A 57,671-nucleotide genomic window follows, 5' to 3' on the forward strand; every position below is an offset into this window, starting at 1 on the left:
ATGTGGTATTTAAGAGTACAGACCAAGGTATGAGCTGGACGGAGATCAGTCCAGATCTGACCAAAAATGAAAAAGACAAACACGGCCCTGGTGGTGGTCCCTACACCAATGAAGCAGCGGGTGGTGAAAATTACAACACCATCACTTCGCTTATGGAGACACAACACGAACAAGGCGTCTTGTATGCCGGAACCGATGATGGGCTGCTGCACGTTACCAGAAACGGCGGTCAAGACTGGAGCAATATTACGCCTCCGGGAATCAAGGATGGTATTATTAACAGTATAGATATTTCTGAGCACGACCCAGCCACGGCCTATGTGGTGGTGATGCGCTATAAATCTATGGATCTGAAATCGCATGTATTTAAAACGAATAATTATGGAGCAAGTTGGACCCGCATTGTCAATGGTTTAGACGACGCTAACGGTTTTGCTCGAGTGGTACGTGCCGATAAGAAACGTAAAGGACTCTTGTACGCAGGTACCGAGACTGGAATGTACATTTCCTTTGACGATGGAGGGAACTGGCAACGCTTTAACTTGAACTTGCCCGTCGTAGCAATCAATGACCTTTACATTCGTCAGAACGATCTGATTGCAGCGACCTCTGGACGCGCCTTTTGGATCTTAGATGACTTAAGTCCGCTACAACAACTGGATTTAAGCAACGAGAGTTTCCAGATCTTTAAACCTAAAGATACTTACCGACTGTTTGGTGGTGTTTCCAGAGCTCCGGGGCAAGGTAGAAACCCGAGAATGGGCGTTACTTTTGACTATTATATAGATCAAGTTGTAGACAGCTTAGACATTAAATTGGAGATCTTGCAAGACAACAAGGTGGTCCGTAGCTTCAGCAGCAGCAGCAGACCTAAAGGTTTTAAAAGCTGGCCTGGTGGCCCTCCTCCACCGCAGGTGCTTCCAAAGAAAGCAGGATACAATCGTTTTACTTGGGGCTTTGATAGAGATCCTATACCTGGAGTTGACAAAGTTTTTGTCTTTGGTGGTTTGAACGGCGGTAGCGTTGCCCCTGGTATTTATACGCTACGCATGAGCTATAATGGAAAGGTAAGCGAAACACAGGCTACCATTCTGCCAAACCCAGCTGTGAAAGCAACAGCATCTGATTGGGCGGCTCAACAGCAAATGCTCAATGAAATCGAAGCAGTGGTGACCGAGATGCATGAGTCCGTGACCAAAATGCGTTCCGCCAAATCTCAGATTGCGCGTTACGCAGATTATTTAGCTGACAATGAATCCGCAGCAAGCTTGATAGAAAAAGGAAAAGAGATCAGCAAGCGAATCACCCAATGGGAAGAAAATTTGATTCAAGCCAAACAAAAGACCTTCCAAGATGTGATCAATTTCAACAACAAGCTCAATGCACAGTTTAGAGTATTGGCGGGGTATATTGATCAAGACGATCCTACTTTAACTGCTGGCGCAAAGCAGCGCTTCAAGGACCTTATGGATGACTGGAAAATCTATCAAGACGAACGCGATACGATCATCAACAATGAAATGCAAGAGTACAATACACTTTATAAGTCTTTGGACTTGCCTGCCTTATTCTTGGACGATTAATTCACAAAACAAAGCATAAAAAAAGCAGCTCCAATTGAGCTGCTTTTTTTTATTAATCCCACTGTTTTAAAGTAGTACTGATTCCTTGGTATAAGGGGACAAAATTTGAACCTGAGTTAGGCAGTATTGAGGTATTTCCCGTTCCGAAGAGCCACTGGGCACCAGATTTGGATTTGGAGCCGTAGTTGTTTGGAGCGTACATACCCAAGTAACCTTCTCCGTCCGTCGGGGTATCAGCACCTTTGATCACAAAGTGATTGAATTCGTCATCGTGTTCTGGGAAAGCCATTCCAACATTCTCAAAAGGACCGCTAAAATTGCCTTCAGACAATTTTACCTGTACATTGTTGGAGTTGTTAACCCAACTGTAATATTTAAAGGCGAACAAATAGCTCCCGTCAGGCATGATTTGGTCATTTACGGCACTAATGGTCACATTACCCGCAGAAGAACTGATTGAGCTCGGGCTGATCAAATCACTGTCTAAAGCTCCACTTTTAGTGGTCATGGCGAGGTAATTCGCCAGATCGTTGTATTCGCTTTCTAAAATCGGTACCCATTCTCCCGGTTCGGCATCCAAGTAAGCATCACCAGAAGTGTGCAAGAAGGCCCAAATATCATCTACATTGTCAATCTCAATATCTATGCTCAACATCTCCGTTTCTGTCCCATTACTGGCTTCAATGGTCCCGGTAATGTTTGTGCGAGATTCATAATCATAGACCAGCCAATCGGCTACTGTAAGGCCCGCAGTAGTTATGGCAAAAGCTCCCGGGACAGATTCAAAGGTTAAAGTGTAATTGACCTCCCCACTTAGATCACTTGTTAAACTGGAAAGCAGCGTTCCACTGCCGGGATACTCGGCTATTGAGCGCGCAATATCATTCGTGGTTTCAAAAGGATCAGGGTCGTCGTTAGTGTCGTCGTTATTTTCAGAGCTACAAGCCATCAGCGTGAAGACCATCAGCAAGGAAAGAAAAAGTGAATTGCATTTCATGACTTAGAATTTTAGTTAATGTGTTGCCTATATTTTAAGGACAGCACAAACCTAGGGTCAAAAGCACGGAATTTCTAAAAAGCGGCATGGACAAAGCATGGACAGCCTATAAAAAACATGGACAGTTATAAGATGGTATTTGACTGCAGTATCCTGTTTTTAAACACATCTTATATATTGTATTTCAGCATTTTATAATCATATTAATGCCTTTTACATTGGTTGAAATCATGAATTCACACTGCCAATTTTCATGGACTAACAGCCTAAAGGCCATGGATTGCATCTTCATTCTAACTAACTTGGGCCTAACAACTAAGGCCATCATTATGAGCACAAAAAGACTAATTCTTGTCCTATTTATAGTATCCAGCTGTATGAGCTTTGGACAAAATCAAAGCCCCATCGACAGTTTACTTACTGCATACAATCAGCATAAAGAAGACACCTTAAAACTCAAAACGATCAATAATCTGATCAACTATTATATGTATAGGAATACTCCCGAAGTAAAACCCTATGCAGATGAAATGCTCGCTTTGGCTCTGAAGCTTAAAAACGTCAAAGGAGAATCTTTGGCTTTGTATCAATTAGGGGTTTACTATTACACCTCTTTTGAAGCCGATTCTGCCAGTAGCTACTACAATCAAAGTTTGGAGATAGCTTTGGCCGATGAAGACGTCCCGCGCATCTCCTCCAACTACAGGGGATTGACCATTCTAGAGTTTAGCCAGGGGAATATGGCCGCGGCAGATAGTATTAATGATCTGGATCTGGCCAACAGTCTGAAATATCAAGACAGTATGGGCATTGCCTTGGCTTATGACTTTAAAGGGACCATCAATCAGAACAAAGGGTATTATGACATTGCCTTAGCCAATGTGCAAAAAGGCCTGAAGTATTTTGAAGCCCTTGGAGATTCCATCCGTATTGCCGATACCTATACCCACTTGGCCACTTTAGAAAGTAACATTGGCAATACGCAAAAGGCCATAGATTACAATTTGATCGCCTTAAAGGTTTATCAAAAAAAGAACGATGTCTTCTACCAAGCCCAAGCCCTAAACGACATTGGGGTCATGTATAAAATCCTCAAGGAGTACGATAAAGCCTTGGACTATTTAAACCAAGCGGTTACTATAAGTGAACAGGCCAAAGCCAATGAGGTGATGATCTCTTCCTTTACCACTATTGGTGATGTTTACTTTGAACAAAACCAATTGCAGCGCAGCATCTCCTACTATGAAAAGTCCATAGCCTTGGGTGAAAGTCTAAATTCTAAAAGGAAGGTTGCTTTGGCGCAAAACAAAATGGCCGGGTCTTATTTAGCCCTGCGCCAACCGAATCAAGCCATGAGTTTGGCAGAGAGTTCCTTGGCCTATTCAGTACCCAACAACACCATCTCCTTCCAAAGAGTATCCCAACGGGTAAAGAGTCAGGCTTACGAGCAACTCGGTAATTACGTCAAGGCTTTAGAGCACCACAAGAACTTTAAGGTTTTAAGTGATTCTATCATCAATACAGAGACCTCAGACAATATTGAAAACCTGCGGGCGCAGTTTGATCTGGAGAAAAAAGAAGCGCGTTTGACCTTACAGGAACAAGAGATCATTGCTCTAGATGCTCAAGCGGAATCTGATAAGTTGGCCAAATTGCTCTACGGTTTAGGCCTAGCGGCTGCAGTGATCATTGGTCTTTTGGTGATCTTCGGACTCAGACAGCGCATGCGCAAAAATAAAATCGAACGCGAGAAACAGGAAGCCATACTGCGTCAAGAAATCGAATTTAAAAAGAAGGAACTGGCCAGTCAGACCTTGCATTTGGTGCAAAAGAGCACCTTTATTCAGGAACTCAAAGAAAACTTAGAGAAGATCAAAAGCTCTCCAGAACTCTTTAAAATTGAATTCCGAAGGCTGATCTTACTACTCAAAAAAGAACGCGCGGAAGACAAGGATTGGGAAGTCTTTAAATCATACTTCTCTGAAGTACACAACAATTTTGATGACAAGATCAAACAGATCAACGATTCCATCACGGAAAAAGAAATGCGCTTGGCTTCCTTTCTTCGGATGCGTCTAAGCACTAAGGAAATTGCTTCTATGCTGAATGTATTGCCAGACAGTGTGCTGAAATCCAAGTACCGACTCAAACAAAAATTGGCCTTGGACAAAGAGACTGACCTGGTAGATTTCTTAAACACCCTATAACGTGAAAACCCCCGCTCATAAAGGATTGAGCGGAGGTTTTGCATCAACTAACTAAACAATTAACTGTGGAAATGAAACACTACTCTCCCTGACCTAGTGAGAATCCGCGTGTACCATCGAATTCATATAGGTTCTCTGTTTTGATAACATCAAAACCTTGGGCGTGCAGTTTAGACAAGAGCGCTACCACTTGCTCATAGTCTACCGGTTGATACACTGGAGTTCCATCAGTTGTGGCATCCATGGCCACAAAACGGCATCTCCAGTGATCAGTTTTATAAGTCTCTTTCAACCCTTTAGGGTATACTTTTACCCCGCGGTTAGTGATCATTTTTAATTTGAGCTTGAAGGCATCAATGGCCGCCAAAGCATCGCCGATCTGGTTGGGGTCCTCTCCTTTCCAATCGATGAAAACATCAACACCAACCAATTCCTTTTTACGAGTCTTGCGCACATACTCAGGAATTTGAATGGTTCCAGCTCCTTCAGAAAGCTTGCTCACTTTTAAAGATTTTGGTGTTTCTCCCAATCTGGCGATCACAGCTTCAGCAAATTCACTGGTGTTAACCAAACGCGCTGAAGTTCCTTCGTTGTAAATATCTGCAGTGTGAATTCCGGCTTCAATAGTAGCCAAGAGTGCGTTCTTTATGTTATCGGCAACTTCGGTTTGACCCAGGTGCGCGAGCATAAGCACCGCACCGTTGATCAAGCCTGATGGGTTAGCAATTTTCTTCCCTGCGATATCTGGTGCAGAACCGTGAATGGCTTCAAACATGGCTACCGCGGTCCCAACGTTAGCAGATCCTGCCATTCCAACAGAACCAGCGATCTCCGCAGCGATATCAGAAATGATATCTCCGTAAAGGTTGGCTGTCACAATTACGTCATACTGCTCCGGACGTGCTGCCAAACGTGCAGATCCGATATCAATGATCTGCGAATTGCTTTCAATCTGAGGGTACTCCTCAGCGATCTCTTTAAATACCCGGTGGAACAAACCGTCTGTCAACTTCATGATATTGTCTTTGACCATACAGGTCACTTTTTTGCGACCGTATGCCTTAGCGTACTCAAAAGCGTATCGAATGATGCGCTCACAACCCGGACGGGTGATCAGTTTTAAACACTGTACCACATCATCGGTTTGTTGGTGCTCTATACCTGCGTAAAGGTCTTCTTCATTCTCACGAATGATCATCACATCCATCTCCGGATAAGGTGTATGTATATAGGGGTGTAAGGCAGTCACGGGACGCACATTGGCGAAAAGGCCCAAAGATTTTCTCAATGTCACATTGAGACTCTTGTAACCTTTACCCTGTGGCGTAGTGATGGGTGCCTTAAGGATGATCTTATTGTTTTTGATAGCTGCCCAAGCTTGAGGGGAAATTCCCGAAGTATTCCCAGACAGATATTGCTGCTCTCCGATCTCAATGAAATCCACATCGATCTGGGCTCCGGCGGCCTCCATGATCTTTAATGTCGCATCCATGATCTCTGGCCCAATGCCGTCTCCCTTAGCGACTGCAACCCGTGTACGAGTAGTTGTTTGAAGGGCAATACTGTTCTTATTTAGCAATTGATTTTGCATAGTTGTTCATTTGATTTATGCAAAGTTGAGAAATGATTTTCATTTATTTTTATTTATGTTTTTTGTGAGATGAATAAGTGATGTTTATGTTTATTGAACGACTTAAATTCCGCTTCGATCACAAAATTTAAAGTATCTTTAAGTCAATAATTACACTACTATGAAAACCACGCGCATAGGCTTAAACAGAGCTGCATCAGAAGAAACCGCTAATAAACTCAACGAACTTTTGGCCAACTATCAGGTCTTCTACATGAACTCCCGCGGGTTTCATTGGAACATTAAAGGCGATAAGTTTTTTGAGTTACACCTCAAATTTGAAGAACTCTACAACGATTCGTTGATCAAGATCGACGAGATCGCGGAACGCATCCTCACCTTAGGCTTTGCCCCTTTGCATACCTATACAGATTTTCTAAAGGTGGCAAAGATTCCGGAAGCTAAAAGTGTTTCAGACGGTGCTGAGGCGCTTAAAGCAGTGCTGGCAGGCTATGAGGTTTTACTTCCGTTAGAACGTGAACTACTAAGCATGTCAGGAGATTCAGAAGATGAAGGAACCAATGCTTTAATGAGCGATTATATCCGCGAACAGGAAAAACTGGTTTGGATGTATTCAGCCTACTTAAATCAATAAGTCGTGGGGAATCCTATTGCTAAAAATCTGGCCAACCAGATCCGTCAAGTACATACTGGTGGTAATTGGACTGCTGTAAATATCAAAGACACCCTTGCGGACGTTGATCTTGCCCTAGCACTTCAAGAAAAGGAAGGGTACAATACTATTGCCACTTTGGTGTTTCATATCAATTACTTCTACGAGGTGGTGATACCTGTAATGAAAGGAGGTCCACTCAACGGTAAGGATGCTTTGAGTTTTGATCATCCACCATTGAATACAGAAGTCGAATGGCAAGCTATGATCCAGAATTCTTTGCAGCAGGGAGAAACCTTGGCAGCGCTTATGGAAGAATTCCCTGATGAAAAACTGGGTGCCGATTTTGTCGATCCCAAATACGGAACGTATTACCGCAACTTTTCAGGATTAGTAGAGCATACCCATTATCATTTGGGGCAGATCGTCATGCTTAAAAAGATGCTTGCTTAGTATGCGTTTGATCAAATTTGTCACCGTAGCACTTTTAGCTATAGTATTGCTGAGTTGCGGGGAAGAAGGCCCTGTAAAACTGAGCCTACCCGCTAATGCGGATGCTCTTATCGCAGGAGATTCTGCCAAAACCTGGATGCTGGCCAGTCGCTATAACGGCGGACACCGAATGAATATGGGAGATTGTTTTCTACGTTATAGAATTACCTATAGACGCGATAGCCTGTTTAGTGACAACAACGGCAGCAGTAGCAGTTGTGGCCCCACCCTGAAAGGGCGTTGGAAAGCCTTTCAAAATGATAACGGCAGTTTTGTAAAATGGGAAAGCGTGCAATTACCCGAACTGATGGGAATTGAAGAAGACTATAAATACTTCAGGATTATCACCCTCAATCCCGATTCCTTGGTAATTTCTTACAAGCACAAGCAGTTTGGAAATAAGGAGCGAACCATCGTAGACTATATGGTTCCTGAGGGGACAGCGGTTAAGGATCGTGACTTTCACAACCGCTAATGCAAATTGCTGATTTTTAGTATATTTAAATCGCTAACTAACCAAAACTCACTCATATCTGGCTGTTGCCAGGTGTTCCCCCAAACTTTGTTATTTCAAAATGATCGCGCTTCGGTTGTTTGGCAATATAGACTAATCAAACAATTATGAATTTGAAGAAATCATTTCTTCTAGCTGTTTCTTTGGCCTTGATCTTTCTTGCCGCCTGGGAGATATACCTTAGAAGCACCATGAAAAGTGTCATGGTGATTGACGATAATCAGGACTTGTGGGCGGTGCAACGCCACAGAGTTCAAGACCTCACTCAAGACGATGTAATTCTCACAGGCTCTTCCAGAGTACTTTTTAATGTTCAACTAGACGTTTGGGAACAAAAAATAGGGCGCCGACCCTTGCAATTGGCCAATGTAGGCTCCTCCCCACTTCCCGTGTTCCACGATTTGGTAAACAATACAGATTTCAATGGTACCATACTGGTTGGAGTATCTCCGGGCTTGTTCTTCTCGACAACCTTCCCTAAAGCCATGCCTTGGGAATGGCCGCAATCACGGGTAGATCATTACCACAAGAGAACCTATGCGCAACGCAGTAATCACTGGTTATCCATGCCGCTTCAAAAGTCGTTCTATTTTATCTCTGCGGAAGAAGAAAGTGGTGATGACAGTGTCGATCTCAAGGCCATTGTAGATCGTCAAACTTGGGGGACTCGCGCCATAGACAGCTTCCCCACAACTGGAAATTTTGGAGACATAGAAGCCGATAGAAATTTGCGAATGACCCAGCTTTGCGCTACAGACACGGCTAACGCTAGAACCATTAAGAACTTTTGGGCAGCCATAATGAAAGGGGACGCTACTCGTCCGCCGGATATCAATGGAACCACAAACTTCTTTTTAAAAGATCTTGAGAAATTCACCGCTCGCGGTGGAAAGGTAATCTTATTGAGATCTCCTTCTACAGGTCCAGTTAGGTTGCAAGAAAACGAACGCCTACCCAGAACTATCGCCTGGGATTCTTTGGTCATCAAAACCAAAGCACCGGGGTATCACTTTGAGGATTATCCCGCGCTCAGTGGCTTTGACTGCCCAGAATGGTCGCATTTAAGTGGGCCAGACGCCGATATATTCACCGCAGCCTTAGTAGATCAAATGATCGCTGACGGCGTATTACAAACCAATAAATAAACAGCCATGTTATTCAACTCACTGACTTTCTTTGTGTTCCTGGCTGTGGTATTGGCCTTGTATTATTCGAACTTTTTAAACTGGACCAACAAAAAGCGCATGTTGCTTTTGGCCAGTTATGTCTTTTACGGATTCTGGAATCCTCCCTTGGTTATCCTTTTGTGGATCTCTACAGTTGTGGATTGGACCGCTGCCAAACAACTCTTTAAACCCAACATGGCAGCCGGCAAGCGCAAAGCCTGGCTGATGCTGAGCTTGTGCGTAAACCTGGGCTTTCTGGCATTCTTTAAATACGGAGATTTCCTTTTAGAGAACTTTGTGAGTTTGGTCAATGCCCTAGGAATGGAGTTTCAGGCGCAGCCCATGGACATCATTCTACCTATGGGAATATCTTTTTATACGTTTCAGACCATGTCGTATACCATAGACGTATATAAAAGGGATACAGAACCCGCCAGAACTTTTTTAGACTTTGCGCTCTACGTGACTTTCTTCCCGCAGCTGGTGGCAGGACCCATTGTACGAGCTAAAAACTTGATAACTCAATTCTATGAAGAAAAACGCGCCACCGCAGAGCAGTTCTATTGGGGCGGCTTTTTATTGACCTTGGGCTTGTTTCAAAAAGTGGTATTGGCAGACAGCTTGCTGTCTGGCACGGCAGATTATGTCTTTGAGCAAAAGGAACTTTTGACCACCATAGATGCTTGGGCAGGAACCTTAGCATTCTCCGGACAGATCTTCTTTGACTTTGCTGGTTATTCCACCTGTGCCATAGGTATCGCCTTGATGTTGGGAATCATTTTGCCCGATAACTTCCGATATCCCTACGCCTCAATTGGGTTTTCCGATCTGTGGAGACGCTGGCACATCTCACTCTCGAGTTGGCTTAGAGATTATTTATACATTCCTTTAGGCGGCAACAGACACGGAATCACACGCATGTACGTAGCCTTAATGCTCACCATGCTCTTAGGAGGCCTCTGGCACGGAGCCGCCTGGACCTTTGTGATTTGGGGAGCACTCCACGGGCTGTATTTGGTCATAGAACGCATCCTCAAAAAATTTATATCCATTAAGATCAACACTGCTACTGGCATTGCGCTGGCACTACTCACCTATTTCTGCGTAAATATTAGTTGGGTGTTCTTTAGGGCGAGGGAATTCAGTACTGCAAAACAGTTATTGGCCTCCATGTTCTTTATGGATGCCGAAGGAAAAGAGCTGCTGAATTACTTTGAGATCTTTAAAGTGGGAATGGTCATACTAGGCCTTTTTGTTTGTCATTGGATCATGAGAAACAGCAGCGTTAAGGAGATGGCAAGCAAGCAGAATCCTTACGTTTTAGGGATATTTTGGGCCGTAATGGTGTTTCTGATCTGTATCGCTCAAGGAACTGGCGAGCAGTTTATTTACTTCCAATTCTAAATCTCTAGACTTCCCTTACCTTCTCGAATGAGCTCGGGCTCTCCAGAGGTCAGATCTATAATGGTACTGGCCACGTTGCCTCCGTAGCCACCATCAATAACCAGATCTACTTGGTCCTGCCACTTTTCATAAATGAGTTCCGGATCTGTAGTGTATTCAATGATCTCGTCTTCATCGCGAATAGAAGTTGAAATTATGGGATTGCCCAATTGATCGATCAGCGCCTGCGCTATCGAGTTATCAGGCACCCGAATCCCCACCTCTTTCTTTTTCTTGAAGGCAGACGGTAAATTGTTACCCGCAGGCAAGATAAAAGTGTATGGACCAGGTAACGCGCGTTTGAGTAATTTAAACGTACTGGTATCGATCTGCTTGACAAAATCAGAAAGGTGCGATAGGTCCTTGCACACAAAAGAGAAATTGGCTTTTTCCAGTTTAACTCCTTTTATTCGAGCCACCTTTTCTAAGGCCGACTTATTATTTATATCACACCCCAAGGCGTAAACGGTATCCGACGGGTAGATCACCAAACCGCCCTGACGTATAATATCTACTGCTTGAGCGACATGCTTGGGGTTTGGATTTTCTGGATATATCTTTAAAAAAGTGGCCATTTTATTAGTCTTGAATTAAAGTTACAGCAAAAAAAATCAGCAGCCAACTAAAAAAAATCTTAATAAAAGTGTAATAAATTCTTAAATCGGGCGTCTTTTATTAAACAGTCAGAATTTAATTCGCCTCCTGTATAGAAAAAATGCGCTTGAAAAACTACATACCCTTTCTTTTAGCCCTATTGCTTTTATGGGCGTGTTCTTCTGATGAACAAACCAATGATACCAGCACAGATGACGAAGTAACCATTGAGCTTCCTCTAGAAGCTTCTGTGCAGCTGGAAGTGAGTTATGGTGCAGATCCCTTACAGCGATACGATCTGTATCTACCTGCCGGACGAACTGCGCTAACCACTAAAGTGATCGTTTTAGTGCACGGTGGCGGTTGGGTTTCTGGTGATAAGGAGGATATGACTCCCTTTATTGATCTCATTCAAACTGAACTTCCCCAATACGCCATTGTCAATTTAAATTATAAACTGGCGGATCTAGAGAATCCGGCCTTCCCGAATCAATTTTTAGATGTTAAGGCAGCTTTAGCACAGATCAAAGCACAAGCCAATGAGCTGCAAATAGTGCCTGAGTTTGCTTTGATAGGTACCAGCGCTGGTGCTCATCTATCCTTAATGATGGATTATGTCTATGATGATGAAGATTGGGTAAAGATGGTCTGCAGTATAGTTGGTCCAACAGATTTTACCGATCCGTTCTACAGCGAAAATCCAGAATACCAAATACTCTTTGATTTCTTAGTAGATGAATCTGCTTATGCTGCGGATACGGATTACGCAGTTGCCACGTCTCCAGTGTTTCAAGTGAACGCAAGCAGCGCACCAACCATTATGTTCTATGGAAATGAAGATCCACTGGTTCCTATAAGTAATGGAACCAATTTAGAAGCTGCATTAGCTGATGCCAGTATTTCTCACAGCTTCACTATTTACGATGGAGGACACGGAGATGACTGGAGTCCAGAGAATTATGAGAATCTACAGCAGCAATTGGTCGCATACATACTGGAACACCTTCCGGTAATTCCGTAATATTTTAACGCATTTTTGTTAAAATGTTAATATTTTATGCATTTTACCGATTTAATATGCATTTAAACGTCTTTATGTAGGAATAATACTATTTTAGATCTACCTAATCTAAAGAACCTACATATGTTCAATTACAAAACCCCGATCCTGTATGTTCTTACCGCAATTTTACTTTTAACTGGGTATGCACCCATCAACTCGAGCTTCAAAGGCTATGAGGAAATCAGTATCGCCGACATTGAAAATTCAGCAGCTTATGATGAACGATCAGTAATGTTTAGTGACATTAGTTATGGCGACAATGAACACCAACGTTACGACATTTACTTACCGATCAACAGAGATCAACGCAAGACAAAAGTCTTGATCTTGTTGCATGGGGGCAGCTGGATGCACGGTGACAAACTGAATCTAAACGATATGGTATCCTCTATGATGGAGCGCATGCCAAACGTAGCCATTGTAAACATGAACTACACCTTGGCTAGTGCAGACAACTTTGCATTCCCAACGCAATTCCATGATATTGGAAAAGTCATAGATCATGTGACAGCGCTTTCTGGGAGTTTTGACGTTATGCCCGAGTTTGGAATCATCGGACGCAGTTCTGGTGGACACCTCGGCCTAATGTATGACAGTGTCTTTGATACTGAGGACAGAGTGAAGTTCGTGACCAGTATCGCTGGTCCAACAGACTTTACGGACCCTTACCTCAACAGAGCTGATAATTTTGAGCTACTCTTTGAACTTTTGGTTGATCCAGAAGCTTATGGAACTAATCCCTTAGAAAGTCTAAGCCCAATTTACAACATCAACATCTTTACTTCTCCCCGACTGTTGATCTATGGGCAAGACGATAAGAAGGTGCCTTTAACTAATGGCGAGAACTACCTAGAAGCCCTACAACGCGCTGGTGTAGACAGTCATTTAAAAGAATTTGATGCTGGTCACTCCAATGCATGGAATGACGAGCAATGGGACGAGGCATTTCTACAGATAGAAAAGGGTGTAAGACTCTACCTAAACTAAAGAAATTACATCTGCGGAATTACGAGAGAAGCTTCAGCTTAGCAAAGCGCAGCAGGAGCTTTTTGAGTCCGCCGTGTTCAAAACGAATCTCAGCTTTGGTGTCGCCCCCTACTCCCTCGAGTTTAAGGACTTCGCCTTTACCAAATTTTATATGTTCCACTAAGGATCCAACTTGAACCTCGGAGTCGCTCAGATGAGCTCCGGGGTTTGAGGTGGCTCGACTCATGGGTTTTAACCTGCGCAATTTTTCAAGTTGTTGCTGCGACGGACCTTTGGGTGGAGACCCTGCGGTAGGTTTACGTAGACGGAGCTTACTTTTATCAACTTCCCCAAAAATATCGGCATCGATAAGCGGTTTAAAGCGATGTTCGGTGATCGGAGTCAAATACTCCAGGTATTGATCGTCTATCTCTTCTATAAAACGACTGGGTTCTGCATCGATCAGTTTGCCCCAGCGATAGCGCGATTGCGTATAGGTCAAATAAGCTTGCTTTTCAGCACGTGTCACGGCCACATAGAACAGCCTGCGCTCTTCTTCCAGTTCCGCACGGGTGTTCATGCTCATTCCCGAAGGAAACAACTCCTCCTCCATTCCAACGATATATACATATGGAAATTCAAGACCTTTGGCTAAATGCACCGTCATTAGAGAAACACGGTCTTCATTGGTGTTGTCCTGATCCAAATCCGTGGCTAAGGCAACATCTTCCATAAATTCACTCAAAGCGCCCGTAGCGTCTGCCAACTCCTTTTGCTCTTCCACAAAATCACGAATACCGTTGAGCAATTCCTCTACGTTCTCAATCCGAGCAATTCCTTCAGGAGTTCCGTCCTTTTTGAGCTCTTGTACCAAACCGGTCTTTTTGGTGACGTGCTCAGTGATCTGGAATGCGTCATAGGACTCATTCAAAACTTGAAAGCTTCTGATCATCGCGCAGAAATCCAAAAGTTTCTGCTGGGTACCGCGATTGATCTTTAACTCCAGCTTTTCAATATTTTCCATCACTTCAAAAACGGAACGGTTGTAGTGATTGGCCGCAACGATCAATCGGTCAATGGTAGTTTGTCCAATACCCCTGGCTGGATAATTGATCACCCGCTTGAGTGATTCCTCATCCTTCGGGTTGAGAATCAAACGCAAATACGCCAAGACATCTTTGATCTCTTTGCGCTGGTAAAAACTCAAGCCGCCGTAAATACGATACGGAATATCTTTTTTACGCAAGGCATCTTCCATTGCGCGAGACTGCGCATTGGTACGGTACAGAATGGCAAAATCTCTGTTGGCCAACTGATGCTGCATTTTTTGCTCAAAGATGGAACTGGCCACAAAGCGCCCTTCATCCCCATCGGTCATGGTGCGATTCACCATGATCTTTGGGCCGTCTTCATTGGCTGTCCAAACTGTTTTTTCAAGCTTGGTCTTATTCTTATCAATGATGCTGTTGGCCGCTTCTACGATATTTTTTGTGGATCGATAGTTTTGCTCCAAACGATACACTTTTACGTCATCATAATCCTTTTGGAAGTTGAGGATATTGTTGATGTTGGCCCCTCTAAATGCATAGATACTCTGAGCGTCATCTCCTACGACGCAGATGTTTTGAAAACGATCGGACAAGGCCCGAACGATCAAATACTGGCTGTGGTTGGTATCTTGGTACTCATCCACCAAAATGTATCGGAATCTATCCTGATACTTAGCCAAGACCTCCGGAAAGCGTGTCAAGAGCTCATTAGTCCTCAAGAGTAGATCGTCAAAGTCCATAGCGCCTGCCTTAAAGCATTTGTCCACATAGGCTTTGTAGATCTCGCCTAAACGCGGCATTTTGGCCATGGCATCTGCTTCCTGCAGTTCTGGATTCTGAAAATAGGCCTTTACGGTGATCAAGCTGTTCTTATAGCTGCTGATGCGGTTATAGACCTGCTTGTATTTATATATGTCTTTATCCAGCTGCATCTCTTTGATGATGCTTCGGATCACACTCTGGGAGTCTTGAGTATCGTAAATAGTGAAATTCGATGGATAACCGAGCTTGTCCGCCTCAAAACGCAAGATCTTTGCAAAGATGGAGTGAAAGGTTCCCATCCACAGATTCTTAGCCTCACTTGCACCGACAATCTTTGCAATACGCGATTTCATTTCACGAGCCGCCTTATTGGTAAAGGTCAAAGCTAAAATATTGAACGGATCTACACCTTGTTGCATTAGGTAAGCAATGCGAAAAGTCAGCACCCGAGTCTTTCCAGACCCAGCGCCTGCAATAACAATCATAGCTCCGTCCTTCTGCAGCACAGGCGCGCGCTGCGCATCGTTCAATTCGTTTAAAAAGTCTTGCAAAATACTTGCTTTGGAAGTCCTAATTTCAGGAATGTGAAAATAGGCATTTCGAGACAAATTCTAAATGAGAGAAGACAATATTTATAAACATATCCGCAGTAATTTATGAATGAATTAGCAGCTGCTCGATTCCTTTTTTGGAGTTCTGAGATATCCGTATATTTAAGCATCCTATCATACTAAATGAAATCTCTTTTAATCTTCTTTTTGTTCGGATTAACTCTGGCTGTAGCTCAGAATACGCGTATTGAAGGTGTTGTCATTTCAGAGTTTGGAAGTACCTATAATGTACCCAAGCTCGACATTCCTTTGGATACAACGCAGACCTTTAAAGTGCTTTTTGATTTAAGCGCAGCTCCAGAAGATCCCGGACAACTCAGCGGCTATATCAACACTGTAGCCCGTTTTATCAATATGCATGTCGGGGCAGGTAAACCGCAAAACCAGTTACAAGTAGCTGCAGTATTTCACGGAAATGCGAGTTATAGTCTTTTGCGAAATGACCTCTACAAAGAAAAATTTGGTGTAGACAATCCTAACTTAGAATTGATTCAGGCCTTACAGGCTGCCGATGTGGACATCATTCTCTGCGGACAGACCGCCGGACACCGAAACTTATCTGATGACCGTCGAATCCCGGGCGTTCAAATGGCACTCTCCACCATGACGGCCATGATTCAATTGCAACAACAGGGCTATACCATTATAAATTTCAATTAAAGTTCAACAATTAAAACACCATCATATGCGTAGCTTAATTCTATCCCTAGTGGCTCTCGCGAGCGTTTTACCAAGCTTTTCACAGGCTAGTTTGGATGCAGATATTGCAGCCATAGAAAGTAAAGTGATTGAATGGCGTAGATATTTCCATCAAAATCCGGAGCTCTCCAATAGAGAGTTTAACACGGCTAAGAAAATTGCAGAACACCTCACAAGTTTAGGCATGGAAGTTCAGACAAATATCGCAATTACTGGTGTGGTAGGAATTCTTAAGGGTAATCGACCAGGAAAAGTCTTGGCGCTGCGTGCCGATATTGATGCGCTTCCGGTTACAGAGCGCAATGACTTAGACTTTAAAAGTACGGTAACCACAACTTTTAGAGGGGTGGAAACCGGCGTGATGCATGCCTGCGGACACGATACGCATATTGCTATTTTAATGGGAGTTGCGGAGATCTTTGCCAAAAATAACGACTTCCCAGGAACCATTAAGTTCATCTTTCAGCCAGCGGAAGAAGGCGCACCTCCAGGAGAAGAAGGTGGAGCTGAACTCATGGTAAAAGAAGGAGTTTTAAAGAATCCTGATGTAGATGCGATCTTTGGATTGCACATATCCTCTCAGCAACCAGTAGGCTTAATTTCCTATAAGCCTGGAGGAATCATGGCGGCCTCGCAGAGTTTTGAGATCACCGTAAAAGGAAAACAAACGCACGGTTCACAACCTTGGGGTGGTGTGGACCCGATCATGGCAGCCGTGAAGATCATTGATGGACTGCAAACCATCATCTCTAGAGAATCTCCGCTGACCCAAGAAGCGGCAGTACTTTCAATCGGGAAGATCACAGGTGGTGTACGTAGTAATATTATTCCAGAAGAGGTGCAAATTGTCGGAACCTTGAGAACCTTGGATAAAAACATGCAAGCCTTCATCAACAAACGCATGAAAGAAATGGTCCCAGCCATTGCTACGGCTTATCGCGCGGAAGCCAGTATAGAGATCGCCACCGGCTATCCGATCACATATAACGATCCTGCCTTAACGGCGCAGATGCTACCATCGCTACAAGAGGCGGCAGGAGCGGCTAATGTCATTGAGACCAAAGCAGTAACTGGTGCTGAAGATTTCTCTTTCTTTGCTCAGGAAGTTCCTGGTCTGTACTTCTTTTTAGGCGGAAAAGCTCCTGGTGGGCAGCAAGCCTATCCGCATCACACTCCAGATTTTAAAATCGACGAGTCTGGAATGCTACTGGGCGTCAAAGCCTTTATTCAACTCAGTATGGACTATTTGAACAACTAATTTCATGGATGACTTTTTAGACTTTTTAGGCGGAATCCCTTGGTGGGCGTGGCTTTTGATCGTTTTAGGTTTGATTGCCTTACGCGATGTTTTGCAGCGCAAGCACACCATCAGTCACAACTTCCCGGTTATTGGACATATTCGATATATGCTGGAAAGCATTGGACCTGAATTGCGGCAGTATTTAGTCGCTAACAACAGGGAGGAGCTCCCGTTTAACCGAATTGAACGCGGTTGGATCTATGCCTCGGCTAAAAAGGAAAACAATTATGAAGGCTTCGGAACCGATAGAGATATCTACGCCTATCATCATTTGTTTATCAACAATGCGATGATCCCCTATAAAATCGGAAAAGATCATCCCAATAAAACTGACAAAAGCTTTTTGCCTTGCGCCAAGGTGATGGGAGCTTACAACAAACGTAAGCGCCCTTTCCGCCCAGGCTCAGTGATCAATATTAGTGCGATGAGCTTTGGTTCGCTCTCAGCGAAGGCCGTGGAATCGCTTAATATTGGAGCTCATAAAGCACACGCTTACCACAACACAGGAGAAGGCGGGCTGTCTCCGTATCACTGTAAAGGCGCCGACGTGGTCTTCCACTTCGGGACGGGTTACTTTGGCGTTCGCGATCCCGACGGAACGTTTTCAATGGAGAAAATGAAGCAGCTGGTTGCAGACAACCCACACGTTAGAGCCATTGAGGTCAAACTCTCTCAAGGAGCCAAGCCCGGAAAAGGAGGCGTGCTTCCTGGAAAAAAGATCACCAAAGAGATCGCGGATATCCGTGGGGTTGAAATTGGGAAAGACGTACTCTCTCCTCCTACCCACTCTGCTTTTTCAACAGTTCCTGAATTGTTGGATTTTATAGAGGATATTGCTCAAAACACCGGTCTCCCTGTAGGTATTAAAGCAGCTATTGGAAAATTGGATCAATGGAAGGAATTGGCCCGTGAGATGAAGGAACGTGGCACAGGCCCCGACTTTATCACCATTGATGGAGGTGAAGGTGGAACCGGAGCAGCACCTCCTAGTTTTGCAGACCACGTCTCTCTGCCTTGGATCTACGGTTTTGCAGACCTCTATAAACTCTTCCAAACTGCGGGTCTGACGGAGCGTATCGTATTTGTTGGCAGCGGAAAGCTCGGCTTTCCGGCTAAAGCCGCAATGGCCTTTTCTATGGGGGTTGATGTGATCAATGTAGCCCGCGAGGCCATGATGAGTATTGGTTGTATTCAGGCGCAGATCTGCCATACCAACCGCTGTCCGAGTGGGGTTGCTACGCAGTCCAAGTGGTTGCAACGCGGTATTGACGTTCCTTTAAAATCAGATCGACTGGATCAATACTTTAAAACCTTTAGAAAAGAACTTATTGAGATCACACATGCTTCAGGCTATGAGCATCCCTGCCAGTTTACTATGGAAGACGTGGAACTCAATATGGACGACAAGAATTTATCGCAAGACATGCGATCGACCTTTAAATACATAAAACAGCCCGTTCCTTTTGAAGGAATGCAGTCTTTAAAAGATTGCATACATTTGGGAGGAAGCTACCAAACATCAAATTAATACTATGGAAATTGAACAGGTCTTAGGTTATGTCGCCTACTTATTGCCCGCCATTTTGGTTGGAATCGTTGCCTATTACTTTTTTAAGGGTCACACGGCCAATGAAGAAGGTCGCAGACGCTACCTCATTCAACAAGAAGCACAAAAGAACACCATTCCCATGCGTTTGCAAGCCTATGAGCGTCTAACCTTGTTCTTAGAGCGCATAGACCCAAACCGTCTTTTAACGCGAGTCAAACCTACCGGAAACAGCCTAGAGAACTACGAAAGCCTCTTGATTCGCAATATTGAGCAGGAATTTGATCACAATATCTCACAGCAGATCTATGTCTCTCAAGAATGCTGGAATTTGATCAATGCCGCTAAAAATGCGACCATTCACGTGATTCGCCAAGGGGTGATGCATGAGAAAGACAGCTCCCCGGACAATTTACGACAGTATTTATTGACCAATTTTATGGACGATGTAACTCCGTCTCAAAAGGCACTGGCCTATATCAGAAAAGAGGTTTCTGAATTATTCTAACACCCGCTGCAAATAGTCTTGTTCTTTTTGAGTTAAGTCAGATCTAAAAGATTGAATGGATTGAAGCGCGATTGGGTTGTCCAATTGCCGCTTTAGGAGTTCGCGTGCCTGATTGCGGAACCTCCAGTTGGGATGTACACAAGCATTAATCATGGACTTAAGGACCTGTTCATTGATGATCTGAATCTCCGATAAATAGTTGAGCGCCAATTCGCGTACCTCAAAACTATAGGTGTCTGAGGCGTACTCCATCAGTTCTCGGATATAATCGCGTTTTTTAGCCTCCTTGTAGTTCGGAGTTACTATGGCTAGGGTGAGCCATAATTGCCTAATATTTTTCTCTTTAAAGCCTACGGCGGAGGCCATTCGATCTAAATACCTCGATCTATCCTGCGGAAAACTACTCCACAAACGATACAGCGCCAACTCCTGCGTCACATAGGAATCATCCGTCAGCAAAGCTTCAAAATCTCCTTTAATGGCCAGAGGAATATTGTCCAAACTCTGCGCCACAGCCTGACGGACCAAAACGTGTTCATCGGCCAAAGCTGCCGTATACAAGGATAAACTCAGGTTCATCGGTTCTCCTGAGAGTTGGAAGACGGCCTCCTGCCCCAAGTATTCATTCTCACTGCTTAAAGCAGCAGCGATTTGTCTTTGTTTAGCGGCTAAATCTTGAGTTCGTAAAGCTTCTAGTGAAAGGTAAGCTGTGATAAATTCTGACTGTGTCAAATAATCCAGCGCCCAGGCAGATTTAAAAGAAGTCTGGTCAATCCATTGCTTTCGGAATTCGGTCATGTCCTTAGCTGTAACCTCAGTGACCACAGCGAAGAAGTCATCCAAAGTAGCATTATCAAAAGCGAAGCGCTCCAAATAGGTTTTTATGACTCGATCAAAATCGAAAGTACCCAACAACTCGTCCAACGCAATTAAAGCCCAAGTACCCTTCTCATAAAAGGTGAGCGAGCTTGCCTTGGGATTGGACAAGGCTTCCCCTTTTCCAGTATCACTACGACTGCGCAGCTGTTCTGCCGTGTTAAAGAGCTTCCAGTAATAATAATCGTCTCCAAAAAGCTCGCGTTCCGCCAATAGCGCGTAATAACTGGCAAAGCCCTCATGGAGCCAATGATCCGCAGCAGAGACCTCTGTGACGTAGTTGCCAAACCATTGATGGGCCAATTCATGAGCGTTTACGTTCACATAATTCTTATCGTTAAAGCCAATACTATCCACCACAAAAGCAGAGGAAAACACCGTTGCCGTGGTATTCTCCATTCCGGCATAGAGGAAATCACGTACGGGAACTTGTTTGTAATTAGGCCATGGATAAGGCACTCCAATTTTACCTTCCATAAAATCAAAGATCTCCTTGGTGTAGCGGTAGGTAGGCTCTACGTAAGCTTCGTCGCCCTTTAAATAATAGTTCTCAAGAGGTACTCCAGAACTTGAGCGCAACTCTTGTTTTTCATACTTTCCAATGGCAATCATCGCTAAATAACTCGACATGGGATGAGTCATATCAAAACCCCACTGCGTGCTTCCATTTAAAGTATCCTTGGAAACAAGACGCCCATTAGAGATTACGGTAAAGTCTTCATCCTTCAGCATTACATACAAATCAAAGATGATCTTATCGGTCATATCATCTAAACTCGGCAACCAATGACTGGTATATTTACCTTGACCTTGGGTCCAAACCTGATCGTTAAAGAAATACATCGTTTGTTGGGGCGCGGTTAAATAATAGATATCAGCAGCATAACTGTTCCCTGCTTTGAAGTCTCCGACAAACCAAAGCTTATCTTTAGTAGCCTCAGCATTAAATTTTTCTTCACTACTAAAAGATCCAATCTCGATTTCATGCGCATTCATAAAAATGGAATCCGTATCCTTTAGAACATCGAACTCGATACGTGCGTTCACACTGATGTATGCCGAATTTACAGCAGGTTTCACATTCGCTGCAATACGAGTAAAATCTACAACTGATTTTTGTTGACTGTAGCTGCTATAACAGATCAACAATAAAAAAATACAAAGAGAAATTCGCATATCCGCAAATTAACCAAAAGCCACAACAAACCACGGTTAGGACAGGAAACATTAACAATCCCATGAACTTTTTAACAATGGTAGGCTGTGGCTGGGGAAACAATTATTTTTAAATAATGAACGCGAACTACCTGCAAACTCCTATTGCATACTTGAAGGGTGTTGGGCCCAATCGGGCCGACGCCTTGCGTTCTGAATTGGGCATACACACCTATCAAGATCTACTTCATCTTTTCCCAAGAAAGTACATTGACCGGACCCAATATTTCAAAATTGGGCAATTACAAGACACTGGAGCGGAAGTTCAAATTGTAGGAATGCTCACCCATTTAAAAACGGTTTCTCAGAAAAAAGGCAACCGCTTGGAAGCAACTTTTGAGGATGAAACTGGGAGCATGAAATTGGTTTGGTTTAGAGGCCAAAAGTGGATGAAGGAGCGTCTTAAACTCGGAAAAAAATATGTCGCCTTTGGGCGAATCAATAAATTTCAGCAGTCCTTTTCCATGCCCCACCCTGAATTAGAATTGCTTACCGAACACGAAAAAAAGCTCCGATCTGGTATGCAAGCCGTCTATCCTTCTACAGAAAAATTGAGCGCAAAAGGGGTTACCAATAGGGCTGTAATTAACATGGTTGAACAGCTCTTTTTAGGAGCCAAAAATGAGTTCCAAGAAAGCTTGCCAACCCCCCTTTTAGAACACCTTAAATTACCCACTAAAAAACAGGCTCTTTTTGCAGTTCATTTTCCCAAGAATCAGAAGGTCCTAGCAGCGGCACAATACCGGCTAAAATTTGAAGAATTATTCTATATCCAATTACAACTTTTACGCAAGAATTATCAGCGTAAACAAAAAATCAAAGGCTACACCTTTGAACGGGTAGGGGATTATTTCAATACTTTTTTCAAAGACCATTTACCCTTTGATTTGACCGAAGCTCAAAAAAGAGTGATCAAAGAAATTCGCAACGACATGGGCAGTAATGCCCAAATGAATCGTTTATTACAAGGAGACGTAGGTTCCGGAAAGACCATAGTTGCCTTCATGTCAATGTTAATAGGACTTGACAACGGTTTTCAAGCTTGTCTAATGGCGCCGACTGAAATTTTGTCAGTCCAGCACTATAATGGGTTACTTCCTTGGTGTAAAAAACTCAATATCAGTGTTTATTTACTCACTGGTTCAACTAAAGCTTCAATACGTAAAGAAATCCACGAAAAGCTCGAAAATGGCGAATTAGACCTGTTAATTGGCACCCATGCTGTTTTGGAAAAGAAGGTTGTTTTTAAGAATTTAGGGCTTGCTGTCATAGATGAGCAGCATCGTTTTGGAGTTGCGCAACGCGCTCAACTCTGGAAAAAGAACGAACGCCCTCCTCATATTTTGGTGATGACCGCCACCCCTATTCCAAGAACTTTGGCCATGAGTTTATACGGCGATTTGGACCTCTCCGTAATTGACGAATTACCCCCTGGAAGAAAGCCCGTAAAAACGGTCTTGAGAAGTGATGCAAACAGGCTTAAAATGTTCGCCTTTTTAAAGGACCAAATTAGGCTCGGTAGACAGGTCTATATAGTGTACCCGTTAATCCAAGAAAGTGAGGCTTTAGACTACAAGGATTTGATGGATGGTCACGAGTCCATTTCCAGGTCATTCCCACGGCCTGAATTTCAGATCTCCATTGTCCATGGCAAAATGAAACCTGCGGACAAGGATTATGAAATGGATCGATTTATCAAAGGGGAAACTCAGATCATGATCGCCACTACAGTTATTGAAGTTGGAGTGAATGTCCCCAATGCCTCGGTGATGGTCATTGAGAGTGCTGAACGCTTTGGACTTTCTCAACTCCATCAGTTGCGTGGACGTGTAGGAAGAGGTGCCGATCAGTCCTTCTGTATTCTAATGATCGGGCAAAAGGTTTCCAATGAAGCCAAAACCCGTTTAGAGACCATGTGTGCCACTAATGACGGTTTTGAAATAGCAGAGGTTGATCTAAAACTTCGCGGCCCCGGAGATTTGATGGGAACCCAACAAAGCGGAATTCTCAACTTGCGCATAGCCGATGTAGTGCGAGACCGCGATATTTTGGCAATGGCGCGTTCTTTTGCAATGGAACTACTTAAGAATGACCCTAATTTGGAGCATCCGCTCAATGAGCCGGTACGCCGCACCTATATTGAATTGGCCAAGTACGGGAACATTTGGAATTTCATCTCCTAGCATTAAAAAACGCCTACAAACCGAAGTCCACAGGCGCTTTTCGAGAAATATAAAGAAAGATTTAATTGATGTCTTGATTGTTTTTAAGCTTCTCTAAGTTAGCCGCTACCCTCCCTCTACTGGCGTCATTAGGCGCATTAGCCAAAGCTTTCTCTAAGTGTTTAGCGGCTTGCTTGTAATCCCCTTGAGCGGAATAACCTCTTGCTAACCCATAATGAACAGGCCAAGTGTTGGGGTTTTCTTTTGCATTGCGCTTAAAGACCTCCATGGCTTTATCCACTTGTCCGGCAGCAATGAGTTGACGGCCGTATTGATGCATTTCCAATACGGTGGCCAGCTCCAAGGCATCTGCCATAATAGCCTCTGCCTCTGCTCCACGCCCTAAGGCGGTTAACAATTGTGCTTTAATCTGCAAGTTGGCATAGGTCTTTTGACTGTAAAACTTCCCAGCTATAGCGTTATCTATCCACCCGAGGGCTTCTTCTAGATCTGTATTGTTTTGCAAGGCGTAACCAGCTGCCTGTTCCCAGGTTTGACGGTTAAAGCCCGGCTGGTCTTGCATGGCTTTTCGTGCCTCTGCTAGTACTATATCTACTACGGGAACCTCTATCTTTAACGGAAATGCCATCTTTTCCCACTTAAGGCTCAAAATAGTGGAATTTGCAGTGATATCGCTGAACTCAAAGGCTAAGGTTTCTTGATGAGTAATAGTTTCTGGAGTGATGCGGATACGGGCAACGTCCTCACTTGGATCGTAAAAGAAACTTCCCCAAGCACTTGAATTGCTCGAGAGAATGATCGTTGCAGGTCTGTTCTCTTCTAAAGCAATGAAGTAACCATAAGTCCCAGCCGGCACTACTCCCCCGCCAATGATCACATCGTGAGTAAAGCTGATCTTTGTGTTCTCATTAGCACCTGCACGCCAAGGTGCAGCTTTTGAAGTTCCAAAACCTAAATTTTGAAAACCATAGTGGGCTATTGGGGTGCCATAAATCTCACGACCGCGTACGCTGGGTCTGGAATAATCTACATGAATCTCGGTAAGTCCAATGGTTTGACTGAGTGTGGCTTGAGGACTGGCAGCCCTTGGAGTTTGAATTTGAGCCTGAGCAGAACCTATAAGCAACAAGGTAAGCCCAATGACCAGGTGGGTAACGATCTTTGACATTTTGCTTTTGTTTAATTAGTTGATACCAAGGTAATGGCATCCCAAAAGCAAGGATGTTAGGGACCTGTTAATTAACAGCCAAACGATTGTTAATGTCTGTTACTCAGCGATTAGATCGTCCAAGAAAGCCTCAAAAGAAGTGACGAACTCCGTATACTTCGCTCCCGTTGCGGGGCCATTAAAGCCGGTGTGAATTTTACGCACCTCCCCTTTTTTATCCACAACGATGGTAGTCGGATAGCTGAGTACGGCATTGAGCATTGGAAGTTTATCGCTGGCCTCACTTTTAGAATCCGTTCCATACTGCGCCAAAACAATGGGATACTTTAAGTCAAAACGTGATTTCAATCGATCAATAGCCTTAAAAGCAGGTTCCGGAGTCTTTGAAAAGTCAATGGCCAAAGCAATAAATTCAACCTCAGAGTTTGGGTTTCTGGAAATGTAATCTGCAAAGTACTCGGTTTCATCCAAACAGTTTGGGCACCAGGTTCCCATAAGCTGCACGACCACTACTTTATCTTTGAACTGCGGATCATCCAAGGTCCAGGTCTTGCCTGCGGCGTCTGGAAAAGCAAAATTAAAGCGATCATAGCCTGGCTTTAAAAAGGTCAAGGAATCAGGATCCGTCAATTCATACTGCGGATTCAATTTTCCGTTGAATCCCGCTTTGTAGTGATTTCCACTGTAAAAGGTTCCGGCCTTTAAAGTGCTGTCCGTCACCTTGGCTGTGAACAGAAAGGAATGCGCTCCGTCAAAGGTGGAAAGTTTGAGATCACTGCCGTCTACCACACCCTCTAAATATCTGTAGTCTCCAGTCTCCGTTCGGATAGTACCCGTTACACTATTGTCGTTTTGCTCAAAAACTCCTTGTGCCGGATAGGTGCTCCAATCGTCTTCAATAAAAGTAATCTCCCAAGTACCAGAAACATCAGCAGTTGCCGTGTTTGTCTCTTTAAATCGCTCGCCATCTCCGAAGACCATTTCAAAAGGAATGGAACGCTCCATATTGGCAATGACAAAGTCGCCTTTAATCATATCATCACTTAAAACACCTTCAAACACTCCAGCAAATACAGGATGTGCAAGGGTCACGGTATCACCCTGAATGCTAATGTTTGTAATGGTTATTCGCTCGTCTGCATTTCTAATTACTGCAGTCCCATCTGCCTTAAATTCAAGATTGAATGGCAATAATATTTGGTCTTCCAATTCTAAAGTAGCGCGCCAATCTCCCGTTTTTATTTGAGGTTCGGTATCACCGCAAGACACAAGGATCAAAGCACAAAAGAAGGGAAGCAAAAAACGCATAATGTTGAAATTTTAGCTATTGGTCGAAAGATGTAAAAGTACTTACAAATTTCAACGAACTAAAGTCAGCCATCGGATAAATACAAAAAATACACAGCAAAGCCTCAATTCGCTATGACTTCAACGGGTAAATGCTATCTTTGCAGCTTAAACAGCGCTAAGGGGCATGAAGATATCTTACAACTGGCTTAAACAGTTTATCAATATTGATTGGGATCCTGAAAAAACAGGAGCTTTATTGACTGATCTCGGACTTGAGATCGAAGGAATTGACCGCTTTGAATCCGTACCAGGAGGTCTGGAAGGGGTTGTGGTTGGACACGTTTTGGAATGTGGTCAACACCCTAATGCAGACAGACTCAAACTGACCAAAGTTGATATTGGAACCGATGAGCCCGTGCAAATTGTTTGTGGTGCACCAAACGTGGACGAAGGACAAAAGGTACCTGTAGCTACGGTAGGTACTACCCTTTATGACGCTGAAGGAAAACCGTGGAAGATCAAAAAAGGAAAGATCCGCGGCGAGGTAAGTATGGGAATGATCTGTGCAGAAGACGAGCTCGGCCTGGGCGATTCTCATGACGGTATTATGGTTTTGGACGAAGCCCTTACTCCGGGAACCCCAATGAATATGGTGGTTGACGTTGAGATTGACCATGTGTTTGAAATTGGCCTTACACCGAACCGAGCGGACGCGATGAGTCACTGGGGAACAGCTCGTGACCTTCGCGCTGGACTTTTACAACAAGAGATCAATATTGAACTCATAACGCCTTCTAACACCAACTTTAGAGTAGACAATCGTTCCAACAAGATTGACATAAAAGTTGACAATAATGAACTCGCACCGCGCTACTGTGGTGTAACTATTAGCGGTTTGCAAGTAGCTCCTTCACCAAAGTGGTTACAAAACCGATTAAAGGCCATTGGGCTTACCCCAAAGAACAATGTAGTAGACATTACCAACTATGTGCTGCACGATCTTGGACAACCTTTGCACGCTTTTGATGTGGCGAAGATCCAAGGAGGTGTGGTAGAAGTTAAGACCCTTGAAGCTGGAACTAAATTCACTACTCTAGACGGAGAAGAGCGCAGTTTGCACCAAGACGATCTAATGATCTGTGATGCAGAGAAACCGATGTGTATCGCTGGTGTTTTTGGCGGACTGGAAAGCGGAGTGACCGATCAAACTACGGCCATCTTCTTAGAATCAGCTTATTTTGACCCTGTAAGCGTTCGTAAGACCGCAAAGCGACACGGACTAAACACAGATGCCTCCTTCCGTTTTGAACGCGGCATTGACCCGAATATCACCGAATACGCCTTGATGCGTGCGGCCATCTTGATCAAAGATCTGGCCGGAGGCGAGATCACCAGTGATGTGATCGATATCTATCCGAAGAAAATAGAAGACCATCAAGTAGTATTGAACTTTGACAATGCAGCCCGCTTGATCGGACAAGAAATACCAAGAGAGACCATCAAATCCATTTTGACCTCTCTGGACATAAAGATCAATAATGTGACCGAAACCGGTATTGGGATGACCATTCCTGCTTACCGCAACGACGTAACACGTGAAGCCGATGTGGTGGAAGAAGTGCTGCGCGTTTACGGCTACAACAATATTGACTTTGGCAAAAAACTCAATGCCTCGATCTCAGAGAACAAGCGCATTGAAGATTACCGCATTCAAAACATCACGGCCAATCAGCTGACTGCAATTGGCTTTAATGAGATGTTGGCCAACTCCTTAACCAAGCCAGATTATATCAGTCTAACAGCAACTTTGGATGAGAAGCAAAACGTGGCGATGCTCAACCCTTTGAGTAACGATCTTTCTGTATTGCGTCAATCCATGTTGTTCACCACGCTTGAAGCCGTTGCTTACAACAAGAATCGCAAAGCGGGTAGCATTAAGTTATATGAGTTTGGGAAGACCTATCACCAAGAAGGTGACAGCCGTATTGAACATAAGCATTTAGCGGTTATTGCAGAGGGAACGGTTTATCCGGACCACTGGGCGCATAACGGTTCTACAGAGATTGACTTCTTCTATTTGAAAGGAGTGGTTAGTGGGATTTTAGAGCGCTTAGGCCTCACAAAGTACACCGAACAGCCGAACTCCGCAGATATCTTCTCAGAAGGAATCAGCCTAAAAATGGGAGATACAGAGTTGGTAGCCCTTGGTGTTGTGCATCCTAAGATCACGGGGCACTTTGCCATCAGCAGCCCTGTTTTCTATGCCGATTTTAATTGGGACGCTGTTTTAGCGGCCTTGTCTACGGGAGAAATTCTTTTCAAAACCATTTCCAAGTATCCTGCTGTAAAGCGTGACTTTGCTTTGCTTCTGGATGAGGGAGTAAGTTTTGAAGCACTTCACGCTGCGGCCTTTGCCACAGAGCGCAAATTGCTTAAAGAAGTACAACTCTTTGATGTGTATACCGGGAAATCCTTACCAAAAGGAAAGAAGTCCTATGCCTTGAGTTTTACTTTGGCTGATGAGAACAAGACCTTAACGGACAAGCAGATCGATAAGATCATGGGACGTTTGCAGCAAGCTTTTGAAACTAAGTTCGAAGCCCAGTTGCGCTAAGCCTTACCTCTTAATAATCTTTTTGATCAGCACTTCACCGCCTGCTGTCTCTACGCGCACATAATAGGTGCCTGTAGACCAATTAGCTGTGTTTACTTGAAGTTCTGACACAGTATTCACTGCGTTTTGAAGCACTTGCTGACCCAGTTGATTGTACACTGCGATCTCTTGGATGTCTAGACCGTTTGAGTTTAATTGTAACTGATCTTGAACAGGATTTGGAAAGAGGCTAATATTAGTCTGAGCGAACTCATCCACTCTTAAAGGATTACAGGCTGGGTCGCTACCCGAAGCTTCGTTGAAGACTCCTTCTTCTATGCTCCAATTGAGCCATTCCCCCCCACTGGCAGTTTGCCAATCGTTGAGATCAAAAGTATGCTCTCCAGTTTCGGTTCCCTTTACGCGGTAAGCATAAAGGGCTTCCCCGCCTCTTGACCAGGTAATTGGGTTCGATGCGCCCATAACTTCTGGACCTGGAACGTCCAAATTACAGTTGGAATGAATGAAATAGACGTTGTCATCAAAACTCGGATACTCTCCAAAGATGCGCGCAATACCATCCGGAGCAATACATACCGCTGTGAATTCATCACAAGCAATGCCACGGGCGTTCACCCCCATATCTACCATTGCACGGGCTAAAAAAACACTGTGACGCGCTCTGCGATCAGGATCATCGTAATGGGTGTCGGTGATCACACCGGAGAGATAATCAATATCTAAAAAGGGAGCGCCACTTAAAGTTATGTTTGGATGATAAGGATTGGCGGTGGCCTCTTCAGAAGTGACCGTTCCGTTTTCCGCTGTGAAATAAATACTGCCTAAAATAGCCATCCCTGCACTGATGCCTCCAACAACTGCGCCTCGTTCCGAGATCGCATCATTAATTCCTGTAGCGACGCCGGTTCCGCGCCAGAAAGACACATAATCCCATTGGTTGCCGCCGGCAAACCATATGGCTTCCGCACGATTGATTTTGTCTAAAACATAAGGCTCACTGGCCGCAGTCCAATCATTGAAAACAATGGTTTCTACGGAATTGACCGATACCCCTAACTCCGAGTAGAAGTAGTCGTTGTAACCATCTGCTCCACTGGCACGAAGTACCAAAACATCACCGCCATTGGCTCTCTCTAAAAACCAAATCATGGCCGGATCGTTCTCTCCTGCACCTCCCATGAGGACTGTTCCCCCATCGCCGACAACCTCAGCATCTGTTGGATTACCCGTGAAATAAGAAGTATAATTGGTCTGTGCTGTCATCCATCCGGAGCAACATAAAAGCAGTGTGATTAGCAGTTGGTTTAAATTCATTGTTCTATTAAAAAGGCGTCCACTACATGGATAAAGCCTAGTTTGTGATAGTAATTAGTTGCCGTTATTGTTGCTGCAGCCGCGTGCGGGATCCGCAATTGGATCTGACTCCCTCCCGATTTAAATTCCGGATCAATATCTGCGGGAGACCTAAAGTAGGCGGAACCTCCGTTTTGTTGCAGGTTGCGCTGCAGACTGTTTTGATCTACTCTACCGATGATGACGTGACGCATCAATGCTGCCTTTAGGGCATCGGCATTAGAAGCTGTCAACATTTTTTTAAGCGCTTTTTCATCATAGGCAGAAAAAGCAGTGTCCGTTGGTAAAAATACCGTCACCATACCTAGTTTATCGATCTCCTCTTGGGCATTGGTCAGCTCAAAGATCTTAGTAAGCACCGTAAATTGACTGGTGTTTTTGATATTCTCATAAATACTCTTGGTAGGAAAGATGGTATCATTCCCTATCAGTTGATAGGATTTTGAAGCGACTCCTGCTTGGTAGTCTTGCCCAAGTAATGGGCTGACTGTCAAGACTAACAAGAGCACTGTTATTAAATTTTTCATAGCAAAGTAATTTACGCTAAGATATCAATTCTACGGAAGATTCAAAGGGCTTCCAAGTAGCGGGATTTAATTATTTGTTAATTTTCAAAGCATATACTTGCCTGAAATAAAAAAAGGTTTCAACTTTGCAATCAATAACGAAACAATGAATTTAGTACAGTTACATCATCACCATGCACACTCTGGCCTTCAGGCGAGCTAGTATGGTATTGTAAACTGTTTAAAACCATATAACCCGTCTGAGCAATCAGACGGGTATTTTTTTACCGCTAATTGCTCAGACCATTATTTAAAAAAATGAGCAGATTAAAAATTGCGATTCAAAAGAGCGGTAGACTTCACGACAAATCCATCGAATTATTAAAAGATTGTGGCGTTTCCGTTCAAAATGGAAAAGATCAACTCAAGGTCCGCGCTGCAAACTTCCCCTTGGATATCTTGTATTTGCGCAACTCTGATATTCCAAAATACTTGGAAGACGGTGTGGCAGATATTGCCATTGTTGGAGAGAACTTACTGATCGAAAAACAAAAGAATGTAAGCGTGATACGACCACTAGGATTTTCCAAGTGTCGTGTTTCCCTTGCGGTACCGAAGTCAGTGGCCACAGATGATCTAAGCTACTTCAATGGTAAACGTATTGCAACCTCCTACCCCAATACTCTAAAGCGCTTTTTGGATGCGGAAGGGATACAAGCAGACATTCACCAAATTGCCGGATCTGTGGAGATCGCTCCAAACATAGGCTTGGCAGACGGTGTTTGTGATATTGTGAGTTCTGGGAGTACACTCTTTAAAAATGGCCTGCGTGAGACCCAAGTGATCTTGCGCTCCGAAGCCGTTTTGGCCAAATCACCCGACCTCAGCCCCGAAAAGGAAGCCATCTTGGATAAGCTAAGTTTTAGAATGGATGCGGTTTTACGCGGAAAAGCTTCAAAATACGTATTGCTTAATGTACCTAACGACAAAATTGACGCAGTCTCCGCGCTGTTGCCGGTTTTAAAAAGCCCAACTATTCTTCCTTTGGCTGAAGAAGGTTGGAGTTCTTTACACACAGTTATTGACGAATCGCAGTTCTGGGATGTTATTGAAGAGCTCAAAGCTGCCGGTGCAGAAGACATCCTTGTAGTTCCTATTGATAAAATTGTACGCTAATGAAAGTCTATGTTAACCCTCCAAGAAACCGCTGGGCCAAGCTTTGTGAGCGACCCAGTATTGATCGCGAAAATCTAAGCAGCACCGTGGGCAGCATCATGTCCGCTGTCAAAGAAAACGGTGACGCTCAATTGTTGGCTTATGCACTTGAATTTGATAAGACTGAACTAAACGAGGTATCGGTTACCCCATCAGAAATGGAACAACAAGCGGCAACTGTAGCCCCAGCTTTGCAAGAGGCCATTCAGCAAGCTGCAGCAAATATTGAGAAGTTTCACAAAGCACAACGCAGCACTCCAGAAAAGATCACCACTACCCCAGGAGTTACATGTTGGAGAAAGCAACTGCCCATTCAACGGGTAGGACTTTATGTCCCTGGTGGAACCGCGCCACTTTTCTCTAGTCTACTGATGCTGGCCATTCCGGCCAAATTAGCAGGCTGTAAGACTATTGTGGTTTGCACTCCTCCGAATCAAGAAGGTAGTATTGCCCCTGAGATTGCTTATTGCTGCCAACTATTGGGCTTAGAGCAGGTTTTTAAAGTTGGAGGTGCACAGGCTGTTGCGGCGATGACTTTTGGAACGGAGTCGATTTCCAAAGTGGATAAGATCTTTGGACCGGGCAATCAATACGTAACCCGAGCTAAAGAGATGAGTCTTAACTATGGGTTAGCCATTGACATGCCTGCAGGACCGAGCGAAGTACTCGTAGTAGCAGATAAAAATGCCAATCCAGAATTTGTCGCTGCAGATCTACTCTCTCAAGCAGAACACGGCAGCGATAGCCAAGTTATTTTAGTAGGCGATGATCTAAAGACCATAGGCGATGTTTTAGTGATCGTCAATGAACAGGTAGAAAAACTCCCGCGAGTCGCTTTAGCCAAAGAAGCGCTAAAAAATAGCAAAGCCCTGGTTTTTGATGATTTAGACACCTGCATGGAATTCAGCAATAATTACGCTCCGGAACACCTCATTCTCGCTTTAAGAGAAGATGACCATTGGGCAGAAAAGGTCACGGTAGCCGGTTCCGTTTTTATGGGGAATTACACTCCAGAAAGCGCAGGTGATTATGCCTCCGGCACCAATCACACTTTACCGACCAACGGTTATGCCCGTCAATATAGTGGAGTTTCTTTAGACAGCTTCGTCAATAAGGTCACCTTTCAACAGATCAGTGCGCAGGGCATTCAAAAACTTGGACCAATAATTGAAACCATGGCAAAGGCAGAAGGCCTTGAAGCACACAAGAATGCAGTAACAGTAAGACTTAATGCTTTGAAGAATGGAAATTAAAGAGGTAATTAGACCTGATCTTTTAGCGTTGAAGCCCTACTCCAGCGCTCGTGATGAATACACGGGAAAAGCTGGGGTTTTTCTAGACGCCAATGAGAATCCTTACGGAACGTTAAATAGATATCCCGATCCTTATCAACGCGCTCTCAAAGCTGAACTTGCAGAACTTCGAAATGTTGACTCAAACCAGATCTTTGTGGGTAATGGTAGCGACGAGGTAATCGATCTGTGCTTTAGACTATTTTGCAGGCCCGGAATTGACAAAGCACTGCAATTCAGCCCAACTTATGGCATGTACAAAGTATCTGCAGCTATCAACAATATTGAATTATTGGATTGCCCATTGACTGCCGATTTTCAGATCGATCTAGAGTCGGCTCTAAAAACGATTGATAGCGAACAACCCAAATTGATCTTTATCTGTTCGCCAAACAACCCAACGGGTAACCTGATTGATAAAGCGATCATTAAAAGCATCGCTCGAGCTACTAAGGGCTTGGTTATCGTAGATGAAGCCTATATTGACTTTGCAGATTCAGAGAGTTGTATCAGTTTGCTCGAGGAATTAGACAATCTGATCGTCTCGCAGACTTTTAGTAAAGCATGGGGCTTAGCAGCGGCACGAGTTGGAGTCGCTTATAGCTCTGAAGCTTTGATCGGATGGCTGAATAATATCAAACCGCCCTACAACGTGAGCGGACTCAATCAAGCTGCTGCTCTGGAGGCTTTAACAGATCGTGAAGGTTTTGCCCAACGCAAAGCGGCTATCCTGAAAGAAAAAGAACGCTTGATCATTTACTTTGGACAATTGGATTGGGTGCAAAAGGTGTATCCTACACAGGCGAACTTTGTTCTAATCAAGGTGCCGCAGGCTACAGCCCTATACGAGCAACTTATTGAGCAACAAATTATAACCAGAAACAGAAGTTCGGTGATCGCAGATTCATTGCGCATCACAGTAGGAACTCCAAAAGAAAACGACATACTCATCAACGCATTGAACAACTTATGAGCAAAAAAGTATTATTTATTGACCGAGACGGAACACTCGTCATTGAACCGCCTGTAGATTATCAATTGGACAGCTTGGAAAAACTGGAATTCTACCCAGGAGTTTTTCAGTGGCTCGCCAAGATCAATCAAGAATTAGACTACACCTTAGTCATGGTAACCAATCAAGACGGATTGGGAACAGATTCTTTCCCAGAAGACACCTTTTGGCCTGCACACAAAAAGGTGATGCAAGCCTTCTCTAATGAAGGAATTGAGTTTTACGGTGTGCATATTGACCCTACGCTGCCGGAAGACAAGGCTCCAACCCGCAAGCCAGGCACTGGAATGCTTATGGAATACATTCACGGAGACTTTGATCTGGAAAAGTCCTTTGTAATTGGCGACAGAACTTCTGATGTGGTGTTGGCTCAAAACTTAGGGAGTCAAGGGATTCTCATTGCGGACGAGCCTTTTGAAGACGCAGCACTCACTACCAAAAGCTGGGAAGATATTTATCGCTTTTTAAAAGGACAAGACCGCAAATCTGTGGTAAACCGAAACACCTCAGAAACACAAATCAGTATTGCCTTAAACCTAGACGGAAAAGGTAAAGGTGTGATCCAAACAGGCCTAGGATTCTACGATCACATGCTAGAACAAATTGCCAAGCACGGTGGGTTTGACCTGGACATTCGCGTGCAGGGTGATCTGCATATTGATGAACACCACACCATAGAAGACACAGCGCTTGCCTTAGGTTCTGCTTTTAAAGAAGCCTTAGGAAGTAAGAAGGGCGTTATGCGTTATGGTTTTCTTTTACCCATGGATGACGCCTTGACTCAAGTTGCCATTGATTTTGGAGGCCGACCTTGGCTGGAATGGGATGCTGAATTTAAGCGCGAAAAAGTTGGCGATCTGCCGACGGAAATGTTCTTCCACTTTTTCAAATCCTTTAGCGATACAGCACAATGCAACCTGAATATCAAAGCAGAAGGTGACAACGAGCACCACAAGATTGAAGCGATCTTTAAAGGATTTGCCAGAGCCTTGCGCATGGCGGTTTCCAAAAGTGGGTCTAATGATATTCCAAGCACTAAAGGAAGTTTATGATCGCAATAGTAAAATACAATGCGGGCAATATTCGTTCCGTAGAAAACGCCTTAAAACGCTTGGGAGTGGACTGTGTGATCAGTGATGATCCTGAAGTCTTGAGCAAGGCCGAGAAGTTGATCCTTCCCGGAGTTGGTGAAGCATCTTCTGCCATGGCTTATTTGCGGGAACGCGGTTTGGATCAAGTGATCAAAGAGCGCATTAAACCTACCCTTGGCATCTGTTTAGGGCTTCAGCTCTTTTGCGCCCGATCTGAAGAGGGAAATACCGAATGCCTCGGGATATTCCCAGAGGCTGTAAAACGCTTCCCTCCAAAAGAAAAGGTGCCGCATATGGGCTGGAACGAGCTCACAGCATTGAAAGGCCCGTTGTTTGAAGGAGTGCAAGCCAATAGTGATGTATATTTTGTTCACAGCTTTTATGCCGAAAGTGGCCCGGATACTGTCGCGGCCTGTGACTATATCTTGCCCTTCTCCGCAGCATTATCTAAAGGAAATTTTTACGCCACACAGTTTCACCCCGAAAAATCAGCAGATGTGGGAGAACAAATCTTGGCCAACTTTTTAAAATTACCCGCCGTATGAGAATCATACCAGCCATAGACCTCATTGAAGGTAAATGCGTACGCTTGACTCAAGGAGATTACAACCAAAAGACCATCTACAATGAAGATCCTTTGGAGGTCGCCAAGGAGTTTGAGGCACACGGTATTCAATATTTGCATTTGGTAGACCTAGACGGCGCTAAGAGCAAACAAATAGTAAACCACAAGGTTTTGGAGCGTATCGCCACAAAAACATCCTTAAAAATTGATTTTGGAGGAGGCGTTAAATCCGACGAAGACATTCGTATTGCCTTTGAAAGCGGAGCCCAACAAGTCACTGGTGGCAGTATTGCGGTTAGCGCTCCGGAACTCTTATCCAGTTGGTTAAAGCGTTACGGCAGTGAGCGTCTCATTCTTGGAGCGGATTGCAAAGACCGCATGATCGCTACTCACGGCTGGCAGCAGGCTTCTAGTTTAGAGGTCACGGAGTTTATCAGTCAATACTTAAAACAAGGCGCGCAATATGTGATCTGTACAGATATTGCCAAAGACGGCATGTTACAAGGGCCAAGCTTTGAATTGTACCGCGAACTTTTAGAATTAGAAGATATCAAGTTAATTGCCAGCGGAGGGGTTACTACCCTATCAGAATTAGAGCAACTCCAAGCTATGGGTTGTGAAGGTGCCATTGTTGGCAAGGCCATTTATGAAGGTACCATCGCATTAAAAGACTTAGAGAAACTATGTTAAAGAAACGCATCATACCCTGCTTGGATATTAAGAACGGACGTACCGTTAAAGGAGTCAATTTTGTTGATATTCAAGATGCTGGTGATCCTGTTGCGCTTGCCAGACAGTACGCGCTTCAAGGGGCTGATGAACTGGTATTCTTGGACATTACCGCGACTATTGAAGCTCGTGACACGCTGATCCAATTGGTAGAAGAGATCGCAGCGAACATCAACATTCCATTTACTGTGGGCGGAGGGATCACCTCTGTTGCTCAGGCCAAAGCGCTCATTAGAGCTGGGGCCGATAAGGTCAGTGTGAATTCGGCGGCAGTAAAACGCCCGGAATTGGTTCAGGAATTAGCAGCAGAATTTGGTTCTCAATGTGTAGTTGTTGCTGTGGACACCAAGTTTGAAGATCCGGACTGGACCGTATTTGTAAGCGGAGGAAGAACGCCGACAGGAATAAAGACTTTAGACTGGGTAAAACAAATGGAAGCTCTAGGAGCCGGAGAAATCCTATTGACTTCTATGAACAACGACGGAACCAAAGCAGGCTTTGCTTTAGACATTACCGAGGCCGTAGCAAGCAGTGTTCAAATCCCAGTGATCGCCTCTGGGGGAGCTGGAACCGTAGAACACTTTGCAACGCTCTTTGGGCAGACTACGGCGAGTGCGGGGCTAGCCGCCAGTATCTTTCACTACGGAGAGATCCCAGTACCCGAATTAAAATCAGCTTTAAAAACAAAAAACATCGCCATAAGATGACACCTAATTTCAACAAATCTGCAGATGGGCTATTGCCTGCAGTAATACAAGATTACAACACACGCCAAGTACTTATGGTAGGCTATATGAACGCAGAAGCCTTTGAAAAAACACTGGCTGAAAAGCGCATCACCTTTTACAGCCGTTCCAAAGAACGCTTGTGGACTAAAGGCGAAAGCTCTCAAAATTATCTAGAACTCAAAGAACATTTCATCGATTGTGATCAAGATGCTTTGCTATTCCTTTGCGAACCAGCTGGACCAACTTGTCACACCGGAACTCAAAGTTGTTTTGCAAACGATAGCGCTTTGGGCTTTTTGCGTCAGTTAGAAGCTACCATTGACAAAAAGATCGCAAGCGATGAAGCGGAATCCTATACTCGAGCTTTGGTCCAGCGCGGAATCAACAAGGTAGCTCAAAAAGTAGGTGAAGAAGCCGTGGAGTTGGTCATTGAGGCCAAAGACAATAATGACGATTTATTTAAAAATGAAGCAGCAGATTTGCTCTATCACCTGCTTATTTTGTTGAACGTTAAAGGGCATTCTTTGGCAGATATAGAGGATATCCTTAAACAACGTTCTAAAAAATAAAATTTAACAATACAGCCATTTGGAATGTAGCCATTTAGCGTGTAACTTTGAGTAAAAATTGGGTATGAGCTAAGCTAAAAAGGATTTACCACCTTACCCACCTAATTCAAAAATCCTTTAGCGAACTCTAGAAAGTGCAGCACAATTTTGATTGATTCGTTGTAAGAATTATAAAAATTTGATCGGATGAGACTAAGCACCAATATTGAGCGCGAACTAAATAAAAGAAGAGCTAAAGATGCTCCAGAAGGATCTATTTTAGATCAAATTCAAGGCATATTAGCGGCAAACGAGGATCAAAGACAGGATATCCATACCCGTCTTAGAAGCAGAGCCACCAGCGATGCGAACGCCTTTGATCTGGATCAACTCGAGACAGATCGCATCTATCATATAGATACCATAAAATCAATTTGCGTAGACTATCGTTTGCGTTTCTTGAATGCTGCTTTGTTCAAAAGTGAGTTTCCGGAAGAGGCGATCAGTAAGATTCGTGAATTAGAAGATACTCATGATACCGCACTGAACGGTTTTAAGCTGATGGCACCGTCCAAACTCTTTAAGCTAGAGAATGCAGACGATCCATTACTCTTTGCCCCTATTGGGAACGGTTACTACTATTTGATCCACAAATGGGGGAATGACCTCAGCGGGGTGAGAAAGCTCTTGGTGTGGCCTGTAAAGAACTTTGACAATATGATCTTCAGCATCTTTGTGGCAAGTATCCTGCTTACAGCGATCTCACCTATGGGTGTTTTCACCAATAAAGAAGTGGGCATGCCGGAATACGTCATGCTGTTCCTCTTTATGTTCAAGGCTGTAGCCGCTGTCGTCCTATACTATGGATTTGCTGCCGGAAAGAACTTCAATACAGCAATCTGGAATTCCAAATACTACAACGCCTAAGCGTTTACCGCGTACATTTTTTCACGCAGTTCTTTGATCTTCGGATCAGACATATACTCGTCAAAAGTAGTGTAACGATCAATGATGCCTTTAGGTGTCAGTTCAATAACACGATTACCTACGGTTTGAGCAAACTCGTGGTCATGAGTGGTGAATAAAACCGTTCCTTTAAAATTCTTAAGCGAGTTGTTGAAGGCCGTAATGGATTCCAGATCCAAGTGGTTGGTAGGCTCATCCAACATCACCACATTGGCGCGGAGCATCATCATTCTACTTAGCATACAACGCACTTTTTCACCTCCGGAAAGTACATCAGAATTCTTTAAGGCCTCCTCTCCGCTGAAAAGCATTTTCCCTAGGAATCCACGAATGTAAACCTCTTCCCGCTCTTCTTCAGTAGTAGCCCATTGACGCAACCAATCTACCAAAGAGATCTTCTCAGAAAAGTAGGCATCATTATCTGCAGGCAAATAGCTTTGAGTCGTAGTCACTCCCCACTGATACTTTCCGCTATCTGCATCTTGTTCCCCATTGATGATCTGATAGAAAGCCGAAGTCGCACGAGAGTCTTTCGCGTAAACCACTACTTTATCTCCTTTAGCGAGGTTTAGATCAATATTTGTAAAAAGAGTTTCTCCTTCAATGGATGCCGATAGATTCTCAATGTTTAGGATCTGATCTCCCGCTTCACGCTCTCGCTCAAAAATGATCGCAGGATAACGTCTACTAGACGGTTTAATATCTTCAATATTGAGTTTGTCGATCATCTTTTTACGAGAGGTAGCCTGTTTAGACTTCGCCACGTTCGCGCTAAAACGCGCAATAAATTCCTGAAGTTCCTTCTTTTTCTCTTCTGCCTTTTTGTTTTGCTGCGCACGTTGACGCGCCGCTAGCTGACTGGACTCGTACCAGAATGTATAATTCCCTGAGTAATGATTGATCTTACCAAAGTCAATATCACTGATGTGCGTACATACCGCATCCAAGAAGTGACGGTCGTGAGATACCACGATCACACAGTTGTCGTAATTGGCCAAGAAATTCTCCAACCAAGAAATGGTTTCATAATCCAGGTCGTTGGTAGGTTCATCCATGATCAATACATCCGGATTTCCAAAAAGCGCCTGCGCCAAAAGCACACGTACTTTTAGTTTCCCATCCATATCTGCCATAGGCGTATAGTGAAACTCTTCTTTGATCCCTAAGTTAGAAAGTAATGCGGCAGCATCGCTGTCTGCATTCCAGCCGTTCATCTCCTCAAAGATCACCTGCAACTCACCTACTCGTTCTCCGTCTGCATCGTTAAAATCTGGTTTGGCATAAATTTGATCCATCTCCGTCTTAACCTCGTAAAGGGGCTTATTTCCCATGATCACAGTCTCCAAAACCGTGTGCTCATCAAAGACGTTGTGGTTCTGTTCCAAGACAGACATACGCTTACCAGGCTCTAAGTGAACCTGTCCAGAAGTAGGTTCCATTTTCCCAGAGAGGATCTTTAAAAAAGTAGATTTACCCGCACCGTTGGCACCGATGATCCCGTAGCAGTTACCATTGACAAAGGTGGTGTTTACCTCATCAAACAGAACGCGCTTACCAAATTGAACAGAAAGATTAGATACTGAAAGCATGATTCTCGTCTTAAAATGCGCCGCAAAAATAGGCATAAATGCGGGCTTTATAAAGGTTTTATAACCCAATTATTTTAACGAGCGCTTAACACTGTTCTCTGCAGCAGGAGCTTATTTTTGTATGGATTTGTATATGGAGCATATTCTTACAAAATACTTGTATCCCCTAGGCCTGTTACTCCCCTTACTTTTAACCGGCTGTAAAACGGACAAACAAGAGCAAACAGCGACTTGGTTTGGTGGCGAGATCATCAACCCCAAGGACGACTATGTCTTGTTGACCAAGAACTCTCGTTTGGTAGATACCATCTACCTGGATAAGAATAATTTCTTTAAGTACCGTTTTGACAGTCTTGTACCTGGCCTTTACAGTTTTATCCACAAGGAATATCAACTGGTTTATATTGAACCGGGAGACAGTATCATGCTTCGAGTAAACACTTTGGACTTTGACGAGTCCTTGGCGTATTCCGGGACTGGGGCGGCAAAGAACAACTATTTGATCGATATGTTCTTGCACAACGAAAAGGAGCAAAAACTCATGCCGAGTTTCTATCAAAAGTCTCCTGAGGAATTTAGCGCATCTTTAGATAGTATGCGTACCATCCGTTTAGAGGTTTTGAATCGTTTCAAAGAAAAATACGAGACCTCATCAGGTTTCAATACTGTAGCGCAAGCCAGCATCGACTTTGACTACTATTCCAAAAAAGAATTGTATCCGTTTGCGCATTATGGCAGCAACCACTTGGAAAATATAAATTCATTGCCTGCAGACTTTTATGCGTTCCGCAATCAGGTAAACTATGGAGATGCGCATTTGTACACGTATTATCCATATTACCGCTACATCACATCTTATTTAGATAATGTGAGCTACACGACCTATATGAACGCCGCTCGTTTTGACCGTACCTCTCCGGAGCACACCAAAGCAAAGCTGCAACTCATTGACAGTGTGATCACGCACGACTCTTTAAAGAACAATCTGCTCTATGCAACTACGCGTCGCTATTTGATAAACTCTAAGGATCAGGAAAGCAGCAGAGAGATCTATAAATTGTTCTTGGACAAGAATAGCAGCGGCAAACAACAAAAAGAGATGAAAATGTTGCAGTCTGCCTGCGACAAGATGATCCCTGGAAATCCATTGCCTAACCAAATGGTGGTCACTACAGACAACACCATTAAGGATTTGCACAGCCTGATAAACAGACCTACTGTTTTGTTCTTCTGGTCTGCTGGTTCATCCTCTCACAACAAACGCATCCACAAGAAGGCTGCAGAAATGCGTGCCAAATATCCGGAGTTTGACTTTATTGGTATCAGCGTAGATCAAAACCACGAAAAGTGGTTAAAGACCATGGCACTGCGTACGTTCAATGAAAAGACGGAGTACCGCTTCAATGACGCGTCCACCGCAGAACGCGCACTTGTACTCAACTCACCTAATAAGGCAATTATAATCGATGCTCGTGGTGTGATCATAGAAAACAACACGAACATCTTTGGTTCTAACTTTGAGGTTCAGCTTTTAGGCTATCTCAATAGAACACCTTTCCAATAAGATTTTAAACTGTTAGTTACCCTTGCGGTAATCTGCGAGGAACTTCTCCAAACCTATGTCAGTCAAAGGATGCTTGAGCAATCCTTCAATGGACTTCAACGGTCCGGTCATTACATCAGCACCAATCTTAGCGCAATCAATAACGTGCATGGTGTGACGTACAGAAGCTGCAAGGATTTGCGTTTCAAAAGCGTAGTTGTCATAGATCAAACGGATCTCGTTGATCAAATTAAGACCGTCCGTAGAGATATCGTCCAAACGTCCGATAAACGGAGAAACATAAGTAGCTCCAGCCTTAGCTGCCAAAAGTGCTTGTCCAGCAGAGAATACTAATGTACAGTTGGTACGGATCCCGTTATCACTGAAGTATTTGATGGCTTTTACGCCGTCTTTGATCATCGGAACTTTAACTACGATCTGCTCGTGCAAGGCCGCAAGCGCTTTCCCCTCTTCTATCATATCTTGATAGTTGGTAGAAATAACTTCTGCGGATACATCTCCGTCTACGATATTACAAATATCTACATAGTGTTGACGAATGTTCGCCTCCCCGGTAATGCCTTCTTTGGCCATTAGTGAGGGGTTGGTAGTAACACCGTCAAGGATTCCCAATTCTTGGGCTTCACGGATCTGATCAAGGTTGGCAGTATCGATAAAAAATTTCATAAAATTCCTGATGAAGTGATTATAGTTACAAAAATAAGCAACCTCTACCCGCTGCAAAGGGATAGTGGGAAGAAATTATTGACCAAAACTGTTAATAACTGCTAGAGCTTGTAGTGCTTTCTAAGCATGGACTCGTACCAAGTGTCAGGCAGTAGTCGTTTAAGCACTATGGAAAGGCGTTGTAGCGGTGCGCCAACACGGTAATGCACCTTTACCTTCTTTTTGTTGATGAGCTTATGGACGAAGCTTGCCATAGCTACAGGATCCTCTCCGGCATCAACGTGTTCATTCATCAGATCCAGAGACACCTTATAGTTCTTGTAATAGGGAGAATCATCTTTCAAAGGAGCGTGATAGCGGCCAGCTGCAATATTGGTAGCAAAATCACCCGGAGCAACCGTAGTGAAAGAAATACCGAATTCGCGAGCCTCCATACGCAGCGTCTCCGTTACGACTCCCAAAGCAGCCTTACTAGCAGAATAAATTCCGCGGTAAGGTAAGCCCATATAACCCGCAATAGAGGTAATATTGATGACGCGCCCCTGCCCTGCTTCTCGCATGGCGGGTAACACGGCTTTAATGACACGAATAGGTCCGTAGAAGTTGGTGTCAAAGTTTTGGTGGATCTGATCGTCTGGGGTTTCTTCTAGCGGGCCGGTGATCCCAACGCCCGCGTTATTGACCAAAACGTCAATACGACCTTTTTCTGCAAGGATCCAGTTGACAGCCTGCTCAATGGTCTCGGGTTTGTTTACATCTAAAGGGATTAAAGGAAATGGAGAGTCTTTTACTTTGGACGGGGTTCTGCTGGTTCCGTAAACCACCATGCCTTTGCTGTGCAATAGTTCACCAATGGCTCTACCAATACCCGACGACGCTCCTGTTATAAAAACTACCTTACTCATAGATGTTGCGGTCAAAAATAGCAAATGAAAAATCCTTGACCAAAGGGCAAAAAAAAATGGCAAGCTACCTACATCACACCGCTACGACCGTCTACCCTTGCTGTGTTCCCACCCTGGGGGATTCAACAGGAGCTGGTTGTGTAGGACTTGCCGCTGCAAAGATACGCTCATTCTTAATATTTGCAACGAATTTTAAGTTGAATTTAAAATCTGTTTCTGTTGATTTTGACCTAAATTAAATAACTTGCCAAAAAATTTGGAATGAACTTTTTCAAGACGCTCTTTCTGCCAATTTCAACCGCCTTATTGTTAGGGGCTTGCGCAGAACCTACTATAAAAGAAGCCCACGGTTTCAATTTGAACTTCTCAGACGCTAAAGCCACCATGAAAGCAGACGGCAGCATGGATGTAAGCCTGTACAACGCCGATCAAAAGCAGGTTGACTCCGTAGCCTACTTTATAGACGATGTACGTTTTGCTGCTTCTACAGACGGCAATGCTTCCATTACTATTGCGGATGGAAAGGTTGGCACGCGCAAGATTTTGGCCCGAGTTTACAGTGGTGAAGATCGTTTTGTGACCCAAAAATCCATTACTGTTTTAGCTGCGAATCCGCCCAAAGGCTATTCGTATGAAATCCTGGAGACCTATCCACACGATATAAAAGCCTTTACGCAAGGGATCGAATTTGTTGGAGACACCCTATATGAAAGCACCGGGCAATACGGCCAGAGTACTTTGCGCAAGGTGAATTACCAAACGGGAGAGGTCCTGAACTCGGTAGCCCTACCAGGAAATCAGTTTGGAGAAGGCCTTACTGTAAAAGACAACAAGATCTACCAACTTACCTGGCAACGCGGTATTGGTTTGATCTATGATCAAAACAGCATGAAAAAGCAAGGATTTTTCAATTACGGAAATAGCCTGCAAGGCTGGGGTCTTTGCAATGATGGCGAGAAGATCTACAAAAGCGACGGAAGTTCTCGTATCTGGATTCTCAATCCGGAGACGCTTATGGAAGAAGACTATATTGAGGTGTATACCCACAGCGCCAAGATTGACAACATCAACGAGCTCGAGTTTATCAACGGAAAGATCTACGCCAATGTATGGCAGCGGGACGCCATTGCCATCATCAACCCAGAAACTGGAGTGGTTGAAGGGGTAATCAATACCAGTTCCCTAAAAGAACAAGTAACCCAATATGCTCAAGCTGAAGATGAGAATGTACTCAACGGAATCGCTTATAAAGGGGAAGAGAACATCCTTTATTTGACTGGGAAACGTTGGGAAAAACTCTTTAAAGTCGCTATCGCGGAAGTACAATAGTCCTGTTCCCTCATTCAGGAGGGTCGTTCCCTCGTTCTATCTTTTAAATCTCTTGGAAAAGCAGGTGATTTGAGTTACACTTAAATCAACCTTATGGCCAAGAAGATTACTATTCAGATTCCCGAGCCTTGTCACGAAGACTGGAACCAAATGTCTCCTAATGGACTGGGCAGGCATTGCGGCAGCTGTGCCAAGACTGTCGTCGACTTCACGGCACGCACCGATAAATTCATCGCCTCATATTTTAAAGAGCACGACAACATCTGCGGACGATTTAGACCGGATCAGCTCAACAGACCTATTGATCTCTCTGTACGCAGAAACTCCATTCTGCCTCCGCTAGCAGCATCTTTCATCTTGCCTTTGGCCATGCTCGCGGCAGGATCGGCTTACAGTCAGCAGCAAAACTCAAATCAGAACAATTCCAGCTACGTATCGCTAAACATCGGCAGTCAAAAACAGCAGGCCTATAAAGACATTAAAGGCGTGGTTACCGATACCGCGGGAAATCCCATGCCCGGAGTGAGGGTCACCATTTTAGAAACCAACGATCAGATCCAAACAGATAATAAAGGAACTTACCGCCTAAAGGCTCAAGTTGGACATACTTTGCGTTTTAGTTCTTACCTCTACCTCACAGAAGAAATTCAAGTCCACGAGCATCAAGACATCTATAGTTTTGCACTCCAATACAGCCCTGAGCATTTACCCGAAGTAGTTGTTGTTGCACAAGCTTATAAACGTGAAATACGAGCAATTAATGGGTTCACCGTTGTTTCTACCAAAACAGAAACCACAACAACGGTAGCAGAAGTATTGGAAAACAAAGCGGCTGTATGTGGATTAAATGAAACCACCACTGAGGTTGATCTTGTAGCACCCATCGCCAAAGACAGTTTGCTTTCTGCAAAGATCATCAAAGTAGAAAGCATTCTAATGGATGCGGAAGGTACCGTGATTCCCTTTGCTAAAATTGCTATTGCCGGTACGCAGGCAGCAGTTTATACGGATGCAGACGGTCACTTTAGAACCGACCTCCGCCCTACTGATGAACTCATCTTTGAGGTAGAAAACTTTGCACCAAGAACTCTTAAGGCTGCAGAAGTCCAAGCCGAAGTTGCACTTGAACGCAAATGGCGAAAATCAGTGATGGGGGTCGTTGCCAAATTTGTGACAATCGAATATGATGGTGTCATTCCTTGGTATCGTATCGGGTACAATCATTCAGAGAACTTTAATGGGAACCCAAAGTTGCAGGCAGAAAAAGCGCGCAACGCCAATACGGTGGCCTTTGAAAGGATTCAAAGGGAAAAGAAAAAGCAAGCGCGAAAAAACAATCAGCAATAAAACAAAGCATCATGGGAAAAAAGATCAGCATTCAAATTCCGGAACCCTGTCATGAAGATTGGAATCAAATGAGCCCACAAGAGCGTGGACGCCATTGTCAAGTCTGTGAAAAGACCGTTATGGATTTCACCAATAAGACCGACGCCTTCATTGTTAAAGCACTAAAAAGTGATTCCAATCTCTGTGGTCGTTTTAGGAACGATCAACTCAATCGGCCTATGGAATTCAACACCGGAGGCTATTCACTCATTCCGCCCTTGGCAGCCGGTTTTATTTTGCCCTTAGCGATCTTGGCCAGCACCTCTGCCTATTCCCAGGGTGAGCCATTGCCTATAAGCACTAAATCCTATGTTTCCTTAAACATCGGAAGTCAACAACAAGACTATAAAGACATCAAAGGAGTGGTTAAAGACACTGCCGGGAATCCTTTACCGGGTGTACGCGTGACCATCGTTGAGACCAACGATCAAATTCAAACGGACAGCAACGGAACTTACCGCCTGCGCGCACGTGTAGGACATACTTTGAGGTTTACGTACTACCTACACCTCACAGAAGAAATTCAAGTACACCCAGACCAGGACCTTTATAATTTCACGCTGGTTTACAATCCACAGCATATGCCCGAAGTTGTGGTTTGTGCTACAGGAATTAAGCGCGAGTCAATGATCCTGGGAAGAATCGCTCCGGAGCCTGTTGTTGAAAAACCAGTAGATAGCACTGCTGTGATTACGTTTAAAGGCACTGTTTTAGACGATACAGGCCTGCCATTACCCGGTGTCAATATCCTAGTAAAAGGAACAGATAAAGGCATACAATCAGACTTTGACGGAAACTTTGAGATCGAAGCTATAGAAGGACAGAAGCTCGTGCTGAGCTATGTGGGCTTTGTGACTCAAGAAGTGACTGTAATGGAGCAGAAAAAGACCATTGAAATGCAATTGGATACCGAAATCGAAGAACTCTACCAATACATCACTGTTGGGATCCCCATATGGCATGAACCCAGCAGACCCGTAGATTTTAGATCGTCTTACAATCCATCAACCAATTTCAACGGAAATCCTCAGCTCCAAAGAGACCGCGCTCGATATGAGAACACGGTAGCCTTTCAGCGTTTACAGCAAGAGCAAAGAAGGGCGCAACGCAAAGCGCGGAAAAAACGCAAATAAGGAGCTCAGCACAATAAGATGCTATGCAAAAAGTTATATTTTTACACAAAATAGATCTTTATGCGAAGCTTACTTGCCCTGACTATCTTGGGCTTTGTTGTTCTCCTTTCCAGTTGTCGTAACGATTTTGAAACCGTACCCAATACGGGCCAATTGGAATTTTCTAGAGACACCGTTTTTTTGGACACGGTCTTCACCAATATTGGTTCCAGCACTTATAATCTTAAGGTATACAACCGAGGAGATGAAGACATCAACATCCCAACGGTGCGTTTGGGACAAGGAGAGAGTTCGCTTTATCGTTTAAATGTAGACGGAATTCCAGGCAAGACTTTTGAAGATATAGTGATCAGAGCCAAAGACAGCATCTTTGTCTTTGTTGAGACCACTATTGATATCGCCGAATTCTCAGCTACGGCAACGCAATTTTTATATACAGATCAGATTGAATTTGACAGCGGAGGCAATCAGCAAGATGTGGAACTGGTCACTTTGGTTCAAGACGCGGTTTTCCTTTTCCCTGAGCGCGATGCGGATGGCGTAGTTGAAACGCTGAATCTAGGCACGGATGCTGATGGAGAACCGATTTTGATTGAAGGATTTATTTTGGAGGACGAGGAGCTGACCTTCACCAATGAAAAACCCTATGTGATCTACGGCTATGCGGCCGTTAATGCAGGGGATGTTTTGACGGTCAATCCGGGAGCTCGTGTACACTTTCACGCCAACAGTGGAATCCTTGTGGCCAATACAGCGTCCATGATCGTAAACGGAGCTCCGAGTTCGGATCCCGTGGCCCTTGAAAATGAGGTCATTTTTGAAGGTGATCGTTTGGAACCTAGTTTTTCTGACGTTCCAGGACAATGGGGTGCCATTTGGCTCACCCAAGGAAGTACCGGTCATACCTTTACCAATACAACTATAAAGAATGCCACTGTAGGGATTTTGATGGACAGCAACGACGGCTCCTCCTCGCCTACTTTGAATTTGAATAATGTACAGATCTACAACAGTTCTAATGTGGGGCTTTTGGCGCGCACAGGCTTTGTAGACGGACAGAACGTAGTGATCAACAATGCAGGGCAATCGGCCTTGGCTTTGACCTTTGGTGGGCGATACAACTTCCGTCACTGCACTTTTGTCAACTACTGGAATGACAGCTTTAGAAGCTTCCCAGCAGTACAACTGGACAATATCTTCGTTGTGAGTGAAACCGAGATCCAAACCACGGATCTGATTGAGGCGAATTTCAACAATTGCATCATTTACGGAAACGAGAACATTGAACTCGGCTTGTTAGGGAGTGATGAAGCTGCCTTTAACTTCAGCTTTACCAATACCCTATTGCGCTTCAACGATACCCAAGGGGTGTTTGATGAAAACCCGCTTTATGACTTCAGCAATACGGCGCGCTACAACAACCTTGTAGTGAATGAAGATCCTTTATTCAAGGCGCCTTTTGAAAATGAGCTCAATATTCCGGATGAATCTGGAGCCAATGGCCTAGATACCTCAGGAACGCCTATCGTACCTTTTGACATTCTGAATGTAGCCCGTACGGCTCCATTTGATGCTGGAGCTTATGCATGCGCGGTAATTCCCGATGACGATTAAGGCTTAGCGAACCGAGTGCCTAGGCATCAAATAATGGGCGTCCGGCCATCATTTCATTTACAGCCTTTGCAACAGCTTCAAGTTCGGCGGTATCTTCTGGAGCTTGAATTACGCGATCAATCAACGTCACGATAGCTGCCATATCCCCTTCTTTTAATCCACGGGTAGTGATTGCCGGAGTTCCAATACGGATTCCAGAAGTTACAAAAGGAGACTGCGTATCAAATGGAACCATGTTCTTGTTTACAGTGATCTCTGCTTGTCCAAGAGCCTCTTCTGCAAGCTTTCCGGTTATTCCTTTGTTGCGCAGATCAATAAGCATCATGTGATTATCTGTTCCTCCAGAGATCACTTCATAGCCTCGGTCTACAAAAGCTTGCGCCATAACACTGGCATTCTTTTTAACCTGAACCATATAGTGTAAGAAATCATCAGACAGCGCTTCTCCAAAAGCAATCGCTTTAGCGGCGATCACGTGCTCTAAAGGACCTCCTTGGTTACCAGGGAAGATTCCGCTGTCCAACAAGGAAGACATTTTTCTCAAGTTTCCGTTCTTAAGAGTGATCCCAAAAGGATTTTCAAAGTCTTTCCCCATCATGATGAGTCCCCCACGCGGTCCTCTAAGGGTTTTATGGGTAGTGGTAGTGATCACGTGGCAATGCGGAACCGGATCCGCAATAAGGCCTTTAGCGATCAAACCTGCTGGATGGGCAATGTCTGCCATTAAAAGCGCACCGACCTCATCAGCAATTTCTCTAAAGCGCGCATAATCGATCTCACGAGAATAGGCGCTGGCACCTGCAATGATCATTTTAGGTTTCTCACGTTTGGCGATCTCCAAAATGGTATCGTAATTCAAAAGTCCAGTCTCTTTATCCACTCCGTAGAATACAGGGCGGTAAAGCTTACCAGAAAAATTCACCGGAGAACCGTGGGTCAAATGCCCTCCATGCGCCAGATCAAAGCCCATAAAGGTATCTCCCGGTTTTAAGCAAGCCGCAAAAACAGCCGTGTTTGCTTGTGATCCTGAGTGCGGCTGAACATTGGCGTATTCCGCACCAAAGAGTTCCTTGGCGCGTTCAATGGCTAAGCGTTCTACTTTATCCACTACTTCACAACCTCCGTAATAACGCTTTCCGGGATAACCTTCTGCGTATTTATTGGTGAGTACAGAGCCGGTAGCCTCCATCACTTGAGGGCTTGCAAAGTTCTCAGAAGCAATGAGTTCCAATCCGTTTAATTGACGTTGTTCTTCTTCTTGAATCAGTGAAAAAATCTCGGTATCGCGTTGCATTTGATCAGCTTAAAAATTACGAAATCAAAAATACAACTTAGATGCTTTTGCACCATCTAAAATCATATCTTTGATTAGACGATTTACCAACACTTTATTAAGAATCAACCATGCCTTTATCAGCAAATAACCCGGAACTTACAACTTGGCTCGATCATGCACCGCAAACGGATTTTCCGATCCAAAACATTCCTTTTGGAGTTTTCTTAACGCGTGACGATATCATTACCATTGGAACGCGCATTGGTGACTACGCCATTGATCTTGGTGCCATGCATCAGTTGGGCTATTTTGATGGGATCGATCTGACGGACGATATCTTTCTTCAAGACAGTTTGAACGATTTTATCTCTGACGGTAGAAAGACTTGGCGATTGGTTCGCAATCGTATTTCTGAAGTGTTTGAATCTAGCAATCCTAAACTTCGTGACAATGCAGAGCATCGTGATGTGATCATTTTCACCATGGATGAGATCGAGATGCAATTACCCGTAAGCATAGGTGACTACACCGATTTTTATAGCAGCAAGGAACACGCCACCAATGTGGGAAGTATGTTCCGAGATCCGGACAAGGCGCTTTTACCGAACTGGATGCACATCCCTGTGGGTTACCACGGACGCAGCTCTTCCATTATTCCGAGCGGCATCAATATTAGACGACCAAATGGCCAGACGATGCCTCCGGGAGCTGAAACGCCTGTTTTTGGTCCTTCAAAACGTGTGGATTTTGAGTTGGAAATGGCCTTTATCACTACGGATGCTAATCATTTGGGAGAACCAATCGCGGTGGATGAAGCTGAGGATTATATCTTCGGATTGGTGTTGTTCAACGACTGGAGTGCACGCGATATTCAAAAGTGGGAATATGTGCCTCTAGGGCCGTTCTTAGCCAAGAATTTTGCCTCTAGTATTTCTCCGTGGATCGTCACCTTAGATGCCTTGCAACCCTTTAAAGTGGAAGGCCCAAAACCAGAGAAACCGCAATTGCCGTATTTACAATATACCGGCCCAAAAAGCTACGACATTAACTTAGAGGTTTACCTGCAGCCTGAAGGTGGCGATGAACACAAGGTGTCTACATCCAACTTCAAATATATGTATTGGAACATGGCACAGCAATTGGCTCACCATACAGTGAACGGTTGTAATGTAGTCAGTGGTGATATGATGGGCAGTGGAACCATCTCTGGCCCTACCCCAGATTCTTACGGCTCTATGTTAGAACTTTCTTGGGGTGGTAAAAACCCGCTAGAAATGCCAGACGGCAGTACTCGATCTTTCATTGAAGATCAGGATACTGTGATCCTAAAAGGATATTGCCAGAATAGTGAGGTACGTATTGGCTTTGGCGAATGCCGTACTAAGTTACTTCCGGCTTTATAAAAACTTACTGCTTCATGGCCTTCAGTCTATTTTTTGCATTGACATTCTCTGGATACAACACCAAAGAACGCTCAAAGGCGCGAGTAGCCTCGGGATATTGATTCGATAAGAAATAGGCTTCTCCAAGACTGTCAAAGAGATTAGCAGATTCTGGGTACAACTCGGTAGCAAACTTGAGTACTGCGATTCCCGATTGCTGGAATTCTGGATTAAAGAATAAATGTAGGCCTAAATTGTTTAAATCTCCTTGGTGAAATTTTTGATCGAGATTTAAGCTTGTGTATAAATTCAAAAGATCCGAGTAATTCTGCTTAGCCGCAAGTTCATTGAATTGCGCTAAGCTCATACTGTGAGTCTGATTGACTTTTGTTTGATAGCTAAACCGCTCTAAGCTGACGGAGCTACTTTTTAGAATCTCATCAAACTTTGAAGTTGTGGCATCTTCCTTCTTTACATGAGCATCCAAAAAAAGACGACTGTACTCGCAAAGAATATTATAAGACTCCATAATAAGCTGATCTGATTTGTCTTGTCGCTGATCGCGATTAGCAAACAAGACGCCAAAGCTGCTAAAATTACCATGTGTCAAATCCAGCATCTTCAATTGATATGCCGGAGCCTTATCCAAACGATCATAGAATTCAAAATCTGTGTTCAAGGCAGGATCAATTCCATCTTGCTCCAGAACCACTGCAGGTATATCCTTTTGAGAAAAATGAATGAAAGGAATAGCGAATTCATCCTGACGATAAAAAGGAGATGATGCTAATGTTTTAAACTGATATTTTACACTTCCGTCTAGACTAACATTTGCCTTGATCTGCTTGTTTCTTATACTTGCCAGCACATTAGAAATCCCCCCAAAACTGAAACCCATAGTTGCAATTCTACTGGTATCGACATAATTGAAATCATCCAAAGCGTCAACGATAAACTCAATATCACGAGCCTGAGTTTCCAAATCAAGGAGCGTGCCTCCCGTGAAACTGCGGTTGTAAGCACCACGGCTTGGACTAGCGATAACCACATAACCATGACTGGCTAAATACTCACAAAGGGTAAAATTCTCGGTTGAGGCCGCACCATAACTAGGCGCATACACTATTACTGGGTACTTTCCTTCTAGCTCAGCTTGATCCTTAACAGCCTTGACTTCTTCCCAAAGATGGGCTTTGTTCTGTGCATTAGGCGCATAATAGAACCAATTCAAGATCAGAGAATCTGGTAAGTGCTCCCATTCTTCTTCCAACTTGAGAACACGCATATAATCCATTACCTTCATAGGAGTTGAAACGGCAGTTGACTTCGCTGGATACCAAATACTTAAAGGAATAGGACGTGCTATAGTTGCCGTTGTCCAATTTCCTTTTACACTGTAGCTGCGGCTGTTGTCTACTAGTTGTGTATAGCGATAGCCTACTTCATAGGTACCATAATCAAGATTTAAGTCAGCTACAGAGGTTTGCCCTTTGGCGCTAATTGAAATGAAAAATAGGAAGGCTAGAAAATAATTGCTCATAAGGATAGTGTTACCCTACAGAGCTTACTACTAAAAAAATGTTACAGTGAACCTTAAATAAATCGCTCTAAACTAGCAGCTTGGATCTCATAATGGGAAGCAGCGTGTACCGTTGATCCGTTTTTGATCACAATGAGCTGCGGGCTTTGGTGAAGCACTTGAAATCGAATCGCGATCTCATTTGACAAGTCGCGGTAAGACAATAGGTCTAAATAATAAGGTTGGATTTGAGCAGCCTCGTATTTATAGGAACCTGTGAACTGGCGCATAGTCATACTGCTAATTCCGCAGCGTGTGGAATGCTTGAAGATCAATACGGGTTTGGTTTTGGAAAGTTCAACCAACTCATCCAGTTGTTTGATATCGGTTAGTGGAATCCAAGGAATCTCAAATTGAGGTTCTTTTGGGGTCGATTCACTATTGAAGATTTTTTTAAACAGATTCATAGCACAAAAATAAAGGTTCTAGATCAGCATTCCATAGCGGTTATAAGACTGATCTTGCCATTCTGTCGTACTAAAACGCAGGACTTTACGTCAATTTGACGGTTTTTCACTCTGGTCTGAGTTTTGATTCTGTAGTTGCGAATCCAAATCAAAGGAAAGACAATGAATTTTAATAATTACACTATAAAATCGCAGGAGGCCGTGCAGCAAGCGCATCAACTTACCCAAGAGTTGTCGCAGCAGCATATTGAGCCCGAGCACCTTTTTAAGGCCATGCTTGAGGTGGACGAGAACGTACTGCCTTACCTGCTTAAAAAGCTCAATGTCAATCCCAAAGCCTTGGAGCAGATTCTAGATAAAGAATTACAGAGAAAAGCCAAGGTGAGCGGAGCCGACATTATGCTCGGCAGAGAAACTGCCAAGATCCTCAATGACGCATCCATTACTGCCAAAAAGCGCGATGATGAGTTCGTCTCTATAGAACATCTTATGCTCGCCATTTTTGAGAGCAAAAACACCATAGCTCAGGCCTTGAAAGATCAAGGCGTGACCACTAAAACTTTAGAAGCCGCCATAGAAGAGCTGCGCAAAGGAGAACGCGTAACCTCTGCCTCCGCAGAGGAATCCTATAACTCCTTGGCCAAATATGCCAAAAACCTCAATCAGTTGGCCCAAGAGGGTAAACTGGATCCGGTCATTGGTCGTGACGAAGAGATCAGACGTATTTTACAGATCCTCTCCCGTCGAACCAAAAACAACCCCATGTTGGTTGGAGAACCTGGAACGGGTAAAACGGCCATAGCTGAAGGCCTTGCTCACCGCATTGTGGACGGCGACGTACCTGAGAATTTACAACAAAAGCAGATCTACAGCCTGGATATGGGAGCCTTAATTGCAGGGGCTAAATTCAAAGGGGAGTTTGAAGAGCGTCTTAAAGCGGTCATAAAAGAAGTGACCTCTAGTGACGGCGATATCGTGCTGTTCATAGACGAGATTCACACCCTGGTAGGCGCCGGAGGTGGTCAAGGTGCCATGGATGCAGCCAATATTCTCAAACCGGCTTTGGCCCGCGGAGAGTTGCGCGCCATTGGAGCTACTACCCTTGATGAATACCAAAAGTACTTTGAAAAGGATAAGGCTCTAGAGCGTCGATTCCAAAAGGTACAAGTAGATGAGCCCGATACCGAGAGTGCAATTTCCATCCTTAGAGGGATCAAAGAGAAATATGAAAATCACCACAAGGTGCGTATCAAAGACGACGCCATCATAGGTGCTGTGGAGCTTTCTCAACGCTATATCACCAATAGGTTCTTACCGGACAAGGCCATTGACCTTATGGATGAAGCAGCTTCGAAGCTGCGGATGGAGATCAATTCCAAACCCGAAGAGCTGGATGTATTGGACCGTAAGATCATGCAGTTGGAGATTGAGATCGAAGCCATTAAACGCGAAAAGGATGAAGCCAAGCTGAAGATTCTTAGAGCAGACCTGGCCAACCTCAAAGAAGAGCGCAACGAGATCCACGCCAAATGGAAGCAAGAAAAAGAGGTAGTCGATAGCGTGCAGCAGATCAAAACTGAAATCGAAGCCTTAAAGTTAGAAGCAGAACGCGCCGAACGTGAGGGCGATTACGGAAAGGTTGCTGAACTTCGCTATGGAAAGATCAAAGAAGCTCAAGAAGCTTTAGACATCAAACAGTCTGAATTGGCTGCCCAGCAAGGATCGGCTTTGATCAAAGAAGAGGTCACCCATGAAGACATCGCAGAAGTGGTGGCTAAATGGACGGGAGTTCCTGTGACTAAAATGCTGCAAAGTGAACGTGAAAAATTGCTGCAATTGGAGCAAGAATTGCACAAACGCGTGGTAGGACAACAAGAAGCCATTACTGCAGTAAGTGATGCTATTAGACGTTCACGTGCCGGGCTTCAGGATGCTAAAAAGCCGATTGGTTCCTTCTTATTCTTGGGAACCACAGGAGTTGGTAAAACCGAGCTCGCCAAAGCGTTGGCCGAGTATCTTTTCAATGATGAAAACGCCATGACACGCATAGACATGAGTGAATATCAGGAGAGACACAGCGTGAGCCGTTTGGTGGGAGCACCTCCGGGATATGTAGGCTATGATGAAGGCGGACAGCTCACAGAAGCTGTGAGGCGCAGACCTTACTCCGTAGTCCTTTTGGATGAAATTGAAAAGGCACATCCCGATACCTTCAACATTTTGTTACAAGTATTGGATGAAGGCCGTTTGACAGACAATAAAGGACGAGTTGCTGATTTTAAGAATACCATTATCATCATGACCTCCAATATGGGTAGTACTATTATTCAGGAGCGATTTGAAGCAATCAAGGATCTGGACAGCGCTATGGAAGCGGCCAAGGTTGATGTACTCGGACTGTTAAAACAAGCCGTGCGACCAGAGTTCTTGAATCGGATTGACGACATCATTTTATTCACCCCACTTACTAATAGTGATATTGCTCAAATTGTGGGACTACAGCTCAAAGGAGTGATTAAAATGCTCAACAAGCAAAACATCACTTTAGATGCTACCGATGAGGCCATCGCCTTTTTGGCGGAGCGTGGATTTGATCCGCAGTTCGGAGCCCGACCAGTAAAACGAGTAATTCAGAGAGAAGTGCTCAATGCGCTATCTAAGGAGATCTTAGCCGGAACAGTATCCGCAGAAAGTATCATTTTACTGGATAGCTTTGACGGCAAACTGGTCTTTAGAAATCAAAACGATTTGGTAAACTCTTAGTCAGACCTGAAAGTTAAAAGCCTCCCAAATGGGGGGCTTTCCTTTTGCATATAATATACCGTTTGGTATTTTTTATTATCTTTGGTACTACAATTCAATGCAATTATGCTTACCAAGGCAGAACGTACGTCCAAATTCATAGTAGAAACTGTAGCTCCTATTTTCAATCAGCAGGGCTATGCGGCTACTTCCATGAATGACTTAACCAAAGCAACGGGCTTGACCAAAGGCGCCATTTACGGCAACTTTGAATCCAAAGAAGCCTTGGCGATTGCTGCCTTTAAATACAACGTAAACGAGCTGTTTAAACAAATCAGTTTACACCAACAGGAAAGTGATTCCGCTTTGGGAGCACTCTATAAGATCACCGAATTTTACCGTTCTTACTACCAGTTTAGCAGGAAGTTAGGCGGTTGCCCTATTTTAAATATTGGCGTGGATGCCCATCACAATGAGAGTCCACTTATGGCACAAGTACAGCGCGTGATCACCAAAAGTCAGCAGCACATTCAGGGTCTGGTTGAACTGGCCGTTGCTGAGGGAGACCTCAAAAGAGAATTTGCCCAAATGGAGTTTGGCAAACTCATGTATACCCGTATTCAAGGCGCTATTTTTATGATGCAAACTATGGACGATCACAATTATGTGGTTGCTGCAGTAGATGCCTTGGATCAATTGATAAAAACCTACGAAACCTAATTTTTTTAATCAAAAATATACCGATTGGTATTTTATTATGGAGAAATTACCTAAAGTACTCGAAAGTGTGAGCAAGATCCGATTTCAAGATTGTGATCCTTTTAATCACCTCAACAATGCGGAATACCTCAACTATATGATCAACGCCCGCGAGGATCAACTCATAGAGCATTACGGGATCGATATTTATGAAATGGGACGCAAAGAAGGAAAGAGCTGGGTTGTGGGTAGTACACAGATCGCTTATATCAAACCTGCCTTTACCATGGAAGAAGTCAAGATAAG

General features: G+C 44.1%; 47 protein-coding genes, 1 other RNA gene and 1 pseudogene (1 of these 49 running past the window's edge). 33 read left to right on the forward strand and 16 right to left on the reverse strand.

Annotated features, from left to right (window positions below; all coding sequences use genetic code 11):
• Window positions 1-1,583 (forward strand): annotated as a pseudogene (locus tag HRT75_RS00005) (glycosyl hydrolase); the annotation flags it as partial.
• A 52-nt stretch (window positions 1,584-1,635) separates the two neighbouring features.
• On the opposite strand, the gene HRT75_RS00010 reads toward HRT75_RS00005, so the two are convergent.
• Complete coding sequence (locus tag HRT75_RS00010; protein WP_291181799.1) at window positions 1,636-2,580, reverse strand: hypothetical protein; 945 nt, start codon at window positions 2,578-2,580, stop codon at window positions 1,636-1,638.
• A gap of 329 nt (window positions 2,581-2,909) precedes the next feature.
• On the opposite strand from HRT75_RS00010, the gene HRT75_RS00015 reads away from it, so the two are divergent.
• A complete protein-coding gene (locus HRT75_RS00015) occupies window positions 2,910-4,787 on the forward strand; it encodes a tetratricopeptide repeat protein (RefSeq protein ID WP_291181801.1) in 1,878 nt (625 codons plus the stop codon).
• A 79-nt stretch (window positions 4,788-4,866) separates the two neighbouring features.
• Here HRT75_RS00015 and HRT75_RS00020 read toward each other — a convergent pair whose 3' ends face one another.
• Window positions 4,867-6,378, reverse strand: a complete 1,512-nt coding sequence (locus HRT75_RS00020; RefSeq protein WP_291181803.1) for an NADP-dependent isocitrate dehydrogenase — start codon at window positions 6,376-6,378, stop codon at window positions 4,867-4,869.
• A 160-nt stretch (window positions 6,379-6,538) separates the two neighbouring features.
• Here HRT75_RS00020 and HRT75_RS00025 point away from each other — a divergent pair, with 160 nt between their 5' ends.
• The 5 genes from HRT75_RS00025 to HRT75_RS00045 all read left to right on the forward strand — a co-directional run bounded on the left by HRT75_RS00025 (window position 6,539) and on the right by HRT75_RS00045 (window position 10,606).
• Window positions 6,539-7,012 carry a Dps family protein gene (locus HRT75_RS00025; protein ID WP_291181805.1) on the forward strand — a complete coding sequence of 158 codons (474 nt, stop codon included), beginning with the start codon at window positions 6,539-6,541 and terminating at the stop codon, window positions 7,010-7,012.
• A 3-nt stretch (window positions 7,013-7,015) separates the two neighbouring features.
• Window positions 7,016-7,483: a DinB family protein gene (locus HRT75_RS00030; RefSeq protein ID WP_291181807.1), complete on the forward strand. Its 468-nt coding sequence runs from the start codon at window positions 7,016-7,018 to the stop codon at window positions 7,481-7,483.
• A 1-nt stretch (window position 7,484) separates the two neighbouring features.
• Entirely contained in the window at window positions 7,485-7,997 is a 513-nt protein-coding gene (locus HRT75_RS00035) for a lipocalin family protein (protein WP_291181809.1), read from the forward strand.
• A gap of 146 nt (window positions 7,998-8,143) precedes the next feature.
• Entirely contained in the window at window positions 8,144-9,181 is a 1,038-nt protein-coding gene (locus HRT75_RS00040) for a hypothetical protein (protein ID WP_291181811.1), read from the forward strand.
• 6 nt (window positions 9,182-9,187) lie between these two features.
• The gene (locus tag HRT75_RS00045) at window positions 9,188-10,606 is read left to right on the forward strand and encodes an MBOAT family O-acyltransferase (protein ID WP_291181814.1); all 1,419 of its coding nucleotides are present in this window, start codon (window positions 9,188-9,190) and stop codon (window positions 10,604-10,606) included.
• On the opposite strand, the gene HRT75_RS00050 is transcribed toward HRT75_RS00045, so the two are convergent.
• A complete protein-coding gene (locus tag HRT75_RS00050; RefSeq protein ID WP_291181816.1) occupies window positions 10,603-11,220 on the reverse strand; it encodes an L-threonylcarbamoyladenylate synthase in 618 nt (205 codons plus the stop codon). The genes HRT75_RS00045 and HRT75_RS00050 overlap by 4 nt on opposite strands.
• Window positions 11,221-11,360: 140 nt before the next feature.
• On the opposite strand from HRT75_RS00050, the gene HRT75_RS00055 reads away from it, so the two are divergent.
• Both HRT75_RS00055 and HRT75_RS00060 read left to right on the forward strand, forming a co-directional pair.
• Complete coding sequence (locus HRT75_RS00055) at window positions 11,361-12,260, forward strand: alpha/beta hydrolase (protein WP_291181817.1); 900 nt, start codon at window positions 11,361-11,363, stop codon at window positions 12,258-12,260.
• 123 nt (window positions 12,261-12,383) lie between these two features.
• Window positions 12,384-13,289 (forward strand): alpha/beta hydrolase, encoded by a 906-nt coding sequence (locus tag HRT75_RS00060; protein WP_291181819.1) that lies wholly within the window; start codon window positions 12,384-12,386, stop codon window positions 13,287-13,289.
• Between the two features lie 19 nt (window positions 13,290-13,308).
• On the opposite strand, the gene HRT75_RS00065 is transcribed toward HRT75_RS00060, so the two are convergent.
• Window positions 13,309-15,630 carry an ATP-dependent helicase gene (locus HRT75_RS00065; RefSeq protein WP_291181821.1) on the reverse strand — a complete coding sequence of 774 codons (2,322 nt, stop codon included), beginning with the start codon at window positions 15,628-15,630 and terminating at the stop codon, window positions 13,309-13,311.
• A 183-nt stretch (window positions 15,631-15,813) separates the two neighbouring features.
• Between HRT75_RS00065 and HRT75_RS00070 the strand changes: the two genes are divergently transcribed.
• The 4 genes from HRT75_RS00070 to HRT75_RS00085 are packed head-to-tail and all read left to right on the forward strand — an operon-like array spanning window position 15,814 to window position 19,743.
• Complete coding sequence (locus HRT75_RS00070; protein WP_291181823.1) at window positions 15,814-16,350, forward strand: DsrE family protein; 537 nt, start codon at window positions 15,814-15,816, stop codon at window positions 16,348-16,350.
• A 25-nt stretch (window positions 16,351-16,375) separates the two neighbouring features.
• On the forward strand, window positions 16,376-17,647 hold the full coding sequence (locus HRT75_RS00075; protein ID WP_291181825.1) for an amidohydrolase: 1,272 nt from the start codon (window positions 16,376-16,378) through the stop codon (window positions 17,645-17,647).
• A gap of 4 nt (window positions 17,648-17,651) precedes the next feature.
• Window positions 17,652-19,217: an FMN-binding glutamate synthase family protein gene (locus tag HRT75_RS00080; protein ID WP_291181827.1), complete on the forward strand. Its 1,566-nt coding sequence runs from the start codon at window positions 17,652-17,654 to the stop codon at window positions 19,215-19,217.
• Between the two features lie 4 nt (window positions 19,218-19,221).
• Window positions 19,222-19,743, forward strand: a complete 522-nt coding sequence (locus tag HRT75_RS00085) for a hypothetical protein (RefSeq protein WP_291181829.1) — start codon at window positions 19,222-19,224, stop codon at window positions 19,741-19,743.
• Here the strand turns inward: HRT75_RS00085 and HRT75_RS00090 are convergent.
• Window positions 19,735-21,795 carry a M1 family metallopeptidase gene (locus tag HRT75_RS00090; RefSeq protein ID WP_291181831.1) on the reverse strand — a complete coding sequence of 687 codons (2,061 nt, stop codon included), beginning with the start codon at window positions 21,793-21,795 and terminating at the stop codon, window positions 19,735-19,737. The two genes, HRT75_RS00085 and HRT75_RS00090, sit on opposite strands and share 9 nt — an antisense overlap.
• A 116-nt stretch (window positions 21,796-21,911) precedes the next feature.
• Here HRT75_RS00090 and recG point away from each other — a divergent pair, with 116 nt between their 5' ends.
• Window positions 21,912-24,017 (forward strand): ATP-dependent DNA helicase RecG, encoded by a 2,106-nt coding sequence (gene recG, locus HRT75_RS00095; RefSeq protein WP_291181833.1) that lies wholly within the window; start codon window positions 21,912-21,914, stop codon window positions 24,015-24,017.
• A 61-nt stretch (window positions 24,018-24,078) separates the two neighbouring features.
• Here recG and HRT75_RS00100 read toward each other — a convergent pair whose 3' ends face one another.
• On the reverse strand, window positions 24,079-25,185 hold the full coding sequence (locus tag HRT75_RS00100) for a DUF2911 domain-containing protein (protein WP_291181835.1): 1,107 nt from the start codon (window positions 25,183-25,185) through the stop codon (window positions 24,079-24,081).
• Between the two features lie 99 nt (window positions 25,186-25,284).
• Window positions 25,285-26,493 carry a TlpA disulfide reductase family protein gene (locus tag HRT75_RS00105; protein ID WP_291181837.1) on the reverse strand — a complete coding sequence of 403 codons (1,209 nt, stop codon included), beginning with the start codon at window positions 26,491-26,493 and terminating at the stop codon, window positions 25,285-25,287.
• Between the two features lie 166 nt (window positions 26,494-26,659).
• On the opposite strand from HRT75_RS00105, the gene pheT reads away from it, so the two are divergent.
• Window positions 26,660-29,089 carry a phenylalanine--tRNA ligase subunit beta gene (gene pheT / locus HRT75_RS00110; protein WP_291181839.1) on the forward strand — a complete coding sequence of 810 codons (2,430 nt, stop codon included), beginning with the start codon at window positions 26,660-26,662 and terminating at the stop codon, window positions 29,087-29,089.
• Between the two features lie 3 nt (window positions 29,090-29,092).
• Here the strand turns inward: pheT and HRT75_RS00115 are convergent, their stop codons facing one another.
• Both HRT75_RS00115 and HRT75_RS00120 read right to left on the reverse strand, forming a co-directional pair.
• Complete coding sequence (locus tag HRT75_RS00115; protein WP_291181841.1) at window positions 29,093-30,352, reverse strand: T9SS type A sorting domain-containing protein; 1,260 nt, start codon at window positions 30,350-30,352, stop codon at window positions 29,093-29,095.
• A gap of 47 nt (window positions 30,353-30,399) precedes the next feature.
• Complete coding sequence (locus HRT75_RS00120) at window positions 30,400-30,969, reverse strand: fasciclin domain-containing protein (protein ID WP_291181844.1); 570 nt, start codon at window positions 30,967-30,969, stop codon at window positions 30,400-30,402.
• Between the two features lie 297 nt (window positions 30,970-31,266).
• Between HRT75_RS00120 and hisG the strand changes: the two genes are divergently transcribed.
• The 9 genes from hisG (at window position 31,267) to HRT75_RS00165 (ending at window position 39,055) form a co-directional block, all read left to right on the forward strand.
• Window positions 31,267-32,124 carry an ATP phosphoribosyltransferase gene (gene hisG / locus HRT75_RS00125; protein ID WP_291181846.1) on the forward strand — a complete coding sequence of 286 codons (858 nt, stop codon included), beginning with the start codon at window positions 31,267-31,269 and terminating at the stop codon, window positions 32,122-32,124.
• A complete protein-coding gene (hisD, locus tag HRT75_RS00130) occupies window positions 32,124-33,416 on the forward strand; it encodes a histidinol dehydrogenase (protein WP_291181848.1) in 1,293 nt (430 codons plus the stop codon). Before hisG ends, hisD begins: the two co-directional genes overlap by 1 nt.
• On the forward strand, window positions 33,406-34,428 hold the full coding sequence (hisC, locus tag HRT75_RS00135; RefSeq protein ID WP_291181850.1) for a histidinol-phosphate transaminase: 1,023 nt from the start codon (window positions 33,406-33,408) through the stop codon (window positions 34,426-34,428). The genes hisD and hisC overlap by 11 nt, the downstream gene beginning before the upstream one ends.
• Window positions 34,425-35,519 carry a bifunctional histidinol-phosphatase/imidazoleglycerol-phosphate dehydratase HisB gene (hisB, locus tag HRT75_RS00140; protein WP_291181852.1) on the forward strand — a complete coding sequence of 365 codons (1,095 nt, stop codon included), beginning with the start codon at window positions 34,425-34,427 and terminating at the stop codon, window positions 35,517-35,519. Before hisC ends, hisB begins: the two co-directional genes overlap by 4 nt.
• Window positions 35,516-36,103, forward strand: coding sequence for an imidazole glycerol phosphate synthase subunit HisH (hisH, locus tag HRT75_RS00145; protein WP_291181854.1), 588 nt, complete (start codon window positions 35,516-35,518; stop codon window positions 36,101-36,103). Before hisB ends, hisH begins: the two co-directional genes overlap by 4 nt.
• Entirely contained in the window at window positions 36,100-36,813 is a 714-nt protein-coding gene (hisA, locus tag HRT75_RS00150; protein WP_291181856.1) for a 1-(5-phosphoribosyl)-5-[(5-phosphoribosylamino)methylideneamino]imidazole-4-carboxamide isomerase, read from the forward strand. The genes hisH and hisA overlap by 4 nt, the downstream gene beginning before the upstream one ends.
• Window positions 36,807-37,559, forward strand: a complete 753-nt coding sequence (gene hisF, locus HRT75_RS00155) for an imidazole glycerol phosphate synthase subunit HisF (protein ID WP_291181858.1) — start codon at window positions 36,807-36,809, stop codon at window positions 37,557-37,559. The genes hisA and hisF overlap by 7 nt, the downstream gene beginning before the upstream one ends.
• Complete coding sequence (hisIE, locus tag HRT75_RS00160; protein WP_291181860.1) at window positions 37,556-38,149, forward strand: bifunctional phosphoribosyl-AMP cyclohydrolase/phosphoribosyl-ATP diphosphatase HisIE; 594 nt, start codon at window positions 37,556-37,558, stop codon at window positions 38,147-38,149. Before hisF ends, hisIE begins: the two co-directional genes overlap by 4 nt.
• 186 nt (window positions 38,150-38,335) lie before the next feature.
• The gene (locus HRT75_RS00165; protein WP_291181862.1) at window positions 38,336-39,055 is read left to right on the forward strand and encodes a hypothetical protein; all 720 of its coding nucleotides are present in this window, start codon (window positions 38,336-38,338) and stop codon (window positions 39,053-39,055) included.
• Here the strand turns inward: HRT75_RS00165 and HRT75_RS00170 are convergent.
• A complete protein-coding gene (locus HRT75_RS00170) occupies window positions 39,052-40,683 on the reverse strand; it encodes an ATP-binding cassette domain-containing protein (protein WP_291181864.1) in 1,632 nt (543 codons plus the stop codon). The genes HRT75_RS00165 and HRT75_RS00170 overlap by 4 nt on opposite strands.
• Before the next feature lie 157 nt (window positions 40,684-40,840).
• Between HRT75_RS00170 and HRT75_RS00175 the strand changes: the two genes are divergently transcribed.
• Complete coding sequence (locus HRT75_RS00175; RefSeq protein ID WP_291181866.1) at window positions 40,841-42,247, forward strand: thioredoxin-like domain-containing protein; 1,407 nt, start codon at window positions 40,841-40,843, stop codon at window positions 42,245-42,247.
• Between the two features lie 12 nt (window positions 42,248-42,259).
• Here HRT75_RS00175 and fsa read toward each other — a convergent pair whose 3' ends face one another.
• The 3 genes from fsa to ffs form a co-directional block, all read right to left on the reverse strand.
• Complete coding sequence (fsa, locus tag HRT75_RS00180) at window positions 42,260-42,913, reverse strand: fructose-6-phosphate aldolase (RefSeq protein ID WP_291181868.1); 654 nt, start codon at window positions 42,911-42,913, stop codon at window positions 42,260-42,262.
• Window positions 42,914-43,014: 101 nt separating this feature from the next.
• Window positions 43,015-43,818: an SDR family oxidoreductase gene (locus HRT75_RS00185; RefSeq protein ID WP_291181870.1), complete on the reverse strand. Its 804-nt coding sequence runs from the start codon at window positions 43,816-43,818 to the stop codon at window positions 43,015-43,017.
• A 54-nt stretch (window positions 43,819-43,872) separates the two neighbouring features.
• An RNA gene (ffs, locus tag HRT75_RS00190) (signal recognition particle sRNA small type) lies at window positions 43,873-43,971 on the reverse strand.
• Between the two features lie 108 nt (window positions 43,972-44,079).
• Between ffs and HRT75_RS00195 the strand changes: the two genes are divergently transcribed.
• The 4 genes from HRT75_RS00195 to HRT75_RS00215 all read left to right on the forward strand — a co-directional run bounded on the left by HRT75_RS00195 (window position 44,080) and on the right by HRT75_RS00215 (window position 49,280).
• Window positions 44,080-45,147 (forward strand): glutaminyl-peptide cyclotransferase, encoded by a 1,068-nt coding sequence (locus HRT75_RS00195; protein ID WP_291181872.1) that lies wholly within the window; start codon window positions 44,080-44,082, stop codon window positions 45,145-45,147.
• Window positions 45,148-45,240: 93 nt separating this feature from the next.
• A complete protein-coding gene (locus HRT75_RS00200; protein ID WP_291181874.1) occupies window positions 45,241-46,494 on the forward strand; it encodes a carboxypeptidase-like regulatory domain-containing protein in 1,254 nt (417 codons plus the stop codon).
• 11 nt (window positions 46,495-46,505) lie between these two features.
• Window positions 46,506-47,666, forward strand: coding sequence for a carboxypeptidase-like regulatory domain-containing protein (locus HRT75_RS14750; RefSeq protein ID WP_366664993.1), 1,161 nt, complete (start codon window positions 46,506-46,508; stop codon window positions 47,664-47,666).
• Window positions 47,667-47,726: 60 nt separating this feature from the next.
• The gene (locus HRT75_RS00215; protein WP_291181876.1) at window positions 47,727-49,280 is read left to right on the forward strand and encodes a hypothetical protein; all 1,554 of its coding nucleotides are present in this window, start codon (window positions 47,727-47,729) and stop codon (window positions 49,278-49,280) included.
• Window positions 49,281-49,299: 19 nt separating this feature from the next.
• Here HRT75_RS00215 and glyA read toward each other — a convergent pair whose 3' ends face one another.
• Entirely contained in the window at window positions 49,300-50,574 is a 1,275-nt protein-coding gene (glyA, locus tag HRT75_RS00220) for a serine hydroxymethyltransferase (protein WP_291181878.1), read from the reverse strand.
• A gap of 110 nt (window positions 50,575-50,684) precedes the next feature.
• On the opposite strand from glyA, the gene fahA reads away from it, so the two are divergent.
• Window positions 50,685-51,959: a fumarylacetoacetase gene (gene fahA, locus HRT75_RS00225; RefSeq protein WP_291181880.1), complete on the forward strand. Its 1,275-nt coding sequence runs from the start codon at window positions 50,685-50,687 to the stop codon at window positions 51,957-51,959.
• Between the two features lie 4 nt (window positions 51,960-51,963).
• Here the strand turns inward: fahA and HRT75_RS00230 are convergent, their stop codons facing one another.
• Both HRT75_RS00230 and ytxJ read right to left on the reverse strand, forming a co-directional pair.
• Complete coding sequence (locus HRT75_RS00230; RefSeq protein ID WP_291181881.1) at window positions 51,964-53,478, reverse strand: CocE/NonD family hydrolase; 1,515 nt, start codon at window positions 53,476-53,478, stop codon at window positions 51,964-51,966.
• A gap of 53 nt (window positions 53,479-53,531) precedes the next feature.
• A complete protein-coding gene (gene ytxJ / locus HRT75_RS00235; RefSeq protein ID WP_291181882.1) occupies window positions 53,532-53,924 on the reverse strand; it encodes a bacillithiol system redox-active protein YtxJ in 393 nt (130 codons plus the stop codon).
• Between the two features lie 162 nt (window positions 53,925-54,086).
• Between ytxJ and clpB the strand changes: the two genes are divergently transcribed.
• The 3 genes from clpB to HRT75_RS00250 all read left to right on the forward strand — a co-directional run.
• On the forward strand, window positions 54,087-56,687 hold the full coding sequence (clpB, locus tag HRT75_RS00240; RefSeq protein ID WP_291181884.1) for an ATP-dependent chaperone ClpB: 2,601 nt from the start codon (window positions 54,087-54,089) through the stop codon (window positions 56,685-56,687).
• Window positions 56,688-56,792: 105 nt separating this feature from the next.
• Window positions 56,793-57,386 carry a TetR/AcrR family transcriptional regulator gene (locus HRT75_RS00245; RefSeq protein WP_291181886.1) on the forward strand — a complete coding sequence of 198 codons (594 nt, stop codon included), beginning with the start codon at window positions 56,793-56,795 and terminating at the stop codon, window positions 57,384-57,386.
• A 37-nt stretch (window positions 57,387-57,423) separates the two neighbouring features.
• Window positions 57,424-57,671, forward strand: partial view of an acyl-CoA thioesterase gene (locus tag HRT75_RS00250; RefSeq protein WP_291181887.1) — the 5' portion only. Its footprint extends 238 nt past the window's final position; only the first 248 of its 486 coding nucleotides appear in the window; its start codon is at window positions 57,424-57,426; its stop codon lies off the right edge, out of view.

This window comes from Gilvibacter sp. (assembly GCF_013214815.1).
Classification (GTDB): domain Bacteria; phylum Bacteroidota; class Bacteroidia; order Flavobacteriales; family Flavobacteriaceae; genus Gilvibacter.

What these genes read in the sequence shown, in the direction of transcription:
- HRT75_RS00010 (WP_291181799.1), bottom strand. Translation starts at nt 2,580, where the DNA reads ATGAAATGCAATTCACTTTTTCTTTCCTTGCTGATGGTCTTCACGCTG.
- HRT75_RS00015 (WP_291181801.1), top strand. Translation starts at nt 2,910, where the DNA reads ATGAGCACAAAAAGACTAATTCTTGTCCTATTTATAGTATCCAGCTGT.
- HRT75_RS00020 (WP_291181803.1), bottom strand. Translation starts at nt 6,378, where the DNA reads ATGCAAAATCAATTGCTAAATAAGAACAGTATTGCCCTTCAAACAACT.
- HRT75_RS00025 (WP_291181805.1), top strand. Translation starts at nt 6,539, where the DNA reads ATGAAAACCACGCGCATAGGCTTAAACAGAGCTGCATCAGAAGAAACC.
- HRT75_RS00035 (WP_291181809.1), top strand. Translation starts at nt 7,485, where the DNA reads ATGCGTTTGATCAAATTTGTCACCGTAGCACTTTTAGCTATAGTATTG.
- HRT75_RS00040 (WP_291181811.1), top strand. Translation starts at nt 8,144, where the DNA reads ATGAATTTGAAGAAATCATTTCTTCTAGCTGTTTCTTTGGCCTTGATC.
- HRT75_RS00045 (WP_291181814.1), top strand. Translation starts at nt 9,188, where the DNA reads ATGTTATTCAACTCACTGACTTTCTTTGTGTTCCTGGCTGTGGTATTG.
- HRT75_RS00050 (WP_291181816.1), bottom strand. Translation starts at nt 11,220, where the DNA reads ATGGCCACTTTTTTAAAGATATATCCAGAAAATCCAAACCCCAAGCAT.
- HRT75_RS00055 (WP_291181817.1), top strand. Translation starts at nt 11,361, where the DNA reads ATGCGCTTGAAAAACTACATACCCTTTCTTTTAGCCCTATTGCTTTTA.
- HRT75_RS00060 (WP_291181819.1), top strand. Translation starts at nt 12,384, where the DNA reads ATGTTCAATTACAAAACCCCGATCCTGTATGTTCTTACCGCAATTTTA.
- HRT75_RS00070 (WP_291181823.1), top strand. Translation starts at nt 15,814, where the DNA reads ATGAAATCTCTTTTAATCTTCTTTTTGTTCGGATTAACTCTGGCTGTA.
- HRT75_RS00075 (WP_291181825.1), top strand. Translation starts at nt 16,376, where the DNA reads ATGCGTAGCTTAATTCTATCCCTAGTGGCTCTCGCGAGCGTTTTACCA.
- HRT75_RS00080 (WP_291181827.1), top strand. Translation starts at nt 17,652, where the DNA reads ATGGATGACTTTTTAGACTTTTTAGGCGGAATCCCTTGGTGGGCGTGG.
- HRT75_RS00085 (WP_291181829.1), top strand. Translation starts at nt 19,222, where the DNA reads ATGGAAATTGAACAGGTCTTAGGTTATGTCGCCTACTTATTGCCCGCC.
- HRT75_RS00090 (WP_291181831.1), bottom strand. Translation starts at nt 21,795, where the DNA reads ATGCGAATTTCTCTTTGTATTTTTTTATTGTTGATCTGTTATAGCAGC.
- recG (WP_291181833.1), top strand. Translation starts at nt 21,912, where the DNA reads ATGAACGCGAACTACCTGCAAACTCCTATTGCATACTTGAAGGGTGTT.
- HRT75_RS00100 (WP_291181835.1), bottom strand. Translation starts at nt 25,185, where the DNA reads ATGTCAAAGATCGTTACCCACCTGGTCATTGGGCTTACCTTGTTGCTT.
- HRT75_RS00105 (WP_291181837.1), bottom strand. Translation starts at nt 26,493, where the DNA reads ATGCGTTTTTTGCTTCCCTTCTTTTGTGCTTTGATCCTTGTGTCTTGC.
- pheT (WP_291181839.1), top strand. Translation starts at nt 26,660, where the DNA reads ATGAAGATATCTTACAACTGGCTTAAACAGTTTATCAATATTGATTGG.
- HRT75_RS00115 (WP_291181841.1), bottom strand. Translation starts at nt 30,352, where the DNA reads ATGACAGCACAGACCAATTATACTTCTTATTTCACGGGTAATCCAACA.
- HRT75_RS00120 (WP_291181844.1), bottom strand. Translation starts at nt 30,969, where the DNA reads ATGAAAAATTTAATAACAGTGCTCTTGTTAGTCTTGACAGTCAGCCCA.
- hisG (WP_291181846.1), top strand. Translation starts at nt 31,267, where the DNA reads ATGAGCAGATTAAAAATTGCGATTCAAAAGAGCGGTAGACTTCACGAC.
- hisD (WP_291181848.1), top strand. Translation starts at nt 32,124, where the DNA reads ATGAAAGTCTATGTTAACCCTCCAAGAAACCGCTGGGCCAAGCTTTGT.
- hisC (WP_291181850.1), top strand. Translation starts at nt 33,406, where the DNA reads ATGGAAATTAAAGAGGTAATTAGACCTGATCTTTTAGCGTTGAAGCCC.
- hisB (WP_291181852.1), top strand. Translation starts at nt 34,425, where the DNA reads ATGAGCAAAAAAGTATTATTTATTGACCGAGACGGAACACTCGTCATT.
- hisH (WP_291181854.1), top strand. Translation starts at nt 35,516, where the DNA reads ATGATCGCAATAGTAAAATACAATGCGGGCAATATTCGTTCCGTAGAA.
- hisA (WP_291181856.1), top strand. Translation starts at nt 36,100, where the DNA reads ATGAGAATCATACCAGCCATAGACCTCATTGAAGGTAAATGCGTACGC.
- hisF (WP_291181858.1), top strand. Translation starts at nt 36,807, where the DNA reads ATGTTAAAGAAACGCATCATACCCTGCTTGGATATTAAGAACGGACGT.
- hisIE (WP_291181860.1), top strand. Translation starts at nt 37,556, where the DNA reads ATGACACCTAATTTCAACAAATCTGCAGATGGGCTATTGCCTGCAGTA.
- HRT75_RS00165 (WP_291181862.1), top strand. Translation starts at nt 38,336, where the DNA reads ATGAGACTAAGCACCAATATTGAGCGCGAACTAAATAAAAGAAGAGCT.
- HRT75_RS00170 (WP_291181864.1), bottom strand. Translation starts at nt 40,683, where the DNA reads ATGCTTTCAGTATCTAATCTTTCTGTTCAATTTGGTAAGCGCGTTCTG.
- fsa (WP_291181868.1), bottom strand. Translation starts at nt 42,913, where the DNA reads ATGAAATTTTTTATCGATACTGCCAACCTTGATCAGATCCGTGAAGCC.
- HRT75_RS00185 (WP_291181870.1), bottom strand. Translation starts at nt 43,818, where the DNA reads ATGAGTAAGGTAGTTTTTATAACAGGAGCGTCGTCGGGTATTGGTAGA.
- HRT75_RS00195 (WP_291181872.1), top strand. Translation starts at nt 44,080, where the DNA reads ATGAACTTTTTCAAGACGCTCTTTCTGCCAATTTCAACCGCCTTATTG.
- HRT75_RS00200 (WP_291181874.1), top strand. Translation starts at nt 45,241, where the DNA reads ATGGCCAAGAAGATTACTATTCAGATTCCCGAGCCTTGTCACGAAGAC.
- HRT75_RS14750 (WP_366664993.1), top strand. Translation starts at nt 46,506, where the DNA reads ATGGGAAAAAAGATCAGCATTCAAATTCCGGAACCCTGTCATGAAGAT.
- HRT75_RS00215 (WP_291181876.1), top strand. Translation starts at nt 47,727, where the DNA reads ATGCGAAGCTTACTTGCCCTGACTATCTTGGGCTTTGTTGTTCTCCTT.
- glyA (WP_291181878.1), bottom strand. Translation starts at nt 50,574, where the DNA reads ATGCAACGCGATACCGAGATTTTTTCACTGATTCAAGAAGAAGAACAA.
- fahA (WP_291181880.1), top strand. Translation starts at nt 50,685, where the DNA reads ATGCCTTTATCAGCAAATAACCCGGAACTTACAACTTGGCTCGATCAT.
- HRT75_RS00230 (WP_291181881.1), bottom strand. Translation starts at nt 53,478, where the DNA reads ATGAGCAATTATTTTCTAGCCTTCCTATTTTTCATTTCAATTAGCGCC.
- ytxJ (WP_291181882.1), bottom strand. Translation starts at nt 53,924, where the DNA reads ATGAATCTGTTTAAAAAAATCTTCAATAGTGAATCGACCCCAAAAGAA.
- clpB (WP_291181884.1), top strand. Translation starts at nt 54,087, where the DNA reads ATGAATTTTAATAATTACACTATAAAATCGCAGGAGGCCGTGCAGCAA.
- HRT75_RS00245 (WP_291181886.1), top strand. Translation starts at nt 56,793, where the DNA reads ATGCTTACCAAGGCAGAACGTACGTCCAAATTCATAGTAGAAACTGTA.